Annotated in this window: 50 protein-coding genes; 36 read left to right on the top strand and 14 right to left on the bottom strand. The window is 56.1% G+C overall.

Annotated features, from left to right (window positions below; all coding sequences use genetic code 11):
* Positions 1-4,854, top strand: a 4,854-nt coding sequence (locus tag EKM86_RS12475; protein WP_164506102.1) for a collagen-like domain-containing protein, incomplete at its 5' end; no start/stop codon positions are given.
* A 296-nt stretch (positions 4,855-5,150) separates the two neighbouring features.
* Entirely contained in the window at positions 5,151-6,329 is a 1,179-nt protein-coding gene (locus tag EKM86_RS00950; RefSeq protein WP_125754643.1) for a glycosyltransferase family A protein, read from the top strand.
* A 553-nt stretch (positions 6,330-6,882) separates the two neighbouring features.
* Here EKM86_RS00950 and EKM86_RS00945 read toward each other — a convergent pair.
* Together EKM86_RS00945 and EKM86_RS00940 are read right to left on the bottom strand one after the other, a co-directional pair.
* A complete protein-coding gene (locus EKM86_RS00945; protein ID WP_125754642.1) occupies positions 6,883-7,929 on the bottom strand; it encodes a zinc-binding dehydrogenase in 1,047 nt (348 codons plus the stop codon).
* Positions 7,930-8,182: 253 nt separating this feature from the next.
* Positions 8,183-9,079, bottom strand: coding sequence for a polyphosphate kinase 2 family protein (locus tag EKM86_RS00940; RefSeq protein ID WP_125754641.1), 897 nt, complete (start codon positions 9,077-9,079; stop codon positions 8,183-8,185).
* 494 nt (positions 9,080-9,573) lie between these two features.
* Here EKM86_RS00940 and EKM86_RS00935 point away from each other — a divergent pair, with 494 nt between their 5' ends.
* From EKM86_RS00935 to EKM86_RS00920, 4 genes are all read left to right on the top strand, one after another.
* Positions 9,574-10,836, top strand: coding sequence for a substrate-binding domain-containing protein (locus tag EKM86_RS00935; protein ID WP_125754640.1), 1,263 nt, complete (start codon positions 9,574-9,576; stop codon positions 10,834-10,836).
* A 131-nt stretch (positions 10,837-10,967) separates the two neighbouring features.
* Positions 10,968-12,506 (top strand): sugar ABC transporter ATP-binding protein, encoded by a 1,539-nt coding sequence (locus tag EKM86_RS00930; RefSeq protein ID WP_125754639.1) that lies wholly within the window; start codon positions 10,968-10,970, stop codon positions 12,504-12,506.
* 13 nt (positions 12,507-12,519) lie between these two features.
* Entirely contained in the window at positions 12,520-14,169 is a 1,650-nt protein-coding gene (locus EKM86_RS00925) for a galactose/methyl galactoside ABC transporter permease MglC (RefSeq protein ID WP_125754638.1), read from the top strand.
* A gap of 240 nt (positions 14,170-14,409) precedes the next feature.
* A complete protein-coding gene (locus tag EKM86_RS00920; protein WP_125754637.1) occupies positions 14,410-16,023 on the top strand; it encodes a helix-turn-helix domain-containing protein in 1,614 nt (537 codons plus the stop codon).
* Positions 16,024-16,155: 132 nt separating this feature from the next.
* Here the strand turns inward: EKM86_RS00920 and EKM86_RS00915 are convergent, their stop codons facing one another.
* Complete coding sequence (locus EKM86_RS00915; protein ID WP_125754636.1) at positions 16,156-16,599, bottom strand: acetyl-CoA carboxylase; 444 nt, start codon at positions 16,597-16,599, stop codon at positions 16,156-16,158.
* 111 nt (positions 16,600-16,710) lie between these two features.
* On the opposite strand from EKM86_RS00915, the gene EKM86_RS00910 reads away from it, so the two are divergent.
* Entirely contained in the window at positions 16,711-17,313 is a 603-nt protein-coding gene (locus EKM86_RS00910; RefSeq protein ID WP_125754635.1) for an FMN-dependent NADH-azoreductase, read from the top strand.
* Positions 17,314-17,359: 46 nt separating this feature from the next.
* Here EKM86_RS00910 and EKM86_RS00905 read toward each other — a convergent pair whose 3' ends face one another.
* Positions 17,360-17,794: a MarR family winged helix-turn-helix transcriptional regulator gene (locus EKM86_RS00905; RefSeq protein ID WP_125754634.1), complete on the bottom strand. Its 435-nt coding sequence runs from the start codon at positions 17,792-17,794 to the stop codon at positions 17,360-17,362.
* A gap of 573 nt (positions 17,795-18,367) precedes the next feature.
* Here EKM86_RS00905 and EKM86_RS00900 point away from each other — a divergent pair.
* The 20 genes from EKM86_RS00900 (at position 18,368) to EKM86_RS00805 (ending at position 40,180) form a co-directional block, all read left to right on the top strand.
* Positions 18,368-19,084, top strand: a complete 717-nt coding sequence (locus EKM86_RS00900; protein WP_125754633.1) for a GntR family transcriptional regulator — start codon at positions 18,368-18,370, stop codon at positions 19,082-19,084.
* A 24-nt stretch (positions 19,085-19,108) separates the two neighbouring features.
* Positions 19,109-20,290 (top strand): SIS domain-containing protein, encoded by a 1,182-nt coding sequence (locus EKM86_RS00895; protein WP_125754632.1) that lies wholly within the window; start codon positions 19,109-19,111, stop codon positions 20,288-20,290.
* A gap of 21 nt (positions 20,291-20,311) precedes the next feature.
* Positions 20,312-21,472, top strand: a complete 1,161-nt coding sequence (gene nagA / locus EKM86_RS00890) for an N-acetylglucosamine-6-phosphate deacetylase (RefSeq protein ID WP_125754631.1) — start codon at positions 20,312-20,314, stop codon at positions 21,470-21,472.
* Between the two features lie 51 nt (positions 21,473-21,523).
* Positions 21,524-23,320, top strand: coding sequence for a glycoside hydrolase family 35 protein (locus EKM86_RS00885; protein WP_125754630.1), 1,797 nt, complete (start codon positions 21,524-21,526; stop codon positions 23,318-23,320).
* A 3-nt stretch (positions 23,321-23,323) separates the two neighbouring features.
* On the top strand, positions 23,324-23,821 hold the full coding sequence (locus EKM86_RS00880) for a PTS system mannose/fructose/N-acetylgalactosamine-transporter subunit IIB (protein WP_125754629.1): 498 nt from the start codon (positions 23,324-23,326) through the stop codon (positions 23,819-23,821).
* Positions 23,818-24,717: a PTS mannose/fructose/sorbose/N-acetylgalactosamine transporter subunit IIC gene (locus EKM86_RS00875; RefSeq protein ID WP_125754628.1), complete on the top strand. Its 900-nt coding sequence runs from the start codon at positions 23,818-23,820 to the stop codon at positions 24,715-24,717. The genes EKM86_RS00880 and EKM86_RS00875 overlap by 4 nt, the downstream gene beginning before the upstream one ends.
* Positions 24,704-25,525, top strand: coding sequence for a PTS system mannose/fructose/sorbose family transporter subunit IID (locus tag EKM86_RS00870; protein WP_125754627.1), 822 nt, complete (start codon positions 24,704-24,706; stop codon positions 25,523-25,525). Before EKM86_RS00875 ends, EKM86_RS00870 begins: the two co-directional genes overlap by 14 nt.
* Positions 25,526-25,615: 90 nt before the next feature.
* Positions 25,616-25,996 (top strand): PTS sugar transporter subunit IIA, encoded by a 381-nt coding sequence (locus EKM86_RS00865; RefSeq protein WP_125754626.1) that lies wholly within the window; start codon positions 25,616-25,618, stop codon positions 25,994-25,996.
* A 45-nt stretch (positions 25,997-26,041) separates the two neighbouring features.
* Positions 26,042-27,043, top strand: a complete 1,002-nt coding sequence (locus tag EKM86_RS00860; RefSeq protein WP_125754625.1) for a tagatose 1,6-diphosphate aldolase — start codon at positions 26,042-26,044, stop codon at positions 27,041-27,043.
* A 206-nt stretch (positions 27,044-27,249) separates the two neighbouring features.
* Positions 27,250-28,158, top strand: a complete 909-nt coding sequence (locus EKM86_RS00855; protein WP_164506103.1) for an ABC transporter ATP-binding protein — start codon at positions 27,250-27,252, stop codon at positions 28,156-28,158.
* A complete protein-coding gene (locus EKM86_RS00850) occupies positions 28,148-29,764 on the top strand; it encodes an ABC transporter permease (protein ID WP_125754623.1) in 1,617 nt (538 codons plus the stop codon). Before EKM86_RS00855 ends, EKM86_RS00850 begins: the two co-directional genes overlap by 11 nt.
* 12 nt (positions 29,765-29,776) lie before the next feature.
* Positions 29,777-30,418 (top strand): TetR/AcrR family transcriptional regulator, encoded by a 642-nt coding sequence (locus tag EKM86_RS00845; RefSeq protein WP_164506101.1) that lies wholly within the window; start codon positions 29,777-29,779, stop codon positions 30,416-30,418.
* A 216-nt stretch (positions 30,419-30,634) separates the two neighbouring features.
* The gene (locus EKM86_RS00840) at positions 30,635-31,504 is read left to right on the top strand and encodes an NAD(P)-dependent oxidoreductase (RefSeq protein ID WP_125754621.1); all 870 of its coding nucleotides are present in this window, start codon (positions 30,635-30,637) and stop codon (positions 31,502-31,504) included.
* A 63-nt stretch (positions 31,505-31,567) separates the two neighbouring features.
* A complete protein-coding gene (locus EKM86_RS00835; RefSeq protein WP_125754620.1) occupies positions 31,568-32,440 on the top strand; it encodes an aldo/keto reductase in 873 nt (290 codons plus the stop codon).
* A 127-nt stretch (positions 32,441-32,567) separates the two neighbouring features.
* Entirely contained in the window at positions 32,568-34,163 is a 1,596-nt protein-coding gene (gene asp1 / locus EKM86_RS00830) for an accessory Sec system glycosyltransferase Asp1 (RefSeq protein ID WP_125754619.1), read from the top strand.
* Between the two features lie 2 nt (positions 34,164-34,165).
* Positions 34,166-35,674 (top strand): glycosyltransferase, encoded by a 1,509-nt coding sequence (locus EKM86_RS00825; RefSeq protein ID WP_125754618.1) that lies wholly within the window; start codon positions 34,166-34,168, stop codon positions 35,672-35,674.
* A gap of 117 nt (positions 35,675-35,791) precedes the next feature.
* On the top strand, positions 35,792-36,460 hold the full coding sequence (locus tag EKM86_RS00820) for a hypothetical protein (protein WP_125754617.1): 669 nt from the start codon (positions 35,792-35,794) through the stop codon (positions 36,458-36,460).
* A gap of 3 nt (positions 36,461-36,463) precedes the next feature.
* The gene (locus tag EKM86_RS00815) at positions 36,464-36,799 is read left to right on the top strand and encodes a hypothetical protein (protein WP_125754616.1); all 336 of its coding nucleotides are present in this window, start codon (positions 36,464-36,466) and stop codon (positions 36,797-36,799) included.
* A 164-nt stretch (positions 36,800-36,963) separates the two neighbouring features.
* A complete protein-coding gene (locus EKM86_RS00810) occupies positions 36,964-37,641 on the top strand; it encodes a hypothetical protein (protein ID WP_125754615.1) in 678 nt (225 codons plus the stop codon).
* A gap of 46 nt (positions 37,642-37,687) precedes the next feature.
* Positions 37,688-40,180, top strand: a complete 2,493-nt coding sequence (locus EKM86_RS00805) for a TIM-barrel domain-containing protein (RefSeq protein ID WP_125754614.1) — start codon at positions 37,688-37,690, stop codon at positions 40,178-40,180.
* A 105-nt stretch (positions 40,181-40,285) separates the two neighbouring features.
* Here the strand turns inward: EKM86_RS00805 and EKM86_RS00800 are convergent, their stop codons facing one another.
* Positions 40,286-41,770, bottom strand: a complete 1,485-nt coding sequence (locus EKM86_RS00800) for a glycoside hydrolase family 1 protein (protein ID WP_125754613.1) — start codon at positions 41,768-41,770, stop codon at positions 40,286-40,288.
* A 201-nt stretch (positions 41,771-41,971) separates the two neighbouring features.
* On the opposite strand from EKM86_RS00800, the gene EKM86_RS00795 reads away from it, so the two are divergent.
* The 4 genes from EKM86_RS00795 to pnuC all read left to right on the top strand — a co-directional run bounded on the left by EKM86_RS00795 (position 41,972) and on the right by pnuC (position 44,245).
* Positions 41,972-42,337 (top strand): DUF2200 family protein, encoded by a 366-nt coding sequence (locus tag EKM86_RS00795; protein WP_125754612.1) that lies wholly within the window; start codon positions 41,972-41,974, stop codon positions 42,335-42,337.
* A gap of 24 nt (positions 42,338-42,361) precedes the next feature.
* Complete coding sequence (locus tag EKM86_RS00790; protein WP_125754611.1) at positions 42,362-42,838, top strand: hypothetical protein; 477 nt, start codon at positions 42,362-42,364, stop codon at positions 42,836-42,838.
* A 181-nt stretch (positions 42,839-43,019) separates the two neighbouring features.
* Complete coding sequence (locus EKM86_RS00785) at positions 43,020-43,343, top strand: hypothetical protein (RefSeq protein WP_125754610.1); 324 nt, start codon at positions 43,020-43,022, stop codon at positions 43,341-43,343.
* A 134-nt stretch (positions 43,344-43,477) separates the two neighbouring features.
* Positions 43,478-44,245 carry a nicotinamide riboside transporter PnuC gene (gene pnuC, locus EKM86_RS00780; protein ID WP_125754609.1) on the top strand — a complete coding sequence of 256 codons (768 nt, stop codon included), beginning with the start codon at positions 43,478-43,480 and terminating at the stop codon, positions 44,243-44,245.
* 80 nt (positions 44,246-44,325) lie between these two features.
* Here pnuC and EKM86_RS00775 read toward each other — a convergent pair whose 3' ends face one another.
* Entirely contained in the window at positions 44,326-44,937 is a 612-nt protein-coding gene (locus EKM86_RS00775) for an ECF transporter S component (RefSeq protein ID WP_125754608.1), read from the bottom strand.
* Between the two features lie 177 nt (positions 44,938-45,114).
* On the opposite strand from EKM86_RS00775, the gene EKM86_RS00770 reads away from it, so the two are divergent.
* The 3 genes from EKM86_RS00770 to EKM86_RS00760 all read left to right on the top strand — a co-directional run bounded on the left by EKM86_RS00770 (position 45,115) and on the right by EKM86_RS00760 (position 49,013).
* Positions 45,115-45,438: a PTS sugar transporter subunit IIB gene (locus tag EKM86_RS00770; RefSeq protein ID WP_125754607.1), complete on the top strand. Its 324-nt coding sequence runs from the start codon at positions 45,115-45,117 to the stop codon at positions 45,436-45,438.
* Positions 45,439-45,440: 2 nt separating this feature from the next.
* Positions 45,441-46,391: an acetylxylan esterase gene (locus tag EKM86_RS00765; protein WP_125754606.1), complete on the top strand. Its 951-nt coding sequence runs from the start codon at positions 45,441-45,443 to the stop codon at positions 46,389-46,391.
* Positions 46,392-46,484: 93 nt separating this feature from the next.
* Complete coding sequence (locus EKM86_RS00760) at positions 46,485-49,013, top strand: M1 family metallopeptidase (protein ID WP_125754605.1); 2,529 nt, start codon at positions 46,485-46,487, stop codon at positions 49,011-49,013.
* A gap of 84 nt (positions 49,014-49,097) precedes the next feature.
* Here EKM86_RS00760 and EKM86_RS00755 read toward each other — a convergent pair whose 3' ends face one another.
* From EKM86_RS00755 to EKM86_RS00735, 6 genes are all read right to left on the bottom strand, one after another.
* Positions 49,098-49,847: an SDR family NAD(P)-dependent oxidoreductase gene (locus EKM86_RS00755; RefSeq protein ID WP_125754604.1), complete on the bottom strand. Its 750-nt coding sequence runs from the start codon at positions 49,845-49,847 to the stop codon at positions 49,098-49,100.
* Between the two features lie 20 nt (positions 49,848-49,867).
* On the bottom strand, positions 49,868-50,011 hold the full coding sequence (locus EKM86_RS12250; protein WP_164506100.1) for a hypothetical protein: 144 nt from the start codon (positions 50,009-50,011) through the stop codon (positions 49,868-49,870).
* Between the two features lie 80 nt (positions 50,012-50,091).
* A complete protein-coding gene (locus EKM86_RS00750; RefSeq protein WP_125754603.1) occupies positions 50,092-50,589 on the bottom strand; it encodes a hypothetical protein in 498 nt (165 codons plus the stop codon).
* A 64-nt stretch (positions 50,590-50,653) separates the two neighbouring features.
* Entirely contained in the window at positions 50,654-51,526 is an 873-nt protein-coding gene (locus tag EKM86_RS00745; protein WP_125754602.1) for an NmrA family NAD(P)-binding protein, read from the bottom strand.
* Positions 51,519-51,941, bottom strand: a complete 423-nt coding sequence (locus tag EKM86_RS00740) for a MarR family winged helix-turn-helix transcriptional regulator (protein ID WP_125754601.1) — start codon at positions 51,939-51,941, stop codon at positions 51,519-51,521. Before EKM86_RS00740 ends, EKM86_RS00745 begins: the two co-directional genes overlap by 8 nt.
* A gap of 163 nt (positions 51,942-52,104) precedes the next feature.
* Complete coding sequence (locus EKM86_RS00735; protein ID WP_191988005.1) at positions 52,105-53,457, bottom strand: MFS transporter; 1,353 nt, start codon at positions 53,455-53,457, stop codon at positions 52,105-52,107.
* A gap of 159 nt (positions 53,458-53,616) precedes the next feature.
* Between EKM86_RS00735 and EKM86_RS00730 the strand changes: the two genes are divergently transcribed.
* A complete protein-coding gene (locus EKM86_RS00730; RefSeq protein WP_125754599.1) occupies positions 53,617-54,399 on the top strand; it encodes a tyrosine-protein phosphatase in 783 nt (260 codons plus the stop codon).
* Between the two features lie 48 nt (positions 54,400-54,447).
* Here the strand turns inward: EKM86_RS00730 and EKM86_RS00725 are convergent, their stop codons facing one another.
* Complete coding sequence (locus tag EKM86_RS00725; RefSeq protein ID WP_125754598.1) at positions 54,448-54,882, bottom strand: MarR family winged helix-turn-helix transcriptional regulator; 435 nt, start codon at positions 54,880-54,882, stop codon at positions 54,448-54,450.
* Between the two features lie 117 nt (positions 54,883-54,999).
* On the opposite strand from EKM86_RS00725, the gene EKM86_RS00720 reads away from it, so the two are divergent.
* Positions 55,000-55,311 carry a hypothetical protein gene (locus tag EKM86_RS00720; RefSeq protein ID WP_125754597.1) on the top strand — a complete coding sequence of 104 codons (312 nt, stop codon included), beginning with the start codon at positions 55,000-55,002 and terminating at the stop codon, positions 55,309-55,311.
* Positions 55,312-55,388: 77 nt separating this feature from the next.
* Here EKM86_RS00720 and asnA read toward each other — a convergent pair whose 3' ends face one another.
* Positions 55,389-56,396 (bottom strand): aspartate--ammonia ligase, encoded by a 1,008-nt coding sequence (asnA, locus tag EKM86_RS00715; RefSeq protein WP_125754644.1) that lies wholly within the window; start codon positions 56,394-56,396, stop codon positions 55,389-55,391.
* Between the last annotated feature and the right edge of the window lie 532 nt (positions 56,397-56,928).

The following is a 56,928-nucleotide window of genomic DNA, read 5'->3' as shown; positions in this document are numbered from 1 at the left end:
GGCCAAACTGTTGGCACCCTGAAGAATGGTGTTGATGGGAAGACGCCTGAAATCAAAGCCGTTGAAGGCGAAGATGGTAAGACGACTAACCACTTCGTGATTCCGGGTGATGCAAAAGATGGCAGCGACGATGTCGATCTTGGCGAAGTGCCAACAGTAGCAGGTGACACGATCAGTGTCACTGACTACAAACCAGCTGACGAAAATGATAAGAAGACCGGTTACACGGTCACAATCACGCACGCCAATGGGACTACCGAATCCAAGGATCTGTTCAACGGTAAAGATGGCCAGACGCCACAAGTTGAAGCTGTTAAAGGCGACGACGGCAAGACACATTATAGTTTCTATGTGCTTGGACCGGATGGGACAACGCATGTGCCTGTTGGCACGGTGGACACCCCAGAAGCACCAAAGGTCAAAGCAGACGGGGACAAGTATGTCTTCTATCTGGACAACGGAACACCAGATGATCCATCAGATGACACCAAGCTTGGAGAAATCGAGAAGCCGGCAGCTGGTAAAGACGGGGATACGATCAACGTTACACCGCTGAAGGGCGACACTGAACATCCAAATGGCGGCTACACTGTCGAGATCATTGGTAGCGATGGGACGACTAAGAGCAGCACGCCTGTCTACAACGGGAATGATGGTAAGACACCGCAGCTCGAACCCGTAACGGACCCAGATACTGGCAAAGTCACTGGCTACAAGTTCTTCGTGATCGGTGACGACGGTCAGACTCACGAAACGGTCGGTACTTTCGATGTACCAGAAACACCGAAGTCGAAACTGAGTGACGACAAGAAGTCTTATATCTTCTACCTGGATGACGGTACGCCAGACGATCCAAGTGATGATACGACGCTTGGCACCGTGCCGATTGGTGATACGATTGCGGTGAGTGACTACAAACCGGCTGACGACAGCGATAAGAAGACGGGTTACACCGTCACGATTACGCACGCCGATGGCACGACCGAAACGAAGAACCTGTTCAACGGCGATGCCGCAACAGCACCGATCATTACCCCTAATAAGGATGATGATGGCAACGTTCTTAGCTACACGATCACTTATCCAGGTCAAGAACCAATTACGATCTACAACGGCACTAAAGGCGAGAAGGGTGACAAAGGCGATGCACCAACGTTAGAAGCAGTCACTGATCCGAAGACTGGCAAAACGACTGGGTACAAGTTCTATGTCATCGATGCCAATGGCAATAAACAGGAAGTGGGTGATTTTGAAGCACCGAAGGACGGCGATACGATTTCGGTGACTGATATCACACCGACAGATGCTGATTCGCGTACTGGCTACATTCTGACCATTAAGCACGCTGATGGGTCGCAAGATGTGAAGACTGTGTACAATGGTCAAGATGGTCAAACACCAGTCGTAACACCGGTCACTGATGTCTCTGGCAAGGTGACGGGCTACACCTTCACGTTGAATGGACAACCATCTGGCACGGTGCTCAACGGGACCGATGGCCAAACACCGCAAGTAGCAGAAGTCAAAGACGATGACGGTAACGTCACTGGCTACGAATTCTACTATGTCAACGGCGAGGGCGAACGAATCGTTGTGGGTCAAGTGGCAACGCCAAAGCCAATTACGATTGTTGATAACACCAAGGACGAAGACGGCACCACCACGTTGACCTTCTCTGATGGCAACAAAGTGACAATCAAAGATGGTAAAGATGGTGCAGCCGGCCAGACACCTCAAGTGAAGGCAGTTGTTGGCGAAGATGGCAAGACCAACTACGAGTTCTACGTCACCGATAAGGCTGGCAAAGAAACTCCTGTTGGAACGATCGAAGCACCTAAGGATGGTAAGACACCGAAGATCGAACCAGTCACTGATGGTGATGGCAAGACGATTGGCTACAACTTCTACTACACCAACGATGCTGGCGAAGAAGTATCCATGGGTCGTGTTGATGCACCTAAGGATGGTCAAACCCCTACTGTTAAGCCGCATACTGACAGCGAAGGTAAGACTGACGGCTACATTTTCACCTTGAATGGTGTTGATTACACTGTTCTGAATGGTAAGGATGGGGCTAACGGTAAAGATGCTGATGCGTTGACAGTCACTGGCTCTATCATTAATGAAGCCGGCGACACGGTGATCACCTTCTCTGATGGTTCTCATGTCACTGTGCCAAAAGGACAGAAAGGAGATAACGCGCAGACCCCTAACGTTCGCGCAGTTACAGGCGAAGACGGCAAGACCAGCTATGAGTTCTATGTCACTGATAAAGATGGCAAAGAAATCCCTGTTGGCACAGTCGACGCGCCTAAAGACGGCCAGACGCCAGCGGTCACACCACACACTGATAGCAACGGTGATGTTGATGGCTATGTCTTCACCCTTAATGGTAAAGACTATATCGTCAAGAACGGTGCTGATCTGACCGTTAGAAGCACCACCCTTGATACGGATGGCAATACGGTCATCACCTTCTCCGATGGCTCGCAAGTCACGGTTGCTAAGGGCACTGACGGCAAAGATGGTAAGGACGGTCAGACGCCTAAAGTCCGCGCAGTCACAGGTGAAGACGGCAAGACCAACTATGAATTCTTCGTCACTGATAAAGATGGCAAAGAAACCACAGTTGGGACAGTCGAAGCACCTAAGGATGGCAAGGACGGTCAGACGCCGACGATCGAAGCAGTTAAAGACGGTGATGGCAACATCACTAACTATAACTTCTACTACACCAACGAAGCTGGCGATAAAGTCTCCATGGGCTCGGTTGAAGCGCCTAAGGATGGCCAGACACCAGACGTCAAGCCGCACACTGACAGCAATGGCAATGTTGATGGTTATGTCTTCACTCTTAACGGTAAAGACTACATCGTCAAGAATGGCGCTGATCTGACGGTCGACAACTCCATCACTGACAGCGAAGGCAATACGGTCATCACCTTCTCCGATGGTTCACAAGTCACGATTGACAAGGGTGCTGACGGTAAAGACGGCGTTGACGGCAAAGATGGTGAGGACGGTCAAACGCCTCAAGTCCGCGCGGTCACAGGTGAAGACGGCAAGACCCGCTATGAATTCTACGTCACCGATAAGGATGGCAAAGAAACCACAGTTGGGACGGTCGACGCACCTCAAGATGGCGCTGCTGGCAAAGATGGCAAGACCCCTCAAATCGAGGCTGTCAAAGACGGCGATGGCAACATTACCAGCTACGACTTCTACTATCTCGATGATGCCGGCAACAAGGTGACGACTGGTACGATCCAAGCACCTAAGGACGGTAAAACGCCTGAAGTTAAGCCGCACACTGACGGCAATGGCGATGTCGACGGCTACACCTTCACCTTAAACGGTGTTGATTACACCGTGAAGAATGGTAAGGACGGCGTCGATGGCAAGGATGGCAAGGATGGCGAAGACGGTAAAGACGGCGTTAACGGTACGAACGGTAAAGATGCGACACCGCTGACAGTCACCGGCTCCTTCATCGATGAAGACGGTAACACCCGAATCATCTTTTCAGATGGCTCTACTGTTCTTGTGAAGAAGGGTGAGGACGGGCAGACACCGCAAGTTGAGCCTGTTACCGATGCTAATGGCAAGGTTACTGATTATAACTTCTTCTACCTCGATGAGGATGGCAAAAAGATTTCTGTTGGAATTGTGCCGGCACCTGCTGACGGTAAAGATGGCCAGACGCCAACTGTCAAGCCGCATACCAATCTCAATGGCCAGGTCGATGGATGGACCTTCACGCTTAATGGTGTCGATTACGACGTTTTGAACGGCGCCAAAGGAGACAAGGGAGATGACGGAACCGCTGGAGATACCGGTGAAGGCGGCACAGATCAAACCGGCATTGCTGGTGATGGGATTCGGGCTTTGTTTATGAATGCAGTACCAGAGCCAGTTTACCAAATCAATGATGCGGATAACCCACCAGACACCACAACGGGGACACCAACTGGTGATCCAAGCGGTAACCCAACTGGGACCACGACGGGGACACCAACTGGTGACCCGAGTGGCAACCCAACTGGTACCACGACAGGGACGCCAACCGGTGATCCGAGTGGCAACCCAACTGGGACCACGACGGGGACACCAACCGGTGATCCGAGTGGCAACCCAACTGGGACCACAACAGGGACGCCAACCGGTGATCCGAGTGGCAACCCAACTGGTACCACGACGGGGACACCAACCGGTGATCCGAGTGGCAACCCAACTGGTACCACGACGGGGACACCAACTGGTGATCCGAGCGGCAACCCAACTGGTACCACGACGGGGACACCAACCGGTGACCCAAGCGGCAACCCAACTGGTACCACGACGGGGACACCAACTGGTGATCCGAGCGGCAACCCAACTGGGACCACAACAGGGACACCAACTGGTGATCCGAGCGGCAACCCAACTGGAACCACGACGGGGACACCAACTGGTGATCCGAGCGGCAACTCAACTGGTACCACGACCGGGACGCCAACCGGCGATTCGAGTGCTCAGACATTTGGTCAACAAAACTCAACGACGGACGTTCCGGGGCATCAAGAGACTCGGCCAACGCTCCCAGATACGTTAGGAACCGGCGATGATGATTCCGGCCAAGACACTTATCGGCAGGGCATTGCAACAAGTCGGAATGGTCTGACGAGTCGGGTGCTGGTCGCCAACGGATCTGGTAGCATAGCGTCTGCAAATGGCAGGCCTACGCTTCCTGAAACAGGTAATTCAGACGATGCGGCCTTGATCATGATTGGGGTCGGCGTCACGATTGCCGACGCATTAGCAGCATTCTCGGTGGCTAAGAAGCGGCGTGATTCAGATGATGATCCGTTGTACTAAACTCGCGTTGATGTGAGTTTCACGCAAGCTGGGTACCTTAGGAAACTGAGGTAGCCAGCTTGTTCTTGCATCGCCGGTTTCTCTTTAAAATTTCGCAGTGGCTGGCAGATTATTGGGTTCGGCGCTGCCAACAATCTTATTCTCACTATTGAAAAGATTAGCAGCCATGCCGTGCTGAAAGCCCAGCAAACACGGCGAGTATGAGACTCTGTACTAGCTCTGGTGTAAATATGGCCTGTCAAAATTATCCCCGATTGTATGACGACTAAGATAATTTAGCTTGAGTGTCTTCTGTCATGACATGGATCGGAGTAAACTTGGACCAGGTCGAAGTGGTTATCCTCGATGTCGCCGGTTGCCGTTACCTTCAGTTTTATTGTTGGCAGCCGGAAGGACGGAGGAGATTAAAACTTGAACAGCAGTGGGATGGCTTGTCATTTATCAATAAAAAGTTCAGGTGCGACGCATTGATTCAATGGCCCACCTGGCAATCTGGATTACTTGGAGGAGCAGAGATGAACAAATGGTTGAGTATCGTGATTGCAGTGGAATCGGCGGACGCTCATGATCTGGCTGTGCCACTGTCATCAATCAATAACCAGCTGGGGGTGGATTTTCGGCAGATCGAAGTCCTTCTGATTGATAACGGTCGCTATCAATTGGAAGATCTGGAGCCGCTGCGAGTGTTCAATCACCTCAAGTTTCGGTATATTAAGCCGGCCAAGATTTGGCCTTGGGCGATGGCATTTCAGCAAGGGCTGATGTTGTCAACAGGAAAATATGTCACGTTTATGGGCCCGAACATGCAGTTTAACTCAGTTGACATTCTTCAGCAGGTTTTCAGCAAGCTCTCAGCTCAACCTGAGTCTCAGCTTGTTTCCGGTTTATTATTGCGGCAGCAGATGAAGTCTGATCGAACCTATCGCTATCAGGTCGAACCGACCGCGCACTTGCTAAGTGGCCGTTTTGTCAGCCGCGCATTGATTATGCAAGACCAGATTACTTTTGAAGACTTTGGTGCGTACACTGAAATGTACGTTGGCCAGCTCATCGAGGCGGTGGCACAACACACGCAGACGCTGGAAAGTGCCATTACGGTGCAATTTCTCGGCAGAACCGTTTCTGATGCTGTTCTTGCGCCGATGCCTGATAAGGTGCAACTGGAATGGGTCACCATGATGAGCAGCTATCTGCTTAGATTGCGTACCCTGGCACCTGATCGATATCGTGAGACACTGGCTAAAACAGTCATCCGGTTCTATTCGCAGGCTGGGCACGATCCAGCTATGACAGCTCAAATGGCTGAATTGACAGCCCAGAATGCGACTATGTGGCCTGACATTCTGGCTTTCGTTGAACGCGTCCGGACTACGGATCGGACGCCAACGGCACCTTGGAATGCTGATGCTTCAGGCTTTTCCGCATATTTACAGCGGGTGTCGCCGTTAAGCGCTCGCGTGTCGATTACTGTCTAAAGAATAGCTTGAGCTGAATAAGTTTGGCCGTTGGCGGTTATTTCTGAACGACTATTTGACTCGCACAGAGTTTGAACTGCTTGACAGGTGCTGAAGGGCTGCTTTGAAAACGAAAAATTGACGCTGTCTGATTCATTAATCAGACAACGTCAATTTTTTATACAACAGAAATAGAGCTTGAAAGACTGCACAGACTAAGTCCCTGATATCACTTTGTGTTGAGTCGTTAAGATTCTATTTTGAGCCAACTTAAGCCGCCGTGCCAAGCGGTATTGCTAATGCTCGGGGTAAATGTTACTGGAGTGACGTCGTGACGTTGTTTAAAGTCGCACTCGCCTCGGCCGTTCCCGTTGGGTTGAATCAAATTGACCGCTTCAGGAAGCCATGCTGAAGCCTCTGTTAACGCAAGGTCTGGCAGGGCTTCGTGGGGATTTTGGCTTTCGTCGACTCAAATATACTGCAAAGGTGTTGCTTAGGCTCACTATGGTTCAAAAGAAGCCCGGAATGACGCTCAGTTCACGTCATCCCGGGCTTTAAGGTGTTAAGTCAACGGTCATGCTTCATCGGTAACGACCAGCGACTTAATGGCCTCGCGCTTGTCCATGGCCTGGTAGGCGGCATCTATGTCGGCCAGCTTGAACGATTTAGTGAAGACCTTGCCGGGGTGAATGGTGCCGTCGAGCACGGCCTTCAACAGGAATTCTTTGTCGTAGGTGGTGACCGAGGCAATCCCACCGGTAATGGTAATATTGCGGGAAAAGATGGGCTTGAGGTCCATCGCGGCGTTGTGGGGAATGCCGACGCGGCCCACGCGAGCGCCTGGCCGGCCAGCCTTGAGGGCAGTGTCGACGGCCTGCTGGGTGCCGACACATTCCAACACGACATCGGCGCCGATGCCGGTTGTGAGCGCCATGACCTTGGCCACGCCGTCGTCGCCGCGCTCAGGTACGATGTCGGTGGCGCCGAATTCAACAGCGAGCTTTTGGCGATCCTCGTGGCGGCTCATGGCAATGATCCGCTTGGCGCCACGCATTTGCGCGGCAATCACGCCGCACAGGCCGACCGCGCCGTCGCCGACGACCACAACCGTATCTCCGGTGCCAACATTGGCCATGCGGGCGGCGTGATAGCCGGTCGCCATGACGTCGGCTAAGCTGAGCAGCGACTTGAGCATGTCCTCGCTGTAATCAGCAGGCTTGCCTGGAATCTTGACCAGAGCCCACTCACCGTGCTGGTAGCGCATGTACTCGGCCTGTGCGCCTTCGCTGAAGTTATCTCGGTAGCTGAGGCAATTCGCGTCAAAGCCTGCACGGCAGGCGGCACAATGGCCGCACCCGTGGGTGAACGGGGCAATGACAAAGTCGCCCGGTTTGACTGTGGTGATGGCGCTGCCGACCGCTTCGACGACGCCGATGGCCTCATGGCCGCCGTTTTGAGAATGCTCCGGAACCTTGTCGAGGCCGCGATAGTCCCACAGGTCAGAGCCGCAGACACAGCTGCGAACAATGTGGAGAATAACGTCATCGGGTGCCTGAACGGAAGGCTTGGGCACGTCTTCGATGGCCACTTGGCCTGGTTTGATAAAGATTGCATCTTTCATTTAATAAGGGCCTCCATTTGCTAGGCGTTTGATCAGGTCAACACCCAGTCGTGTTTATTATGCACGTTTTGAGTGTGGCAGGCTAAACTAAAAATTTTGCCGCGGGCGCGTCGCTAATTGCGGCACTTGAGAGTCGGTGGACAAGGATTTTAGTAAAATCGCCTGTAAGGTTTCCTCGCCCTCCTGCCGAGGCAAAAAAATCGCGTCTCGACCAGCAAGACTACGGTCTGGGACGCGATGTTAATGTTGTGCCTCAGTTTTCGGCTTTTCCGGTCAGTTCCTCCAGTGCCGCGTGCAGGCCAGCCTTCTGCTCGGCCGTGACGGTGGGGTAGGCAAGTGGCAGCTTCTCAAGCCGTGCGAGGATGAGCTTGGACACGATCAGTCGGCCGAACCACTTGTTGTCCGCCGGAATGATGTGCCAGGGGGCCTTCTTCGTGGCGGTACCGGCGATGGCGTCCTGATACGCTACCTGGTAGTCGTCCCAGTAGCGGCGTTCGCGAATGTCAGCTTCGGAGAACTTCCAATTTTTGTCGGGCTGCTCGATTCTGTCGAGGAAGCGCTTCTTCTGCTCGTCTTTGCTCATGTGCAGGAAAAACTTCTCGATCACAATGCCATCGCGGCTGGCCATGCTTTCCATGTGGCGAATGTCCTTATAGCGCCGCTGCCAGAGCTTGGGGGTCACGTCGGCGACGACGTCGATGTTAGGCAGATGCTCAAGGAGCAGGTTCTCGGGGTGCACGCGATCGACCAACACCTCCTCGTAATGCGACCGGTTGAAAATCGTGATGTTGCCAGCCTGGGGAAAGGCGACGCGGGTGCGCCACAGGTAATCGTGGGCGAGCTCCTCTACGGTGGGCTGCTTGAAGGACACGACATTGGTGCCTTGCGGGTTCACACCGGACATGACATGGCGGATCATGCCATCTTTGCCGGCCGCGTCCAGGCCTTGAAAAATTAGCAGCAGGCTGTAGCGTTTTTGTGCGTAAAGTTTGCCTTGCGCCTGCGCCAAGTCTTGGACATTTTGAGCGATTTCTGCCTTGATCTCGGCTTCCGTGAGCCCCTGCTCGGTTTTGGGGATGTCCGTATCCCAGTCCTTGATGCGAAAATTGCCGGTGCCATCGTACGTGAAGTGAGTCAGATCTAATTTCATGAAATGCCTCCTGCAACTTGTGGGTTAGATGTTTGCCTTCATTATACGCGGCTTCTAGGCCAACTCGCACAGACGCCCATTCATGGCGAGGCAAAATTTTTGCCGTGTCGGCTGATCCGGGTTAAACTGCAACTGTCGCTTGGGAGCTGCCGCCTGAGCGGCTGATCAAGTTTGTCATTTTCTGTTCCACTCCTCTTCATCTTTACGCCGTTCTCGCCGGGGTCGCGGGGACGGCTTTTTTTGCGCGCAGGCCCGTTTTACTAAAATTCCGTGGAATCGGTCGCGTAAACAAGTGTGCAAGGACCTGCCACAAGTCCGCAAATGCAGGGATTTATACCGTGATACCGGCACGTAAAAAATTTCTTATTAAACTAAATTCCCAAAAATATTCTAGGTGTAGCCAATAATATTCTATGGTTACGGGGTCCTTGCCCCTGTACACTAAGAATCAAGAAAGCGCATACAGGAAGCGCTTAAAGGGAGGAAGTTACACCATGAAGAAGCAAAAAGCACTAGGGGCTTTGACTTTAGTTTTGGGGGCATCACTCCTGCTTGCCGCTTGCGGCTCAAGCTCAGGCAGCGGCTCCGACAAGACGGTTGCCAACAAAGACAAACCAGTCGTGTTCTATAACCGTCAGCCATCAAACTCAAGCAACGGGAAACTGGACATGACCACCCTGAAGTTCAACAAGGACACCTACTATGTTGGGTTCGACGCCAAGCAAGGGGCCGAAGTTCAGGGCAAGATGATCAAGGATTATATCACCAAAAACATTTCGAGTATCGACCGCAATAATGATGGCGTGATTGGCTACGTACTCGCGATTGGGGACGTTGGCCACAACGACTCGATTGCCCGTACCCGCGGCGTTCGTGAAGCGCTGGGCACTGGCGTGAAGAAGAGTGGGGACATCAACTCCGCCCCAGCTGGGATGAACACGGATGGCAAGGCCAGCGTGGTCAAGGACAGCAAGCTGACCGTCGGCGGCAAGACCTACACGATCCGTGAACTGGCTTCTCAGGAAATGAAGAACAACTCAGGTGCGACCTGGGATGCCGCGACCGCGGGTAACGCGATCGGCACTTGGTCCTCAAGTCTGGGCAACAAGATCGATGTTATCGCGTCAAACAACGACGGCATGGGCATGGCGATGTTCAATGCTTGGTCCAAGAAGAACAAAGTGCCAACCTTTGGCTACGATGCCAACTCCGATGCCGTTGCGGCAATCAGCGAAGGCTATGGCGGCACGGTCAGCCAGCACGCCGATGTGCAAGCTTACCTGACGCTGCGCGTTCTGCGCAACGCCCTGGACGGTGCCAAGAAGGGCACCGGGATCGAAACCAAGGACAAGGTGGGCAACGTTTTGGCCAAGGATACCTACGCATACCGCGCTAACGAGCGTTCCTACTACGCCATGAACGTCCCGGTCACCGCTGACAACTACAAGGACTTCATGAACCCGACCAAGACCTATCCGGATGCTTCCAAGCAGCTGTCGACCAAGACTTCACCAGAAAAGAAAGTCTGGCTGGACATCTACAACTCCTCAGATAACTTCCTGGGGTCAACCTACCAGCCGCTTCTGAAGAAGTATGCGAAGCTGATGAACCTCAAAGTTGAATTTATCGGCGGCGACGGCCAGACCGAATCCAACATCACCAACCGGCTGGGCAACCCGAGCCAATACGACGCCTTTGCTATCAACATGGTTAAGACTGATAATGGCTCCTCATACACGTCCATTCTGAGCCGGTAATTCCGCCTCTGCACTACCTGCAACTCCAGGGATCAGGGATTGCCCCGTGCTTCTCGCATTTCGGAGCCGCCCCAGACCCTGGAGTTGTTTTATCAAAAAAATCAAGCAGGCGCTGGAAAGGAAGACGTATTATGCAGGATTCAACCACACTAACACCAGAAAAACCAGTCATCGGTGATGACGTGATGCTGGCCATCCGCAACCTGAGCAAGTCCTTCGGTCGCAACCGGGTCCTTCAACACATTGACATGGACGTCAAGAAGGGTTCTGTGATGGGCTTGATGGGCGAAAACGGCGCCGGCAAGTCGACCATGATGAAGTGCTTATTTGGGATCAAAACGCGCGACGAAGGGCAATTTTTCCTCGATGGTAAGGAGGTGTCCTTCGCCGGGCCCAAAGATGCCCTGGAAAACGGGATCGCGATGGTCCACCAGGAGCTGAACCAGGCGCTGGACCGCAGTGTGCTCGACAATCTGTTTCTGGGCCGCTACCCAACGACCTCACTGGGCGTCATCAATGAAGCGCAGATGCGGCGGGAAGCGACGGAACTGTTCCGCCGGTTGGGGATGACCGTAAACCTGACCCAGCCGATGCGCAAGATGAGCGTGTCACAGCGGCAAATGGTCGAAATCGCCAAGGCGATTTCCTACCACTCCAAGGTGATCGTCCTCGACGAGCCGACCTCGTCCTTGATGGACCGCGAAGTGGAGAAGCTGTTCGACATGGTCCGGATGCTGAAGAATCAGGGTATTTCGATCATCTTCATCTCGCACAAAATGGATGAAGTCTTTCAGATCTGCGACGAGGTGTCCGTGCTGCGGGATGGCCATTTGGTCATGACCAAGAACACCAAGGACACGGATCTGAACGAACTGATCAAGGCGATGGTCGGGCGGCCGCTGGATAACCGGTTCCCACCGGTCGACAACAAAGTCGGCGATACCATTTTGTCCGTTCAGCACCTGTCCACCAAGTACGCCCCGTACCTTCAAGACATCTCGTTTGATGTCGGGCGCGGTGAAATCTTCGGGCTGTACGGGCTGGTCGGCGCCGGGCGCACCGAGCTGCTCGAAACCATTTTCGGCGTACGGACTCGCGCCGCGGGCCGCGTGTACTTCAACGGCAAACTATCTAACTTTAACTCCGCCAAAGAGGCGATGGAGCACGGGTTTGCGATGATCACTGAAGAGCGCAAGGCCAACGGGCTGTTTTTGAAAGGCAGTTTGACCTTCAACACCACCATCACCAATTTGAATGCCTACCGGCGCGGCCCGGCCTTGTCGGATCCGAAAATGACTAAGGCGACCCAGCACGAGATCAAGGTCATGAACACGAAGACCATGGGCCCGGATGAGCTGATTGCCAGCCTGTCAGGGGGCAATCAGCAGAAGGTGATCGTCGGCAAATGGCTGGAGCGCGCCCCACAAGTCTTCATGATGGACGAGCCGACCCGGGGGATCGACGTCGGTGCGAAGTACGAAATCTACGAGCTGATCATTAAGATGGCCAAGGAAGGCAAAACAATCATCGTCGTGTCCTCCGAAATGCCCGAGATCCTGGGCATTACGAACCGCATCGGGGTCATGTCGGACGGTCACCTGGCGGGGATCGTGGACACCAAGAAGACCAATCAGGAAGAGCTGCTGAGGCTCAGCGCGAAATACATGTAAGGGGGAGACACACATGGCAGAAGATAAAGTGCTAACCGCGCAGGCCGAAGCAGCCCTGCGCAAGCCAATCGATGACGCGGTAGGCAAGATTCAGGCCCAGGTCAACGAATTGCGCAAAGACGGGACGGATCAGGTCATCAGCCTGAACAGTCACATTGAAGCGCTTAAGCGGGACAAGAGTCTGAGCAAAGCAGAACGCGACGCCGGAATCGAAGCCGACAAGAAGGCGTTGGTCGGGGCCAAGCAAGTCGAGGCCGCTAATAAGGACCAAGTTGCCAAGCTGGTCGCGCAGGCCGAGACCTACATCAAGGACCATTTTGACAAGGAGTACTACCAGCCCGTTGCGGCGAGCTGCGCCGAGGAAAAAGTCATTGCCAAAAAGGCGTATGACGAGCAGATCGCCCGCTTGGAACAGGAACACAAAGCGACGGTCGCCAAGCTTTCCGACCGCAGTGAGATCAAAGAGGAGAATTACGTTCACAAGAACAAACTCTTTGACGCCAAGGTGACTCTCCAGGCGCGCCAGAGTCAGATCAAGGACCGCCAGCACGAGGCATTTAACTACCAGTACCACCTGCTGGATCTGCTGCGGATGTCGAAGTTCACCTTCTCTGAGAACATGAAGCAGAAGTGGGAAAACTACAAATACACGTTCAACCGCCGCGACTTCCTGCTGCGCAACGGCCTGTACTTTGCCATCATCATCGTTTTCATCATTTTGGCGATCATCACCCCAATCATCAAGGGCTCCTCGCTGCTGACCTACAACAACATTCTCAACATTCTGCAGCAAGCGTCACCGCAGATGTTCTTGGCGCTTGGGGTCGCCGGGCTGATCCTGCTCACCGGGACCGATTTGTCCATTGGCCGCATGGTCGGGATGGGCATGACCGCGTCGACCATCATCATGCACCAAGGCCCAAACACCGGGGAAGTCTTTGGACATATTTATGACTTTTCCAAAATGGGGCTCTGGCCGCGCGTCGTGCTGGCCCTGGTCGTCTGCATTGTGCTGTCGACCGTCCTGAGTGCCATTGCTGGGTTCTTCACCGCAAGATTTGGGATGCACCCATTCATTTCCACCATGGCTAACACGCTGATCATCTTCGGCTTGGTCACCTACGCCACCAAAGGGGTGTCATTTGGGGCCATTGATCCAGCCATTCCAAGCATGATCATCCCACAGATTGGTGGGTTCCCGTCAATCATTTTGTGGGCGGTAGCAGCGATCGCCATCGTCTGGTTCATCTGGAACAAGACCCGCTTTGGGAAGAATTTGTACGCGGTCGGCGGCAACCCTGAAGCGGCTTCCGTTTCAGGGATCTCCGTCTTCGCAGTTACCCTGGGCGCCTTCGTTCTGGCCGGCATTCTCTACGGCTTCGGCTCCTGGTTGGAATGTGCCCGCATGGTCGGGTCAGGTTCCGCCGCTTATGGCCAGGGCTGGGAAATGAACGCCATCGCGGCCTGCGTGGTCGGCGGCGTGTCCTTCACTGGTGGGATCGGTAAGATTTCCGGGGTCGTTGTCGGGGTCATCATCTTCACTGCGTTGACCTACGCGCTGACGATTCTTGGGATCGACACGAACCTGCAGTTTGTCTTCTCCGGGATCATCATCCTGGTCGCCGTCACCCTCGACTCCCTGAAATACGTTCAGGAGAAATGACGAGGCGGCAGACGCATTAACCTTGGTTCACGAAAAGCCGCAGCACTACGCTGTGGCTTTTTGCGTGACGGCGGGGGCGCTGGTCATCAATTTAGCCTTGCACAATCAGAATCAAAGTAAATAAACGAGGGCTTTGAGTTGTATTTAAGCGCTTACATGATACACTAAAAAAGGTGATCAATACGCTGCGGATTTAGTAAATGCGATTGTAAGGTTAAGGGCAACGACAGGAGCATACTTATGGGGAAGTACAGCGTGCTGTTAGTAGAAGACGCGCCAGTGGCGTCGAGTTTAAAGGAAATCATCCCGTGGGGTGAGCTGGGTTTTCAAGTTATCGGGAGCGTGTTTTCAACCGAAGCGGCGCTCAGCATGATCGGCGCAACGAAACCGGACGTGGTGTTGACTGAGGTCAGCGTCAACGCGCTGACGGATTTAGCCGTGGTCAAGCGCGGCAAGGAACAGTCGCCGGAGACGGCGTTTGTGATCTTGACGGACTGCAACGATTTTGAATGCGCGCAGCAGGCAATGCGCCTGGGGGTGACCGACTACCTCACGATGCCGCTTGACGTCGCCGAGCTGCGGGCGGTGTTGATTCGCCTGCGCCAGACCCTCAATCAAAAGCGCAACACCCTCCAAAATTGGCGTGCGATGCAGCATTACTACCGCGATTCGCTGCCGGTGATGCAGACCAATTTTTACGCCGCGCTGATTGACGGACAGATTGAGCGCCAAACCCTGGACGCCTACCTGCACGATTATCAAGTCGGTCTGACCGGCCCCTATTACGGTTGCCTGGTGCTGCACACCTCCACCGCGCAGGCCCCTGATGGCAAGGATGTGATGGCGCTGCGGGCAGAGGTGATGAAACAGGCCAGGGACTTTTTCGGAGCGCTGTGGACCACGGTCACTTTCTGCTATCTGCGCAACACAGTCATCGTGGTGGAACTGCACACCGAAAATGACGCGGCCGGATTGACCGACGATGCCGATCGGTTCTGCAAGCTGGTCAAAAATGCGCTTGGCGCGGTCATCACGGTTGGGGTGGGTCCGGTCGTCGATGACCTGCTCGAGCTTCCGGTGGCTTATCATGGGGCGCGGACCGCGGTGTCGTACCGCAGCCTGTACGGGGCCTGCAAGGTGATCAACATCAAGGAGATCGCACCCACTGAGGTCAGCGACTTCACGCCGATTCCCGACGCGGCTTTGGCAGAGCTGCTCAAGGTGGTCCACGTTGGGCCGGATGAGGCCATCGTGCAGGCCGTCGATGTCTACCTGGAAAACGTCAATCGCACCGCGACCTGCATGGCGCATCACACTGTGGTGATCAATGACCTGGTGTCGTCCCTGTACCGCTTTGCGACCAACAATCATTTGCAGATTCCAGAGCTGACTGACCACCCGAAAGATCTGTACGCCCGGTTGCCAGAGCTGTCCCCGCAGACGTTGCGCCAGTGGCTGATGACCCTGTGTCAGACCCTCAATCGGCAGCTGGCCCAGGCGCGTGACAACTCGTCCAGTGCGCTGATTCAAAGCGCAAAGGAGTTCGTGCGGGCACATTACAGCGACGAGCAGTTGTCGCTCAACGACGTGTGCCAGGCGCTTGGAGTGTCCAACTCGTACTTTTCCACGCTGTTCAAGCGTGAGGTGGGGCAGTCATTCATCACTTACCTGACGGATTTTCGCATGGAGCGGGCCTCAAGGCTGCTACTGGAAACAACCGAAAAAAGTCAGGTGATTGGTCACTTGGTTGGTTACGCCGACCCCAACTACTTCAGCTCCGTGTTTAAAAAGCACTTCGGCAGCTCCCCAACGCAGTACCGCGGCCGGCTGGTGAAAGTTTCAAGCGGTAAGTAACGCAAGCGGCCGAGCCATCAAGTGCGGTCAGCCGAAAAGAGAAGGACCTCTGCACCCCGATGTGAGTTTAGAATCGCGGCGCAGAGGTCCTTGTGGACTGATTTGACGCAGAGGGGCACTTTTGGTCGCTGCTCACCAGTCCAGCGGGCTGATCTCGATTCCGCGCCGCCTGGTCTCAATGAGCCGCCCGGTGCTGGGCCAGTAATCTTTGGGGCCAAAGCCGCAGTAAAAAATGGTGAGATTGGTGTGGGCGCGCACGCCGGCAATGACCTGCTCAAAGTACGTCAGGTCGGCGGTGTTCAGGCTGTGCAAGGGCAGGGAGCGACGGCGGTGACCCTTGGGTGAGATATTCATAAAAAAAGAAATTGCCCCGTCCGCTTGAACCTTGCTGGCCATCAAGACGTAACGGGTGTTGTACCGCCTGCGAAAGGCGGCATCAATGCGTTCGTTCAGAATCCGGACGTCCTGGGCAACAGACATGATGATCACCTCGCCACCATTATCGAACAAGCGTTTGCTTTTTGCAATCATCGTGGTGGTGATTTTCTTGCACAGTCGCAGCGCCGTCTTACGCACGCGGGCAAGACGAGAGTTTTCAAGAAAAAGGTTGCCAGCCACCTTTATCTAGGCTATGCTATTTACGTAGCCGGCAACCAAAAAGCTGGTCGTGAAAGGAAGATACATACAATGAGTCAGGTATTAGTCATTAAAGCCCATCCGTTTGGTCCCAATCGTTCGCGCAGCATGAAAGTCCTGGAAACCTTTATGAAGCGCTATCGTGCAAGCAATCCGGATGATACGATTGTTGAACGCGACCTGTATCAAGAAAACTTTCCAGAACTTGACGGCGCGATGCTGGCCGCGTTTGCACCGAATGCAACGCCCACGGCAGAAGCTGGCGCCAAGCTGGCGGTTTTCGGTGATGCTTTGAATCAGTTCAAGGCGGCCGATAAAATTGTGATCGCCAACCCCATGTGGAACCTTGGTATCCCGACCAAGCTGAAGTCCTGGATCGATGCAATCACCGTGGTGGGTCAGACCTTCCGTTACACCGCCACTGGTCACATTGCGCTGCTGCCAGGCAAAAAGGTCATGCATATTCAAGCCGCTGGCGGTAAGTACGAAGGCAAAGACCCAGCGACCCAGTACGTCCACGCTGCCCTTGAGTACCTGGGAACAGAAAAAGTGATCGATTTGCCAGTTGAAGGCATGGATCACTTCCCCGATCAGGCCGAGGCAATCGTTGCGGCGGCAGAGCAGCAGGCAGTTCAGTTGGGCCAGACGTTTTAAAACCAGTGAAGTGTAAGTAAGAGCCATCGGGCAGCCGCCTGATGGCTCATTTTTTTAGTGCGGCCGTCATTTTGCCAGCTAGTCGAATGTAGGTGGCTTGCTCTTCAGGAGACAGTGCAGCGGTGGCCGCTTGTTCCACCGCTTGGCAAACTGTTTTGACCTGTTTGGCCAGGGTCAGACCGGAAGCAGTGAGGGCGACAAGTGTGACGCGACCGTCTTGCGCTGAGCGGTGGGTCTGAACGATGTTTGCTGCCGCCATGCGGCGAACCGACTTGGCGATGGTTGAGTGGTCGACGTCGAGCAGCTCGGCCAAGACGTTTTGCGGCTTGGGGGCGGCATCGTCTTGCAGCAAAGCCATCAGCAGCATTTCCTGACCCGGGTACACGCCCAGCTCGCGCAGCCCTTGTTCTGTTTTGGCCCGGTGTGCTGCAACGACATTGAGCGTCGCTGCGCCGACGGGAAATTCGTTAAAGATGAGCAAGTGAAAGACTCCTTTGATTGGTTGCCGGCAACAGATTAAGAATAACAGATTCAACTGGTTTTACAAGTTCAGGCCCGTCCAGTTGGGGGGAAGGCGCGAGTGAGCGAAGCCTCAACCTCACGGCAGCGGGATAGCTGCCAGGCCGGCGACTTGGGGCCGGTTGTTCACTGAAAGCGGTGCGAATTAAACCGTTGAGAAAGCGCTTACGGAACAGACTTGAAGCCCACGAGCTGTTATTTAATATTTTTGACTGTTTCGGTTTTTAGTAAAGCGTAGGGACTTTTGGTCAGGCTAAGGGGACAACCCATGCCTGAGCAAGGAGCGGCAAGCTTGAATATAAAATAACTAATACGTATCTAAAATATAAACGTATAAGAACAGGACAAAAGTACCTGGTACTGTTTTGCCCTCTAAAATAAGCCTTTTAATTACCTGCACGGGTGACTTTTTGTACTTGAATTAAAAAACTAAGAGAACTTGCTAAATTTGGAGTGTTTCTGTTTGACGACGCTAACATTTCGGGCGTAGGTTGGCCGTGGTAGGTACCACGTGAGACAAATGGGAGGTGATGAGATGGCAAAAGCTTCGTTATCTGAAAGGCTGACGCAGGAACTTGAAAAGTTGGTGACCGAACAGCTTCGGCCAAATGACAAGCTGCCTTCGGAGCGGGCGCTCAGTGAGCAGTATCACATGAGTCGCAATACGGTGCGCGTGGCATTGAACCAGTTGTTTTTGCGCGGGTTCATCTACCGCAGTCCGGGTAAAGGCACGTTCGTTGCCGAGCCGCTGGACAATCGGGCCGACGTGGCCGCAGCGTTCAGTTTCACCCAGCAGATGGGCGCGATGAAGCGGCATCCGGAAAGCCGGGTGGTGGCGTTGAGGCAGATCCCGGCGCCGCCGATGGTCGCCGAGCACCTGAGGCTTAAGCACGGAGCGGCGGTTCATGTGCTTGATCGCGTTCGAATGGCTGATCACGAACCGATGATGGTCGAGCGCAGCTATCTGCCAGTCGCGGCGCTGCCGGATCTCGACAAAGCCTTGCTCAAGGACACGCCATTATACGATTTGCTTCAAGCACATTATGGCATTCACATCGACACCGTGGATGAGACTTTTTTTGCCGACCTGATGGCCCCTGAATACGCGCAATTATTGAACGTACCACCTAATTCGGCCTGTCTGAAAATCCGGCGGACGGCCTTTACGACTACTGGCGACATTATCGAATACACGCTGAGTGCTGCCCGCGCTGACCAATTTGTCTACCACGTTCAGCACGCTAACCACTAACTCACTTTACTGGAGGAGACAACTTTGTTTGAACAATCAACTGAAACACTGACGCAAATGGGTGCTCAGATTACGACTGCGGAAATCAAGCAACAGCCAGATTTGTGGCTTGAAGCACTGGCCAATTACACCAAGGACCAGGAGAAAATCAACGCATTTCTCGCACAAGTCGCAGACCAGGCTAACGGCCAGCCGGTACGCGTGGTGTTTGCGGGTGCTGGCAGTTCCCAGTACGTCGGCGATACGGTGACACCATACCTTCAGGCGCACGGCGACCGGCGCCGCTTCTCGTTTGAGTCGGTAGGGACCACCAACATCGTTTCGGCCCCAGCCGATTACCTAACTCCGGATGAACCGACACTGCTGGTCTCGTTTGCCCGCAGCGGCAATTCACCGGAAAGTTTGAAAACCGTGACACTGGCCGAACAACTTGTGACCTCGCTTCATCAGATTAGCATCACCTGTGCACCGGATGGTCAGTTAGCCCAAAAAGCGCAGACAGAGCCTCAGACTCTGGTGTTGCTGCAACCCGCCCGGTCAAACGACAAAGGGTTCGCGATGACGGGGAGCTTCTCCTGTATGCTGCTCACCGCGCTGCTGGTCTTCGACACCTCAAGCCTCGAAACCAAGCAGGCCTGGGTGCAGACCGTCGCCGCGATGGGCCGCGAAGTGATTGCCCGCGAGTCGGCCATTCAGGCGCTGGTTGACCAAGATTTTGAGCGCATCGTCTACCTGGGCACTGGCAGCTTGAGCGGCCTGGCTCGCGAGGCACAGCTGAAGGTCCTTGAGCTCACCGCTGGCCGGTATGCCACCATGTTCGACAGTTCCATGGGCTTCCGCCACGGCCCGAAGAGCTTTGTGAATTCGCAGACCCTGTTGTTTGATTTTGTCGCCAACGACCCGTACAGCAGGCAGTACGATCTGGACCTGCTGGCTGAAGTCGCAGGTGACCACATCGCCCCTCTCGTCATGGCGGTGGGCACAAAGCAGGCGCAGAACTTTGCCGGCAGCGGTTTTTACTTTGACCATGGCACCGCCGACCTTCCAGAGGCGTATCAGGCGCTGCCGGATGTGATGTTCGCGCAGACGCTGGCCTTGCTGGCATCGGTCAAGGTCGGCAATCGGCCCGACACCCCGTCGCCGACCGGCACGGTCAATCGCGTGGTCAAGGGTGTGATTCTGCACGATTACCCAGCGGTTCGCTGACGCGCTAGGGGGAGTGAAAAAATGAGTGAGTACATTCACGCCGCCAAATATTTTCTGCCACACACGGTGGAAACTGGCGGGTATCTCGAGATCACAGCTGACGGTAAGTTTGGGGCTTACCTGCCAGAAGGAGCCCGTCCGGCTGGGGACATCGTCGAGCAGCCGGGCCGCTGGATCGCGCCCGGGCTGGTCGACACGCACATTCACGGCCTGCTGGGCCACGACGTCATGGACAACGACTGGGCAGGCATTGAGGCAATGAGCCAGCACCTGGTGCAAGCCGGGGTGACCAGCTGGCTGCCAACCACGCTGACCGGCTCATTTGAGCAGCTGAAGGCGGTGTGCAGCACGGTGGCGGCAAATGCCGGTGAGGAATCTGGTGCGAAGATACAGGGACTGTACTTCGAAGGCCCGTATTTCACGACTAAGCACAAGGGCGCGCAGAACCCGAAGTATTTTAAGAACCCGAGTGTAGCCGAATTTGAAGCCTGGCAGTCCGCAGCCAACGGCTTAATCAAAAAGATCGCGATCGCGCCAGAGCGGCCAGGAGCCGCGGCCTTCACCCAGGCTGTTGCCGCAACCGGCACCGTGGTGGCACTGGGCCACAGCGATGCCACGTTTGAGCAGGCGAAGGCGTGCGTGGACGCAGGTGCCACGGTGTTCACGCACACGTTCAACGGCATGAGTCCGCTCAGCCACCGCGCGCCGGGTATGGTTGGCGCCGCGATGGCACTGGACGGGGTGACCGATGAGCTGATCTGCGACGGCCACCACGTCCGGCCTGAAGTCGCAGCCATGCTGATCCGCCTGGTCGGCCCCGAGCATGTCGCGCTGATCACTGACTGCATGCGGGCGGGGATGATGCCAGATGGCGATTACACCTTGGGCGAATTTGCCGTTTACGTCAAGGACGGGATGGCCCGGCTGAAAGACGGCGACAGCCTGGCCTGCTCGGTGCTGCAGCTGAAAGACGCCCTGGCCAATTTGCTGGCATGGGGGGCGGCCACCCCGGCGGACATTGTCAAAATGGCGACGCAAACGCCAGCGATATCCTGTGGGATTCAAGCGCACTGCGGCAGTATTTTACCTGGGCGAGAGGCCGATTACCTGGTCCTCGATGCCGACTTGCACCTGCTGGAGACCCACTTGGACGGTGCGCTGGTTTACCAGGCGGAAGACTGAGACGCCGGCAGCCGCACTTGATGATGGACCGAACCGCGAAGGAGCGCAGCAATGACAACTTTTTCCGTGGCCCGCGACTTTCTGCTCGACGGGCAGCCATTCAAGATTCTGTCCGGGGCGATTCATTATTTTCGGGTTCATCCTACTGATTGGCAGCACAGTTTGACCAACTTGAAGGCGCTGGGGTTTAACACGTTCGAAACCGTGGTGCCCTGGAACCTGCATGAGGCCCATGAAGGACAGTTTGATTTCACCGAGGGCCGAAATCTCCGACACTTTTTGGGCCTTGCCCAGGCGCTTGGCCTGCATGCCATTGTGCGCCCTTCCCCGTACATTTGCGCCGAGTGGGAGTTTGGCGGGCTGCCTACCTGGCTTTTGACCAAGCACATGCGACTGCGCTCAGATGATCCGGCATTTTTGGCGGCGGTTGACCGTTATTACGACGCTCTGATGCCGCAGCTGGTTGACTGTCAGGTGACGCGCGGCGGCAATGTGTTGATGATGCAGGTGGAAAACGAGTACGGCTCGTACGGCGAGAATCATGATTACATGCGCGCGCTGGCCAAGCTGATGCGCCAGCACGGGGTGGACGTGCCGCTGTTTACCTCCGATGGGCCCTGGCCGGCAGCGCTGGAAGCTGGCAGTCTGATTGACGACGACATCTTGGCCACAGGCAATTTTGGCGGCCACGCGGCACATCATTTCGATCGGCTGGCGGACTTTCACCAAGCGCATGGCCGCGCGTGGCCGCTCATGTGCATGGAGTTTTGGACCGGCTGGTTCAACCGGTGGGGTGAGTCTGTGGTCAAGCGCGCCCCTGACGAAACTGCGGCGGCTTTGAGACCAATTTTGGCGCGGGGCTCGCTAAACCTTTACATGTTTCACGGTGGGACCAATTTTGGGTTCATGAACGGGACCTCGGCGCGCCAGCAGCACGATTTGCCGCAGGTGACCTCGTACGATTATGACGCCCCACTTGATGAGCAGGGCAATCCAACGCCCAAGTACTTTGCTATTCAGCGGGTGGTTCACGAAATGCTGCCGGACCTGCCGCAGTTTCAGCCGCTGATCAAGCCGACCCTGCCGCCGGCGACGCATCCATTGACGGCTAAAGTATCCCTGTTCGCGGTCCTCGATCAACTGGCCACCCCAGTTGCTTCCAAGTACCCGCAAACCCAGGAAGCGCTGGGGCAAACTGGCGGCTATACGCTGTATCGCAGCCGCCCGCTTCTCGCGGCACCAGATACCGGGCGTGCAGCCAAGCTGCGGATCATTGACGCGCGTGACCGCATTCAGGCCTTTCTTGATGAAAAGTGGCTCGGGACGCAGTACCAGGAGGCCATCGGCGAGCCGTTGCCCCTGCCTGAAGCAGCTGGCCAACACCAGTTGGATGTGCTGGTGGAAAACATGGGCCGAGTGAACTATGGCGCCAAGCTCGAGTCATCGACGCAGCGCAAGGGAATCCAGACTGGCGTGATGGTCGATCTGCACTTTATCCAAGACTTTGTGCAATACGCGCTGGACCTTGATCGCGCCGCCCAGCTCGATTTTGCTCGAAAGTGGGTACCTGGGGTCCCGAGTTTCTATCAGTACCAAGTCACGGTTGATGAACCGCAAGATACGTACCTTGATTGTCGCGGATTTGGTAAGGGGGTGATGCTGGTTAACGGGTTTAACGTCGGCAGATTTTGGGATCTGGGCCCGACGGTTTCGCTATACGTGCCAAAAGCGCTGCTCCACGCAGGCGAGAACACGGTGATCGTATTTGAAACCGAAGGACGGTATACCGACAGTTTGAAGCGGGTCGACCACCCACTGGTTGAGGGTAGCAAAACAAAGGAGGAATAATTCATGGCAATTATTGCAGCACGGATCGATGGCCGACTGGTCCACGGTCAAGTCGCCAACCTTTGGACGACGAAGCTGGGGCCGACCAGAATCATCGTGGTCGATGATGCGGCGGCCAAGAGTGATGTAGAAAAAGGTGGGCTGCGCATGGCCACTCCAGACGGGGTGCGGCTGTCAGTCCTTGATACCGAGCGCGCCGCCAAGCAGATTTTGGATCATCGCTATGATTCACAGAAAGTTTTTCTCGTTGCCAAGCGGCCAGAAACCTACCTGGCGCTGGTGAAGGCCGGGGTGCCGATCAAAGAGATCAATGTCGGCAACATGTCGCAGACGGACGAGACCCGCTCGATCACCAAGTCCATTAACGTGGTGGATGCAGACGTTGAGACCTTCGAGGAATTAGATTCGCTGGGCGTGCATTTGGTGGCCCAGATGGTGCCGGGAGATCCCGCGGCGGACTTCATGTCCCTGCTGAAAAAGGATAGGAGGAGCGAACAATGATCGCATGGTGGCAAATTGCAATTTTAACATTATACGCAGGCTATCAGATTCTCGATGAATTGCAAATCTATTCCGCGATGAGTTCACCCGTGTTTGCCGGGTTAGTCACCGGCCTTGTCATGGGTGATATGCGCGCCGGACTGCTGATTGGGGCGTCAATGCAGCTGACTGTTTTGGGTGTCGGCACGTTCGGCGGGGCGTCAAGAATTGATGCGAACTCAGGCACCATTTTGGCCACGGCGTTTTCGATCAGTTCCGGGATGAAACCGGCAGCCGCGGTTGCCGCAATTGCGGTGCCAGTGGCCAGCATCATGATTCAAACGGATATTCTAGCCCGGTTCGCCAACACGTTCTTCGCGCACAAAATCGACAAAATGGTCGATGAATATAACTACAAGGGCATTGAGCGGTACTTCATTGCCGGGGCACTGCCTTGGGCGTTGTCTCGGATGATCCCAGTTGGTCTGGCCTTGGCGTTTGGTGGTGGGTTTGTGGCCAATCTGGCCCGCGTGCTGAACACGAGCTGGAAGTGGCTAGGCGATGGCTTGGCCACTGCCGGGGCAGTGCTGCCGGCGGTTGGGTTCGCAATCCTGCTGCACTACCTGCCAGTGAAGAAACACTTTGCCTACCTGATCCTCGGTTTCACCGTGACGATGCTGTTTTCCACGGTCTTTGGCAACATCCAAACGCTCGGCACCGCGGTGGCCGGCGTGGCGAAGACCTTCACCACGTCCTTCAACGGCCTCTCCATGCTTGCCATTGCGCTGATTGGGTTTGCCTTTGCGGCGATTGCCTACCAGCAGTCAACGGCGACGAATGCCGGTGGCGGCAGCGGGAGCAGCGACAAGAAGCCTGCCGCGGATGAGAAAGGAGAAATCGAAGATGATGAACTCTAAGACGCCGACTTATAAGTTAAATGATGACGACTTTCGGCAGATCAACCGCCGCAGCTTGTTCGGTTTTCAGCTGGGTTGGAACTACGAGCGGATGCAAGGCTCCGGCTACCTGTACACGATCCTGCCGCAGCTGCGCAAGATTTACGGTGATGGCACGCCAGAGCTGAAAGAGATGATGAAGACGCACACCCAGTTCTTCAACACGTCCAACTTCTTTAACACCATCATTACCGGGATCGATCTGGCGGTCGAGGAAAAAGAAGGAATCAAGGGTGAGGAAACTGTTGCCGGGATGAAAGCCGGCTTAATGGGCTCGTTTGCCTCAATCGGGGACTCAATCTTTGCGGCCCTGATCCCTGCGATTTTTGGGGCGATTGCGGCCAACATGGCAACCAAAGGCAATCCCATCGGGGTGTTCATCTGGATTCTGGCGCAAATTGCCGTCATGGTCTTCCGCTGGAAGCAGTTGCGGGTGGCCTACAACGAAGGGGTGGCCTTGGTCACCACCATGTCACACCGGCTCGCTGCTTTGACCAACGCGGCGACCATCATGGGGGTCTTCATGGTTGGCGCCTTGGTCGCCACCATGATCAATGTGAAGTTTGCCTGGGCCCCGAATGTGGGCTCCGTGCCACTGGATATTCAAAATAGCCTGGATATGATCCTGCCAAAGCTGCTGCCGGCGCTAATCGTTGCCGGGATTTACTGGCTGCTAGGGCGCAAGCACATGACCTCGACCCGCGCCATCTTCATTGTGCTGATCGTGTCCGTGGTGCTTTCCGCGCTGGGGCTGATCGCGAAGGGTTAGTCAAACTGGTTATCAGAGGCGCTGTCGCACGGGAACCTTCTGTGTCTGGCGCCTTCGCTGTGCAAATTAATGGGTAAGGGAGTCAATAAAATGAGCAAATTGGTTTTGATCAGCCATGGCGATTTCAGCGCCGCGCTTAAGGCCAGCGCTGAAATGATCATGGGTCCGCAAGCCGACATTGCGACTGTGGGGCTGCAGCCAAACGAAGGACCGGAAGATTTTCGCACCAAGTTCGAGGCCGCCATTGCCGGCGAGTCAAAAGTCACGGTGCTGGCTGATCTGAAGGGCGGGACGCCAAGCAATGTGGCCGCCGCGGTGCTGGCGCAAGGCGGCGACTTTGACCTGTACGCCGGCGCTAACCTGCCGATGGTGATCAGCTATTTAAACGCCCAGATGCTGGGGGCAGCACCTGACCTGCTGAGAGACGGCCAGGCCGGTGTGGTGTACGTCAATGACATTGTGAAGCACTAGCATGGCTGACTGAAAATTTGGGGTAGAAATATTGGAGGGACAAATATGTCGGTAAAATTGACACAGGGTCAATATCAACATCTGGAGCAGCTGTCGAACGATCAACACGTCATTGCCGCCTTGGCGATCGACCAGCGGGGCTCGTTGCAGAAAATGCTGAACGCAGCGGCTGCTGGAGCGGCCAGTGAAACTGCACTGAGTGATTTTAAGGAGGTCGTGTCCGAGGAGCTGACCAAATATGCCAGCGCGATCCTGCTCGATCCAGAATTTGGGTTGCCTGCCGCCAAGGCTCGCGCCGCCAGTGCCGGCCTGCTGCTTTCGTACGAAAAAACGGGCTACGACGCGACTGAACCGGGCCGGTTCCCGGATCTGATCAATAATCAAAGCGCGCTGCGCATCGCCGAGGAAGGCGGTGACGCGGTCAAGTTCCTGCTCTATTACGACGTCGATGAGGGGGATGCGGTCAATGATCGCAAGCGGGCCTTTGTGGAACGAGTCGGGGCAGAAGCGGCGGCGAACGATTTGCCGTTTTTCTTGGAGCTGGTCACATACGCCGCAGATTTGGACGGCGTGGCTGATGCGGCATACGCAAAAGTGAAACCGCACAAGGTGATCGAAACCACGCGGGAGTTCAGCGACCCCCGTTACCGCGTTTCGGTGCTCAAAGTCGAAGTGCCAGTTAACCAGGCGTTTGTTGAAGGCTTTACTGACGGCGAAAGTCCGGTATACAGTCAAGCGGAAGCTTCGAGTTTCTATCAGCAGCAGGCCGATGCCACCGCTCTGCCGTATATTTTCCTGAGTGCCGGGGTTTCTAACGAGTTGTTCTTAAAGGAATTGCAGTTTGCCCATGACGCCGGCGCCACTTTCAATGGTGTGCTGTGCGGCCGGGCGACCTGGAAGGATGGGATCATCCCGTTTGCTGCCCGCGGTGAAGCAGCCGGTAGAGAATGGATGCAAACTGAAGGCAAGGCCAACATCGAGCGGCTAAACGCCGTGTTGGCCACCACTGCGACACCTTGGGATGACGTCGTGACAATCGTTAAGTAACCAAAGTTTCACATGATTTTTGCCCCTTGAACGGCCGCTGCCGCTCAAGGGGTTTTTCGATGTGTGGCAGCCGCGGTTGACTGACGCGTTGCCTGCGCGCAAAACCCTTTGGCCGCACCGCATCACGCCACCGCGTCAGTGACTCGAAAGTCATTGACCGAGCAGTCACCAGGCCGTACACTTGCCTCATCAATTGGGGAGGCGAGATCATGGCAGACGTTTTGACCGTTGATCACCTGCAGAAAAAGTTCGGAAAGTTTCAGGCCCTGAAGGATATTACGTTCAGTATTCACCCGGGGGAAGTGTTTGGGTTTATTGGGCCCAATGGTGCTGGCAAGTCGACGACCATCAGGACGCTGCTTGGCATCCTGCGTCCGACTGCTGGCCGGGCAACCATTTTTGGCCAAGACGCCTGGGCCGATGCAGTCAGCATCCACAAGCGCATCGCGTACGTGCCTGGGGATGTCAATCTGTGGCCGAACCTGAGCGGCGGTGAGGTGATCGATTTTCTGCTGCGGCTGAACGGCCAGAAGCACTCCGATCGCACAGATGAGCTGATCAAGGTCTTTGCTCTGGACGTCCGCAAGAAGGCCCGGACCTATTCAAAAGGCAACCGGCAGAAAGTCGCGTTGGTCGCGGCGTTTTCCAGTCAAGCGGACTTATCTATTTTTGACGAGCCGACCAGCGGCCTTGACCCGCTGATGGAAGAGGTCTTCCAGCGGGAAGTGTTGGCGTTGAAGCAGGCGGGCAAGAGTGTGTTGCTGTCCTCGCACATTCTCAGTGAAGTGGAGCGAATGTGTGACCGGATCGCGATTATTCGCCAAGGCGAGATCATTGAGGTGGGCAGCCTGGCCGAGATGAGGCAGCTTAGCCGCAGCACGGTGCGCGTCACGACCCAGCAGCCGCTGACGGCGATCGAGGCGCTGCCTTCGGTGCATCAGTTCAAGGCCAAAACCCCGACGCAAGCGGTTTTTTCGGTCGATGCCGAGGCGCTCGGGGACACGATCACGGCACTCAGTCAGCTGGGAATCACCCAGCTGATCACTACCCCGCCGACGCTTGAGGACCTCTTCCTGCGTTACTACAATCAAGAAGGTGGCAAAGATGAGCAGTAGGTACGCAAACACTTGGGCGTTGGTGCGGCTTAACCTGTGTCATGACTGGCTGAAAATCTTCCTTTGGATTGCTGGGCTGGCAGGCATGATGGCCAGCGCGGCGGCCAAATTTGAAGGGATCTACGGCACGCCCAAGGCTATGGCGTCAATTGCGCAAACCTTAAAAACCCCGGCCATGGTGTCGCTGTTTGGACCGTTTACCGCGACCCCACCATTTTCTTCGGCGGTGATCTATGGGGCGGAAATGATGGTGTTCATGGGCCTGTTTGCCGCCATGATGAATGTTTACTTTGCCGTTCACGCCACGCGGGCCGAGGAGGATGCTGGCACTTCCGAGTTGATCTTGGCCCATGCAGTCGGCAGACAGAGTCCACTGCTGGCCGCCATTATTGAGCTGCTAATGATCAACGGCGTGGCAGGCGTCCTGGAAGCCCTTGGCCTGCAGGCGGCCAATATGCCCGGTGCCAGTGCAACGGGCAGCTGGCTGTTTGGGCTGGGACTGGCCGCTTTTGGGTTCATGTTCGGTACCTTTTCACTGCTATTTGCGCAAATGGTTAGCTCAGCGCGCGCTTCGACCATGCTGAGTTATGCGTGGCTAGGCCTGCTGTACGTGGCGCGGATGGGGACTGACGTGAAAAATCCCGCTCTCACCTGGTGGACGATTTTTGGCTGGATCGAGAAAATGCATCTGTACACCGCAAATGTCTGGACGCCGGTTTGGCTGATGCTGGGTCTGAGTGCTACCGTGCTGTTCGGGGCGGTGGCGCTGGCCAACGCGCGCGATATTGGGGCCGGCCTGGTTGAGCCGCGCGCAGGCCGCAGTAAAGCCTCGCGCTTCCTGCAAGGGCCGCTGATGCTCCTCGCGCGGCTGGATCGGACCAGCACGATTATTTGGTTACTCGGCTTGTTTGTCCTCGGTGCCGCGTATGGCTCCATTTTTGGCACAGTCGGCGACTTGGTCCAATCCAATCCAATGCTGGCCAAGCTGCTGGGCAGCAGCGGGGTCGCTGCGGCCAACCGCGCCGTGGTGCTGGGACTGGCCAATACGCTGGTCGTAATTTTTGCGGTGGTCGCGGCGGTGCCGGCAATTTCGACGCTGCTGCGGCTGAACACGGACGAGCGCAAAGGCTACCTTGAGCTGTTGCACGCTGCGCCGGTTTCTCGCCTGCACCTGTTTCTCAGCCATGCGTTTGAGGCAGTTGGGGTGGGTACTCTGGCCTTGGCGCTTGGCGTCTTGGGGATGGGAGTGGCCGGTAACGCCTCGATGACCACTCCAATCAGCCTGGCTCGCTTTATGCGCGGCTTTGTCGGCTACTGGCCGGCGCTGTTGGTGGTATGCGGGCTCGCGGCTTTGCTAGTGGGATTGCTGCCCCGGCTTCAGACCCTGATCTGGGTCGTACCGGTGTACGGGGTGTTGTCCATGTTTCTTGGCCCCATGCTTGATTTTCCTAAGTGGGCGGAGCGGCTGTCACCGTTTGGATGGGTCAACGCGGTGCCGACACGCGCAGTCGCTTGGCCCACTTTTGCCAGGATGACCGCGCTTGGAATCGGCTTGTTCGGGTTGGCGTATGTCAGTTACCGCCGGCGTGATTTGACGATGAATTGAGGGGGCGCCATGGTGAAAAAGGGTTCAAAGGTGCCCCGTGATCCGGTCAAAGTCGACCGGATCTTGACGGCTGCGATGCATGAATTCGCCAGCCAGGGCTATCAGGCGGCAAAAACAGACGTAATCGCCCAGGAGGCGCGGGTCTCGAAGGGACTGATTTTTCGCTATTTTGACAGCAAGGCGAAGCTGTACCTGGCGGTTGCCCACAGGGTGTTCGACCGGTTGAACGCAGTCGCGGATTTTGCCGTTTGGCAGGATGCGCCAGACCTCCAGTCGATGATCACCCGCGCGCTGCGCTACAAGATTCAGCTGCAACTGCAGTACCAGGACGAAATGCGCTTTGGAATGGCGCTGTATGGCGGAAGCGACGTGCCGGAAACGGTCAAACCGCAGCTGCAGATCCTATTTCAAAATGAACTGAGCATGGCCAGCACGGACTTAGCCGGTCCGGTCCTGGCGCGCATGCCGCTGCGCGAAGGCGTGTCGCCAGCCTTGGTCGAGGGCCTGATTCAGGGCATGATCACCTTGGTGAGCCAGCAAGCGCAACCGTTTCTTGACGCGCATCCTCATGCCACAGTCGAGGACCTAGACTGGTTGGTCGAAGAGGTGCAAAAGTATCTCGACGTGTTGGAACACGGCTTTTTAAAGTCATAAGTCTGGCCCTGGCCCCCAGAGGCTGAGACAAAATTGCCTAGTCGCGTTTCATAAAGCAACGCCCAAGCGCACAAACGCCCATGCACCGCGATTCTAAAACCGAGTCGTGGTGCATGGGCGCTTGTGCTTTGGGCTAAAACCGCTTTATGTCTCAGCCTTTTTCATTTTCGGCCGCCGGCGCTATACTGGATAGTGTAAAGATGAGGAGGCGAGCAGATGCAGATTGGATTTATTGGGACCGGCATTATGGGCACGGGAATCATCAAGAATTTCCTGAAGGTTGGCTACGATGTGACCGTGTACAACCGCACCTCGGCACACGCCCAGGCCGTACTCGATGCCAATGCCAAGTGGGCGGACTCACCGCGCGAGGTGGCTGCAAGCAGTGATGTCACCTTTACCATGGTCGGCTTTCCTAAAGATGTTGAGCAAGTGTATTTCGGCCCAGACGGTGTGCTGGCCGGGGCGAAAGCCGGCAGCATCATCGTGGACATGACCACCAGCCAGCCTAGTCTGGCCGCTCGTATTGCGGCCGCTGCGGCCAAGCAGGACATTCGCGCGTTGGACGCGCCTGTTTCCGGTGGTGACATTGGCGCGCAAAAAGGGACACTCACGATCATGGTCGGCGGCGACCGGCAGGCGTACGATCAGTTGCAGCCGCTGTTTGCCAAGATTGGTACAACCAACCACTACTTTGGCCCCGCTGGCAGCGGGCAACACGCCAAGATGGCCAATCAGATCATGATTGCTGGGACCATGACCGGGCTGACGGAAATGCTGGTTTACGCCAAGGCGGCCGGCCTGGATCTGAAGACGGTCTTGGCCACGGTAGGCGGCGGTGGCGGCGCCAACTGGAGCCTAGAGAACTACGGTCCGCGTATTCTAGTCGGCGACTACACTCCCGGTTTTTTCATCAAGCATTTTGTCAAAGATCTGCGTATCGCTTTGGAAGAGGCGGATCGGCTGGGCGTGGCGCTGCCGGCAACCAAGCAGGCCAAGGCCCTTTACCAGGCAATGGTTGATAACGGCCACGGCGATTTGGGCACGCAAGGGCTGATCACTAGCTACCCGAGTTGGCAGAAGTGACGCCGGTGCGCCGGTCGGCTAGAATATAAGTAATTGAGTGGACACACAGAAAAGGAGCAAATCATGACAGAATTTTCAAAAATGAGCGACACTTATACCTTGAGTAATGGCGTGAAGATCCCAGTCGTCGGCTTTGGCACGTGGCAGACGCCGGATGGCGACGTGGCCAAGCACAGCGTTGAGGTCGCCATCGAGGCGGGTTATCGCCACATCGACACTGCGGCGATGTACCGCAATGAGGATAGCGTCGGCGAAGGCATCAAGGCGGGACTGGCGGCCACTGGGCTGAAGCGCGATGACCTGTTTGTCACCACGAAGTTGAACAATAATGCGCACAGCTTTGACCTGGTGCAAAAGGCCATCGATGAGTCCCTGACCAAGTTGGGCTTGGATCATGTGGATCTGTACCTGATTCACTGGCCAAATCCGGCCAGCTTCCGCGACTCTTACCCAGACAGCCTCAAAGACACCTGGCGTGGTATGGAGCAAGTCTACAAAGACGGCAAGGCCCGCGCGATTGGGATTTCAAACTTCCGGCAGGCGCACCTGGATGTGATCAAGGCAGACGCGACGGTTGAACCCATGGTCAACCAGATTTTCCTGAACCCGTCTGATTTACAGCCGGCGGTCACCAAGATGAACGAGGACAACCACATTCTGAGCGAGGCTTACAGTCCACTCGGCACTGGCAAACTGCTGGGCAATACTGAGCTCGCGAAGGTCGCCGCAAAGTACGGTAAGGGCGTGGCCCAGGTCCTGCTGCGTTGGTCCTTGCAGCACGGCTTCCTGCCGCTGGCCAAGTCGGTGCATGACGACCGCATTAAGCAAAACACGGACCTGTTCGACTTCAGCCTCAGCGATGCGGACATGAAGACCTTGGATGGGATGCACGGCGTGGCTGGGCTTGCCACCGATCCTGACACCACCAATTTCTAACTCGCTTTGGTTTCGCTCTCAACCGTTCTGGTTGAGGGCGTTTTTTGGTGCCATTGGTTTCAGCCAGCGAAAAGTGATGGTCGATAGCCTATAATTGGCCATAGATGATTTCAGAAGGGAGCCGGCTATGAATTTTTTTATTAATGAAACCATGCATGCGCAAAAGTCGGGGATCGAGCACGCAGAATTGAAGCGGTTCAAGTTGTTCAACGAGCACGGCGCGGACTGCCGGATCGTGATTCGCAACTGGGATCCGGAACTGCACGAAAACACGCGGCAAGCCGGCATTCCGGACGCCCAGTTGATCAGCATGTTTGACTACTTTCAGCACGCCGAGCAGGTGAAGGATCGCCGAATCACGTTGGCAGATCTGGACTTTGGCGTGGCGAACACGACTGTTAAGCACGAGCCAGGCAAGAACCGGGTGCTCGTCACTGCAGGGGGGCAGTTGGTGGCGCGGGTCAACTTCTGGCCGGATGCACAGCGCGTGCATTCGACCGAGTTGTTTGACGCTTTTGGCAACTTGTACCTGGTCGAGCAATACGACAGTCGCGGCTTTGTCAGCCTGCAGCAGTGGTACACGCCGGACAACCAAATTGGCATGGAAACTTGGCTGACGCCAGCCGGTCAGCCGGTGCTGGAAAGCTACAACCGCGATGATCGGCAAGGCAAGCGCCAGCAGGCCGGCTGGCGGCTGACCGAACGTGATGGCCAGGTGTTTCAGTTTGCGACGATTGAGGCGTTGACGCAGCATTTTTTGGATGATCTCAATTTAGATTTTTGGGACCTCAAACGGCCCAATGTCTTCGTCTTGGATCGCTCGCACCTGGTCGAGTGGGGGATCACGCGGCTGAAGCGGCCGGCGTACACGGTGTTGTATCTGCATAACGCGCACACGGCCAACGCCCAGGAGCCTGACGATCCGCTGCTGAACAACAATTACGAATTTGCGCTGAGCGATGTTGACGCGTTTGATGCGGTGGTTTCGGCGACACGCAAGCAGGCCGAGGCAGTGGCTCAGCGGTTCCACCCGCGGGCGGCACACTTTGCCATCGCAGTCGGCGTGGTGCCGGATCAGTTGCTGGCGGCGCCGCGGGTGACAGTGGCGCGGCGGCAGTTCGGTAAGATTGTGGCCTTTGCCCGCATCGCTTGGGAAAAGCACCTGGACGACCTGGTCCGGGCCGTCGCGATTGTGCACCGCGAAATTCCACAGGTGACCCTTGATCTGTACGGGTACGCCGATCCCAGCGACGACTACAAGGCCCGCCTGCAAGTCGAGCAGGTGATCCAAGCCGAGCACCTGGAAAAGGTGGTGACGCTCAAGGGCTACACCCAAGACATCGATCAAATCGAGAATTCGGCCATGATGTTTGGCGTGACGTCACGCATGGAAGGGTTCAACCTGGCCGTGATGGAGGCCATCGCGCATGGGCTGATCGCGTTTACGTACGATGTCAATTACGGACCGAACGAAATCGTCGAAAGCGGCGTGAACGGGCAGGTCGTGCCTTACGGCGATTATCGCGCCATGGCAGAGGCCATGCTGAAAGTGCTGCGTGATCCGGCGCTGGCGCAGTGGTATTCTGCCGGCGCCTATGAATCGGCCAGGCGCTACTCAAGTGCTGCGGTATGGGCGCAGTGGCAGGCCCTGCTGGCGGACGCCCAGGCAAATTGGCCGGCCAAACTAGTTGCCGCGCGGTTTTGCAAGCCGGAGGAGGGCTGAGGATGAACTATTTTATCAGTGAAAATATTTTTGCCTATAACTCCGGCACCGAGCACGCCCAAGCACGGCGGGTGCGACTGCTTTCCCGTTCCACTGCGACCGATGCGGTGTATGTGACCCGCAACTACAACCGGTTTTTGGCGCGCGACCGCAAGACGGTGGGACTAAAATCAGCGCAAGTGCTGAATATGTACGACTATTTTCAAGGGACGACAAGCGTGCCGAGAGTTGAACAAAAGCTGCGCTTGCTCAAGCAGATCCCGCTGGCCGCATACAAAATTGCCGGCCACGGCCCCAACTATTCCACTCTTGAAGAAAATGGTCTGACGCTGGCTCGCATCGATGTGATGCCCGGCACCGTCGGCCTGATTGGGTCGATTACCTATCAGGACCGCTTCGGGAACCTGACTGCACGCGAGAATTTTGACTGGCGCGGCTTTAAGTCCTCGGTCGACTACTTTCACCCGGACGGTCAGCTGGCACGTACCATGTACCTGAACCTGGCCGGTCGGCCGGTGCTCGAGATGGTTTGCATGAATCGAGGCGGCCAGGTCGCGCCGACGATGTGGCAGCTGCTGGGCGACCACGGTCATCATTACCGGTTCAGCACGGAAGACGAGCTTTTCACCTTTTTCCTTGACGAACTGGTGAAACAGGACCCGCAGGCGCGCCTGTTTTCCGAGCGGCGCAGCCTGGACGCGGCGGTGGGCGCTGCCGCCGCTGCCCAAAAGTGGGCCATCTTCCACGACGCCCATGAGGTGGCCGGCCAACTGCTGGCAGCCTATCGCCCTGTGCTGGTCGAACACCCTGAGCAGTTCACCGGCGTGCTGGTTTCGACCAAGGCGCAGCAGGCGGCGCTCAACCAGCAGTTTCCACGCGTGCGCACGGCCGTGGTGCCTGACACCGTGATCTTCCCGGACGAAGCAACCCCCCCGGTGGCGCGCGTGCCGCACTGGCTGGTGATGGTCGGCCGCCTGGCCCCGGAAAAAGGGCCGGACGCCGCGCTGCGGATCTTCACTCGGGTGCTCGCCGCGGTGCCGGATGCCACGCTAGAGCTGCGCGGATACCCGATCAGTGCCAACTACCTGAACCAGCTCAAGACCCAGGCCGAGCACCTAGGACTGGCGGAAGCTGTGACTTTTTCACCTTACGTGACCGGCCCTGAGCTGGCCCAAAGCTATCGCCAGGCGCAGGTGCTGATCGCGCCGTCTCAGCATGAAGGGTTTGGCATACAGCTGGTCGAGGCCCTGAGCGCCGGTACGCCGGTGATTGCTGACGATGTGGACTTTGGCCCCCGCGAGATCGTGGTGCCTGGGGTGAACGGTGACCTGGTGCAGCCAGGCGATGAATCTGCTGCGGCTGCCAAGGTGATTAAACTCTTGACGGATGCGCGGCTGTGGCACGCCTTGCATCAAGGCGCGCTGGATGCGGCTAAACAATACTTCGCGGCCCCGGTAGCCAGGCAGTGGCAGGCGTTTTTGGCCGGCCCGGCTGGGCACTCAACACACTAAAAAGAATTGGCAATGATTCTTTTAAATAAAAATGTAATCGGTTTCGACAAGTTTTGATATGATAGAGCCATCATAAGGGCGACCTGCGGGGGCTTTGTGCAGGTCAAAGGAGGAACTATGGCGCAACTATACAGAGCGTGGTTTCGCGCGAAAAAAGATGGTCGTTACATCGCCGGCTACAAAGCTGATACGGCGGACGATTTTGGGGTCGAACTGACTGATGATCCGGAACAAGCGGTTTCCATGATTACCGACCGCACAGCCGCTTTTGAGGTGGAAGACCGGCTGTTCCAGGCGTTGATTCGCCATCCTGATCCGGCTGGGGAGCCGTTAAACATGGCGACTGCACTTGACGCTTTTCAGGTGGTGCGTCAGTTCTTTGAGGTGGAGACTTTGGCGGTCCCGGCGGGCACTGAGGAAGGCCGCGAGATCACTTGGGTCGTGGACACCGCGCAAGTGGACCTCGACAAGTTCGGGGCAGAGCATCAGATTTCCCGCGATGATAATCGGCTTGTTGACCTTGATGAAGGCGATTGGGCGCAGCTGCGGTTCACTGTTCTACAGGCCCAGCGTTATGTAGATGACTTGACCGGCGCGTATTATCCGGGCATGACGGTGCGACACGCTGACGAGGCGTTTTTTTGGGCGCTGCCTGATGAATTTATGACCTGGGCGGAAGTCGTTTCCCAGCTCGACGTCTTTCCGTGCACGGTGCAGTTCACTAAAACCCCGGACGGAAAACCATACGCGGCCCTTCAACTGCCGCTAGCTGCAGAGGAGGAATAGCAGATGCGAAAAATTGCCTTTGATACCTACCCCTCTTACGTTGATATTCCTTCATCCGCGCTGCCGGCGCTCGTCACGTTTGTTAACTTGGGGGTCAAGTTGGACGATGAATCAGGGATCAAATTTCTCACCGATGTCCACGAGGATGAAAAAAATAGCAATTCGATCCTGCTGAGTTGGAGTGATGATCCGGCAGACGGCCTGTGGTTTACCGCGAAGGAGGAGCTCGCCCAGTATGCGGGCTTGCTCATGCGTTACGCACAAAGCCGCGGGATGTCGGCGGCCAAAGCGGCCAAGGCGATTTACGTCGTGCCGACCCAAGTGGGCGTCAAGCCGTGAGCACTTTTAGCTAAGCAGCAAAGCGAGTCATGGGGCTCGCTTTTTTGCTGGGGTCAAGTTTGTTGGCCCAAGGGGTCGACAGCTGCTGCGACATTTTTAGATGAAAAGGTTTCCTTGCTGGCAGCGGCTCGCTATACTGAAAGCATTGAAAAGGAGCCTGCCGCATGATTTCTTCTGATTCTCACCAGCAAGATGAAACGACCGCCCAGCTGGGCTTTTACCTCGTGCTTTCGATTTTACTCAACGGGTTCGGCAACGGGCTGACCGTCTGCATGAACCTCGGTTCGGCGTTGTGGACGGCGTCGGCGGTCAACTTGACCCACACGCTGCACTGGTCGCTGTTGGTCGTGCTGTTGGTTGAAGGCGTCGCGGTCACGGCGACTAATGTGATGTTTCTCGGCCGCTTTGACTGGCGGCGGGTGCTGGGCAACTTGATTTACATGTTCCTGTTCTCGTATGTGGTCGCCGGCTTTACCGCTTTGCTGCAGCTGACGCCGATTCAGACTTGGCCGCTGGCCGTGCGCGTGCTGCTGGATCTCTTCGGCCTGGTTTGCATCGGCGTGGCCATCTCAATTTATCAGCGGGTCAACGTGATCATGCACCCCAATGATGACTTCATGCAGATTATCCGGTTCAAGTGGCTGCACGGCCGTGCAGCGGTGGCGCAGCCTATCTCATTCATCCCGCCGATTGCAATCAGTCTGGTGTGTTTTCTGATCACGCGGCAGCTGTACGCGATCAATATCGGCACGGCGTTTTCGCTGCTCTGCCAAGGGTTTGTGATTGCCGCGGCCGACCGGGTCGTGTTTCCCAGCCTGAAGCACCGCCATTTGGAAGTTTAGCGACTGCGTTGGTAGTCGTTTTTTTATCATGAGAAGAGGCTCAATAATGGAAAAAATCAGCTTAGACCCGCAGCAGATCGGCTTTACCGAGGCGGCGCACCAGTTTGAAATGACAGCGGTCAATGATCACGTCATTCATCTGCTGGCATATGCCGGCAGTCGGCCAGAACACCCCACCGTACCAGGCGCCGTTGCCGTCGAAAAACACGCCGACGAGACGGTGGCTTCCGGTGGGTCAGGCCAGCAGTTTGAGGCGCCCATCGTGATTGATCACGAACAGCGACCGTTTGATGCGGCCATCGCACCGCTGAGTGTTCAGCTTTGCGACTACCAGCTGTGCTTTGATGTCGAGCGGCGACGCTTTTTGGTCACTGGGGGCCAAGCTGATTTTTCCTTTGGCCTGCCGACTTTTGACGATGACGGCTGGACGCAGGTCTGGCACACGGCGGACGACGCGGCCTTTTTTGGCGGCGGCACCCGCAATGGCGTGATTTCGCTGGCCGACCAAATCGTCGAGATCGCGAACCAAAACGTGTGGACGCAAGGCGGGGTGACCAGTCTGGTGCCGTTTTTCTGGAGCACGGCCGGGTTTGGTCTGCTGGTCAACACCTTCACGAAGGGCGAGTATGATTTTTCCAATCCGCACCACGGCGTCCGCGTCCATCATGACGATCCGGTGTGGGATGTTTATATGATTCTGGGCGAGACACCACAGGCTTTGATTCACGGGTATCACGAGCTGACGGGTAAACCTGAGCTGATGCCATGGGCCGGGTTTTATCCGGTTCACCTCAATGCTTACAACCGGGATTATTGGGTGGCAGTGACCAAGGACTCTGCCGGGGCCGTCGAGGTGACACCCGGGCACTATTACAAAGAGTATCAGCCCGTCAACCCAGAGTCGTTCAACACGGGCAAGCGGCCTGGGACCATCACGGTGGCCGGGCGCACGTTGGTGCCAAACGTGCCGGGTGCAGGTCACGTGACCTTTGTTGATCCTGGTGCGGACGGCATGCCGCAACGCGCGATTCACGAAAGTCTCAACGGTGAGCACGACTACCCGTTTTCGGCGCGGGCGGTGCTTGACCAATACCGCGACGCGGGGATGCCGCTTGGGACGCTATTCCCCAATGATGGGTACGGCGCCGGGTACGGTCAGACAGACTCGTTTGCCGGCGACTTGGCGAACTTGGCCGCCTTCGTGAGCTGGGCCAAGGCCCAAGGGGTGCGGACCGGGTTGTGGACGCAAAAGCGCCTGAACCCTGTGGACCCAGCCCACCCGCAAAAGGGGGAGCGCGACTTTGCCCAAGAGCTCGACGTTGGCGCTGTCGCGGCCAAAACCGACGTTGCCTGGGTCGGCGAGGGCTACACCTTCGGCCTGAACGCGACAGAGAAAATCGGTCGGCTGATGCGAGCGCGCGATTTGCGGCCGACGACTTACACCGTTGACGGCTGGGCCGGCAGCCAGCGCAGCGCTGTCGTCTGGTCAGGAGATCAGGCAGGCAGTCATTGGGCCAACCTTCGCGCGCACATCGGGACCTATTTGAGTACTGGCCTGTCCGGTAATCCCAACATCACTAGTGACGTTGATGGCATATACGCGGGCACCGATCCAGTGGTGTATGTCCGTGACTTGGAGTGGAAGGCCTTCACCGCGACCTTTTTGTCGATGGACGGCTGGGGCGACCGCCCGAAAATGCTGGGGCTGCAGTTTGGTGAACCCTTTGCGGCGATTTGTCGCGCCTTTGCCCGCTATCATGTGACGCTCATTCCTTATCTCTACACCTTGGCGCATGAAGCCCGAGAAACTGGCGCGCCAATCGTGCGGCCGACGTTTTGGGCGGAATCCACACCATATACGTTGGGCCACGCGCTGGATGACCAATTCATGCTGGGGGACTCGTTCCTCGTGGCGCCGATCATGGACGCCTATCAGTTGCAGGCAGACGGCGCCGATACGCGGCCGAGCCTTTATTTGCCTGCCGGCACTTGGTATGATCTGTGGTCTAACGACCAACTGGCCGGTGGGCGGACGTATGCCGAGGTGGCCACGCCCCTGGCGCAGCTGCCAGTGTTCGTGAAGGCTGGCAGTCTGATTGTCACCCAGCACGCGGCGCAGAATCCGGCGGCGGAAGAGTCCGCGCGTCTGATCGAGTACTTCCCAGGTGATGCGGGCCGCTTCACCTGGTACGAAGATGACGGTCACACCATGGCCTACACTAAGGGCGACTTTGCGACCACGCCGATTGAAGGCCAAACCGCAGGCCAAACCGTCACGGTGACAGTCCACCCGCGGGTCGGCCACTTTGCAGGAGACGGCGCCGATCAGCCGCTGCAGCTCTTTGTTCCGCTCAGTCAAGAACCAGCCGGGGTCCAAGTGACCGTCGATGGGCAGACCGTGGCCGCACCAGTGACGTTTGGTCTGCGGGCGGATGACCCGCTCGCCGCTTCGCGCAAGCAGCGTGGGGTGACCGTTGATTTAGGCGTCTTCGACCGGGCCAATCAGACCGCCAGGGTCACGATTGAAACGGCTTATTAATAAGCTCTGGGGCGCAGTCCTGTTGTTTGGACTGCGCCTTTTTTTGCCGGTGAAGCAAAAAAGCAGCCATGACTGGCTGCTCGCTGATGGGAGAGAGACCTGAATCTAGGCCAAGTCCTCACCGTTTGATTGAATGACTTTTTTGTACCAGTAATAGGAATCCTTTGGCGTGCGGCGCTGGCTGCCGTTGCCCCAGTCGTCGCGGTCGACGTAAACCAGGCCGTAGCGCTTCTTCATTTCCCCCGTGCCGTTTGACACCAGGTCGATCGCGCTCCACAGGGCGTAGCCGATCAAGTCAACGCCGTCTTCAGTGATGGCGTCTTTCATGGATTGAACGGCGTAGCGCAGGTAGTTGATTCGGTAGTCGTCGTGAATTTTGCCGTCTGCCGCGACTTCATCGGCCCAGCCCAGCCCATTTTCAACGATGAACAGCGGCTTGTGATACCGATGCCACAGGGTGTTCAAGGCTAGCCGCAACACGTCAGGATCGGTAGCCCAGCCCCAAGCGTTGGTTTCCAGGTACGGGTTCTTGACCGTGCCGCCGCCCAAGTTGCCCTGGGCATTCTCATCGCGGCTCGGGTCAGCCGTGACCACCGACGAGGTGTAGCAGGAGAAACTGAGGAAATCGGCAGGATACTGCTTCAGCAGTGCGTAGTCTTCAGGCGTATCGTCCAGCTTGATGCCGGCGCGCTCATATTGGATCAGGCGGGACTTGGGATACTCGCCGCCAGCTTGGACGTCGGCGTAGAACAAGCCGCGCTCCATGTTGAGCATTGCCGCAACTTGGTCCTTCGGGTTGCAGGTTTCCGGATAAACCGGTTGGTAGGCCAGCATCATGCCGACTTGGATGGCTTGGCCGATCTTGTGCGCCGCGCGAACCGCCTTGGCGGACGCGACAAACTGGTTGTGGGCGCCCTGCGCGCGGTTTTGTGGGGTCGGGTCGGTGATTCCGCCGCCGAGGTAGGGCGCTTCGTCCATGGCGTTGATTTCGTTGAAGGTCGTGTAGTAGTGGACTTTGCCGGCGTAGCGCTTGAAGACCACCGTCGCGTACTTCTCGAACAGGTCGATCAGCTTGCGGTCTTTCCAGCCACCATACTTTTGTACCAGTGCCAGTGGGGTGTCGTAGTGCTGCAAGGTGATACAAGGTTCGATGTGGTGCTTCACGCATTCGTCAATCACCTTGTCATAAAAGGCGAGCCCGGCCTCATTGGGTTCACTTTCCTCGCCAGTCGGAAAAATGCGGCTCCAGGCGATGGAGAAGCGGAAGGTGGTGAAGCCAATTTTGGCCAGCATCTCGATGTCTTCTTGGTAATGGTGATAAAAGTCGGTCCCGCCGTGGCTCGGGTAATAGTAGTCCGGCAGCACCGTTGGGGTCGCGTCTTTCGGCACGGAAAAGTCACTGCCCCAGACCATCGGCGAAAAGCCGGTGGTGCCATCCGCTTTTTTCCAGGTGACCTTACGAGGCTCAGTGGCTGAGCCGTTTGTCGTGACATCAACGGCAGTCAGGCCCTTGCCGCCTTCATCAAAGCCGCCTTCGTATTGATTGGCGGCAGTGGCGCCGCCCCACAGAAATCCTTTGGGAAAACTCATGTTCAACCTCCATCAGTGTAGTTGTTCCTACAAATTTTCTAACCGCTTTCATTGTATCAAAGTTTGGTGGGGAATGCGCAAGCCAAGTGCATCCTGACACCTGTTTTAAATTTGTCACCGCTAGTTCGCGAGTGGTTGGCAGCTCGCCGGGCAGCCGGTATACTGAGGTCAATAAATTGTCGATGCCAAAGGAGGGTCAACATGGCAAAATCAATCGGTGAGATGAAAATGGCCAAGATTTATGACCTCTACCTGCAAAAATGCCGCCGCAAGGGGCGCACGCAGGCGGAGCTGGATGCCGTGCTGGGCTGGTTGACCGGCTGGCCGGCGCAACGTTTCGCCACGCTGCCGGCGACCCTTTCGGTGGCAGACTTTTGTGCGCAGGCCAACTGGTCGGCGCAGGCTGGCCAAATCACCGGGATGATCTGCGGCGTTCGGGTCGAAACCATCGCCGATCCGCTTATGCGGCGTGTTCGGGAGATGGACAAAGTGGTCGACGAGCTGGCTAAGGGCAAACCGGTGGAGAAGATTCAGCAAGTGGCGCAGCTGAGACGCAGCAAGGGGTAAGCGAAGTGTCGAGGGTAAATATTGATGACTGAAAACATCACCAAAAATAATCCTCAGCTGCGGTTGCAGACGGATATCATCGGGTTCGGTCCCGAACCTTGTCAGGGTGCTGAGGTGGGCCAGGTACTGACCATTACTGCTGCTGGTGAGGTGAAGCTTGAGCGCGACTTTTACGCTAGAGACGTTTCTGATGCATTGGTGAAGACGCAAGTTAAGTCAATCTCCGTTCAAGCTGCTCAGTCGCTCACTGAAGAGGTGGCGGAAATTACTGAGAATAATTTCTCGTTTAACGTTCTAACAACGGATGTTGGGACTTGGCAGATCGAACTACTTAGCAGACGTTTGGTCAAGCGCACTCGCGGTTCAGTGCTACCACTTGCGAACGCAGATCCGTTGCGGCAGTGGGAAGTGACAGCTCGCAGGACGTTAGGATTTAAGCGTCTATTTCTCTTTGATGGTGGGTACTATCGGTATCAGACCATTCAGGATATTTCACGATGATAGTGTTAATTCAAGTGCCGCGCCCGACAAAGGCGTGGCACTTCCCATATCTTTCACATGGGCACTCGTGCTTAGAGGTGATTCGGTCTATCTTTGGCGTCTCTCGGATGGGCAAATGACGCCCGAAAGCGAACGCGTGTTCGATTTTCTGCTATAATGAGGCCGTCTGGGGGTGGCCTGATTGACGAATCAGCAGGTGATCGATGCGGTTTGCGAAGTGCTGGGTGATCAGTTTGATGGCCTTGAGCTATACACCGTCGTGGCGCAGGACTCGGCTGACCCCAAGGACCCGACGGTGATGTTAACAGCGGTGGACCGCTCACACAGCCAGGTGCTGAAATTTCGCGTGGGTCAGCGGACGGGCTGGATGTGGGATGATGACCATGTCCTGGCGCTGAGTCCGGAGAATGCTGTGCGCGTCGCAGTTGCCTTAGTGAAAGGGGAGCGGACGACGACTCCGGCGCATCTGGGATTGCCCGACGAGCGGACCGATTTTTTTGTGTGACAGGAGTTTTCGCGCAGCCTATACCCAGTTTTCATCGACCGCTAACACTGCCTAGAAGGGATGTCAACGTTGAATGCGCCGGCTGTTACCGGCTATAATTGATCACGCACTTTCCAAAAAACGGAGGCTGACCAATGAAAGATTCACGTGACCAAGATAAGGCAATTACAAGTATTTTCGATCCCCGCTGGTATGTTCAACAGATGCGCGCCTGGACTTTCTCCAGTTATATCCTGCTGATGTTTGGGCTGGGTGTGATCCTGGGTACCACGATCGTGAACAAGCTGACCGTGCTCAGCGTGCTGACGATGCTGGCGGGCATGCTGGGCTTCACCTGCACCATCTCGATCACTAACGTGCGGCCGCTCAACGGGGTGTTCGGCCTGACCAGTGCCATTATTTATATTCTGGTGGCGGCCCAGGCGCGCAACTTCGCGGATGTGGTGCTTCAGCTTTCCTATATCGTGTTGCTGGACATCCCAGTGCTGCTGATGCCGAGCTGGGCCAAAAACGTCGGCGCGCGTGTGCGCAAGCTCAAAGACGTCGGGCTGCGGGCATACCTCGGGATTGCCGCATTTTTCCTCATCGTGTTCGGGCTGCTGTACGCCATGGACACGCATTTATTCATCTCGCCGCGGCCGGTCATTGATGCGCTGACCGGGACCATCGGGGTGACGGGCTCGCTGCTGGCGACTTTGCGCTTTTCCGATCAGTATTATTTCTGGATTATTCAAAGCATTTTTTCCATCGTGCTGTGGGGCGTCACGGCACTGCAAGGCGATGCGAATCTGACGTTGTTCTTCACCTACATCCTGTACTTCGCCAACGATATGGTCTCCCTGTTCGATAAAAGCGTCGCCTGGTTCCATAAGCAGAATTACCTCGCCCAGCACCAAGAGTAGAGGCGCCTGGTCAAATTCGATCATGACGAAAAAAACAGTGTCCCACCGCGATGGTGAGACACTGTTTTTGACTTCAATAATTAATTTTTGGCTGCCCGCCACGGCCGCATGTGCGTTGCAGCGACCAAGGCGCCGACAATCAGCGGGGTGATGATCATCGCCCCAATCATTTCAGGAACGCCGTTGGTGACGACGATTGCGCCCAACACTTTGCCTAAGGCGCCAGTCGACACCTTGTACGCCGAGGCGACCGGACCGGTGTAAAGGGTGCCCATCGCCAGCAGAACCAGCACGGTGTTGGTCAAGGAGCCAATGGCACCCGCCACAACGCTGGCAATGGCGATTTTTTTGAACAGCTTGTACACGCCCCAGAAGGTCAGCGCGGCAAACACGCCGACCAGCATGCGTGGCACGACGGAAACCAGCGGATTGGTGAACACCAAGGTGTCCATGGGGCTCGTCGGCGCAGTGTAGGCGCGCACGATGGTCAACACACCCCACACCGTGCCGATCAAGAGGCCTTCGCCAGGGCCGAACATGATAGCGCCAATAATGACGGTGATGTGAATGATGGTCAGATTAACGAAGCCAAGCGGCAGGTATCCCAGCATCGGGACCATGGTCTGCACCGCGATCAGCGCGAGAAACAGCGCCTGCATGCTGACCCGATAGGCCCGTGAACGATTGCCCATAAACGTTTCCTCCAAACATTTTCTTTCTGGTTAAAAGTGAGTATACCCTGTCCGGACAAAGATGTCATTAGGGCCTCAATAACATGGAAAAAATGCGGGTGGAAAGTTTCTGGAAAACGGTTGCAATCAATTAAGTGGAAAGCTACTCTAATCCTGTAAAGAAAGCGAGGACTTCAAATGGCAAAAGTGAATATTTTACTGGCATGTGCTGGCGGATTTTCTAGTAGTTTATTGGTGACAAAGATGAAGAAGGCTGCCGAAGCCCAAGGCGTCGATGCTGAAATCACGGCAATTGGGGTCAATGGTTTGGAATCACAAGTGGGCAAATATAATCCCGACGTCATTCTGATCGGGCCGCAGGTGAGCTATGCCGTGCGCAAGCTGCAGGCTGACTTGCCCGTACCGGTTCAGGCCATCAACATGATGGATTACGGCCGCATGAATGGTGAGAAGGTGCTGGCGACTGCGCTGTCGTTGGTCGATCAGGCGAAGGCCAAGTAACTATGATCGACATTAAGCAGTTTAAAGATTATCGCGGTATGGGGCAGCGACCCGCAGATTTTGACGAATTTTGGGCACGCGGCCTCAAGGAAATGCGCGCATTGGCGCCGGATGTTCAGCAGACGCCAGTAGCGATAAAAAGTCGCGTGGCGCAGGCCTATGACCTGTGGTTCACCGGCGTCGGCAATGCGCGCATCCACGCGCAGCTGATCATGCCTAAGCCCTTTGACCCCAGCAAGCCGCACAAGGGTCTGCTCATGTTTCACGGTTATCACGTGGATGCCGGCGATTTCACCGAGAAATTTGGCTGGGCCGCCGAAGGGTTTGTGGTGTTGGCGCTGGACGTCCGCGGGCAAGGTGGGCCCAGCGAGGACACGACAAAAACCAAAGGCGGGACACTGAAAGGGCTGATCATCCGCGGCGTGGAAGATGGGCCGGCGCATTTGTATTACCGCAGTGTTTTCCTCGACTGCGCTGAGGCGGCCGATATTTTAGCGGGGATGCCTGGCGTGGACGCTTCTCGGCTTTACGCGACCGGCAGCTCGCAAGGCGGCGGCCTGACTTTGGCGACGCTTGGGCTCGTGCCCACCATTCACCGGGCCTATGTGAATTACCCATTCCTGTGTGATTATCGAAAGGCTTACCAGTTGGGCGCCGAGACCAATGGCTACGACCAGTTGGCGTACTGGTTCAAGTACCGTGACCAGCTGCACAAACGCGAGGCCCAGTTCTTTGATACCCTGGAGTACATCGACGTGCAGCACTTTGCCGCGGCCATCAAGACCCCGGTGGTTTGGGGGATGGGGCTGCAGGACCAGGTGGTCCCGGTGCCGGCGCAGTTTGCGGCGTATAACAAGCTGGCCGGCGATAAGAAGCTGTATGTGCTGCCCGAGTACGGACATGAGTTTTTGCCGAAAGTCGCCGACGAAGTGCGGGACTTTTTCATGGATTAGGCTGCTTGGCGCTGATGAACTTGAGCCGAAGCGGCGCATCTGGCGCTCGAATAGGCTATAATGAAAACACACTGAAATTTCGGAGGGGAAATAATGGCAAAACACTTATACGAAATGTTCCAACCTTCACACTACGACTTGTACCTTGATATCGATCGGGAAAAGAAGACCATTGTGGGCAAAACCACTGTTACTGGTCAGGCACTTGAACCGCAGATCGCGTTGAATCAAAAGTACCTCAAAATTGAGTCAGTCACAGCAGGCGGTGCAGACGTGCCATTTACAGTGGATGACGCTAACGAGAAGTTTGACATCACGCTGCCTGCAGCCGGCGAGACGACGCTGACGATTGCTTACAGCGCGCCGCTCACCGATTCGATGATGGGGATTTACCCGTCCTACTACACCGTTGACGGCCAGAAGAAGGAACTCATTGGTACGCAGTTTGAGTCCACCGCGGCGCGCCAGGCCTTTCCTGGGGTCGACGAGCCAGAGGCCAAGGCAACGTTTGATGTTGCCATCAAGTTTGACGAAAAGCCGGAAGATATCATCATCGCCAACATGCCAGAGAAAAAGGTCGAAAACGGCGTGCACTACTTTGACACGACAATGCGCATGTCCACTTACCTGATTGCCTTCGCCTTTGGCGACATGCAAAAGAAACTGACGAAGACCAAGTCCGGGGTTGAAATCGGGGTGTTTGCCACTAAGGCGCACCAGCCGAAAGAACTCGATTTTGCCTTGGACATCGCCAAGCGCGCCATCGAATTCTACGAAGACTTTTACCAGACCAAGTACCCGTTGCCGCATTCCTATCAGCTGGGGCTGCCTGACTTTTCTGCCGGCGCCATGGAGAACTGGGGCTTAGTCACCTATCGTGAAGCCGCCATTTTGATTGATCCGGACAACACGTCGCTGTCCGTCAAGCAGTATGTGGCCACGGTTATCACGCATGAGCTGGCCCACCAGTGGTTCGGCGATCTGGTCACCATGAAGTGGTGGGACGACCTATGGCTTAACGAGTCGTTTGCCAACATGATGGAATACCTGAGTGTCGATGCCTTGCAGCCGGACTGGCGCATCTGGGAATTGTACCAAGTCGCTGAAGTTCCAGCCGCCTTGCAGCGCGATGCTACAGATGGGGTGCAGTCGGTGCACGTCTCAGTTGAAGATCCAGCCGACATCGATTCCGTTTTCGACGGCGCGATTGTATACGCCAAGGGTGCACGCATGCTGGTCATGGTCCGCGCACTGCTCGGCGACGAGAAGCTGCGTAAGGGCCTGAAGGCGTACTTTGACGCCCACAAGTTCGGCAATGCCAAGGGGGCTGACCTCTGGCAAGCGCTGGGCGATGCGTCCGGCCTTGACGTCGGGGCAATCATGAACTCCTGGCTCGAGCAGCCGGGTTACCCGGTTGTTTCCGCGAAGGTCGTCAATGGCAAGCTGACCTTGAGCCAGAAGCAATTCTTCATCGGTGAAGGGAAAGACGTTGACCGCCAGTGGCAGATCCCACTGGAAAGCAATTACGCCGAAGCACCGCAAATCATGAAGGACAAGGAAATCGTCCTGGGCGATTATGCTGACCTTCGCGCCAAGGAAGGCGAGCCGTTCCGTCTGAACGTTGGCAACAACTCACACTTCATCGTGAAGTACGATGATGCTCTGTTAGCCGACATTTTGAAAGACGCGGACCAGCTTGATCCGACCACCAAGCTGCAGCTGATCCAAGACACGCGCCTGCAGGCCGAAGCGGGTGTGACGACTTATGCCGCCGTTGTACCGCTGCTGAAGCGGTTCAAGGACAGCCAGTCCAACATCGTCAACACGGCGATTTATCAGGCGGCCCGTCAGCTGCGCAAGTTTGTGGCGCCGGATTCTGCTGAAGAAAAGCAGCTCAAGGCGTTTTACAACCAGCTGTCCGCTGGCCAGTACGCACGCCTGGGCCTGACTGAAAAAGCCGGTGAATCGGTGGACGACCAGTTGACCCGCAACTGGATCCTGGGCGCTGCCGGTTACGCAGAAAACCCGGATACCATTGCTCAGGAGCACGAGTTGTTCCAGCAACACGCCGATGACGTGGCGAGCTTGCCGGCATCTGCCCGCACCGCCATTTTGGCGAACGAGACCGAGCACTACAGTAGTACTCAGCTGGCTGGTCAGCTGCTTGACGCTTACCGCAAGGCCGTTGACCCGAGCGTGAAGAGCGCATTGGCGCAAGCCCTGCCGGCCAGTGATGATGAGGCCGTCCTGAAGCAGATCATCGCGCTGTACAAGGATCCTGATACCATTAAGCCACAGGATCTGCGGAGCTGGTACCGCGGCGTTTTGGCCAATCCGAAGGGCGAACAGCTCGCTTGGGACTGGCTGCGCGATAACTGGGGCTGGCTGAACGAAACTGTCGGCGGCGACATGGAGTTCACGACTTACATCACCGTGACTGCCGGCGTCTTCCGGACCCAGCAGCGCTTGGATGAGTTCAAGGCCTTCTTTGAACCGAAGATCGACGTGCCAGGGCTTGGCCGCGAGATCAAGATGGACACCAGCGTGATCACCAGTCGGGTGGCGTTGATTCAAAGCCAGCAGGCAACTGTGAACCAGGCAGTGGCAGACGCGCTGAAGTAACCTATTTCACATATGAAAAGGCTCCTGATCTTCAACGATTATTCGTTGAGGTCAGGAGCCTTTTTCAGCATCAGGGTGAGTCCATCACCAAGGCAGCGGGCCGGCTGTTTCGGTGAAGGTGAGGGTCTGCTTGCTCCTGGTAGTGGCCATTTTAACCACTTGAGCGGCGCCTTCTTGAATGCTTTGCATACCGGGAATGGCGGGCTTACTTTCGTCGCGGCCGCCAAAGCCCGTAGCCGTCCAACCAGGATTGACGGAGTTGACGGTGATGCCTTCATCGCCCAATTCCTTGGCAAAGTCGACGGTGGCAAAGTTCGCCGCGGCCTTTGAGGCCTGATAGCCCAGCGAGGAAACTTGATAGAAGCGGGAGTTAGGATCGGTGGCCAGGCCGAATGAGCCCATGTTGGACGTGACGTTCACGATTTTGGCCGGTTTGCCCGCCCGCAGCAGCGGCACCATGGCTTGCGTGACTCGGACCAGACCAAAGAAGTTGACCTCAAAGTCTTTGCGAATCTGGTCGATTGGCAGCTGAGAAGGCTTTTGGTGGGCGTCGACGGCGATGCCGGCGTTGTTGATCAGGATGCTGAGATAGCCGTAATCGGCTTGAATCTTGGCCGCAGCCGCCTTGACTTGGTCGTCGTCGGTCACATCCAGCTGGATGAAGTCTGCGGTGCCGCCGTCTGTGCGAATTGCTTCGACGGCTTTTTCGCCGCGCGCCTGGTTGCGCGCCCCAATCAGGACGTGGTGGCCTGCCTTAGCCAAATCCTTGGCAGTGGCAAACCCGATGCCTTTATCGGCGCCAGTGATCAAAGTGATAATTTTAGATTCAGCCATGAACCAATCCTCCTTACAGATCAAATACCTTTTCGGCTGAAATCGACTAAGTCCGGCTTTAACTGATTCTGGAACGGATTGTTGTTTTTAACTTCTGAGTATTGATTGAACTGCGCGATGTTTGCGTCCGTATCGTAATGTTCTTCGACTGTGATTAGTTTCATGAGTAGCCTCCTAATTGTGATTCCAAAATCATTCTAATCATGTAATGACAACTAATCACGATTCTTACGAAGCAAACTTGCTATTTTGTCGCAGGTTCGAACCGGAACCCCGGATACTGGGTCGTAAATTGGCGCTGAGCCTCGGCGTACATGCCCACTTGATTTGGGTCGGTCAGCGCCGCGGCGCGCGCCTCAGGCAGCTCGAGGTCTTCAATGTCGATGCTCATCTGCCATGCCAACTCGCGCAGCGTCATGCCTTCAAACCGGCGGTAGCTCGGCAGTTCAGCTGTGACGTCGGCGCCGGCTGCAAACAGCTGACAAAATTCTGCAGTGGCTTGCTCCAGCGCCTGCCACGCCTTGTCTTGGGCTGCTTTAGTCGTCCTCAACCAACCGGCGGTCAATTGTGCCTCGGTTTCCAGGACCCCGGCGTGCTTCAGAACGCGGCGAATCAGCGGTGCTGGCAGTGGGTCCTTGGCATCACCAAAATCCCATGTGGCCGCGAATTGCTTGGCATCGGCGGCTTTAGCTAGCATTGTTTTCAGTAATTGATTTGTTCCCTCAGTGGAAGAATTTGCCACTGAAATCACCCCCATCTGAAACCAGTTTAGCCCTTTGCCTTGGTGCACGCACGACTTTCGTAGGTTACTTGGCCGGTGCGAACAGGCGTTGATTGGCGGTGATAAACTCAGCCACTGAATGCGCAGGCCGACCGAGGTAATTCGGCAGGTCTTGGGTGATTTGCTTGGCGTTGCCCATTTGGGTGATCAGATACAGCATGACCATCACGTTGACAAAGTCCTTTTTTACCCCGCGCTGCAGCATGGTTTTGCGGAATTTAAGCAGGCTGGGTTTGGAGTAAGTGATGGGGCGGCCAAGAATCGCAGACATGGTCTGGGCGACTTGGGCGTAGGTGATGGCCTCAGGGCCAGTGATGTTGAGCTTTTGCTCGGGCACGGCCGGTGAGGTGAGGACCTTTGCGGCGACCGCGGCGATGTCTGCAGTGTCGATAAAGCTGGTTTTGGCGCTGCCAGCAGGGATGAACAAGTCATTGCGAAGGCAGATGTCCTCCCGGTGGGTGGTGCTGAGATTCTGCATGAAAAAGCTGGGCCGGATAAAGGTGTGGGGCAGACCCAGTGCCACGATCATGTTCTCGATCTTATGGTGCGGAGTCACTGGGTTCTTTTCCACCCCAATCATGGACACAAAAACGGTTTGCTTGACGTGGTGGGTCTTGACCTGATTCAAGAAGGGCAGCATGTCCGCCTTAGGCTTGGCCAGCTGCGGCGGTCGCACGAAAAAGACCCGGTCCACGCCGGCCAGCGTCTGATCGAAGGTGCCAGCGTCGAGAAAGTCGAAGTGCCGCAGGTCAACCGGCAGGCGGCCATACTGAGCCTGGTCTTTGGCTAAGTCATGCGCGCCGGCGACGAGATGAATCTGGTCGCCCTGGGCGAGCAGTTTGATCAGCGGGAAGCCAATGTTGCCGGTGCCGCCGATAATCAAAATCGTTTCAGTCATGATTTTCCTCCAATAGTTTTGTCAGTCCAGCCGCCAGTTGGTGTTGCGCCGCATCCGGCAACGGCTGTAAAAAAGTAGTGAGAGTCCGTCCGGCCACGGCTTTTAGCGCGGTGACTTTGGCTTTTCCCGCGGCAGTCAATGCGAGGGCCACGGCGCGCTTGTCGGCCGGGGACGGGGTGCGGTTAAGCCAGCCTTTATCCGCTAGTCGCAGGACCACGGCCGCGGTGGTTTGCCGGTCGCTGTCGATTGCATCAGCGATGCGCGCGGCGGTGATGGGGTCGGCCTCGTTGTTCAACCGGTCGAGCGCCTCAAGCACCGCCCACTGCTGGGCGGTGGTGTCCTCCTTGCTGAGCGCAGTGTTCAGTTGATGCTTTAACCGCTTGGCAGTTTCTAGCAGTAAATACGCAGTGTTCATCCGTTTGCCTCCAAAAAAATAATCAGTACACTGACAATAACTGTGAGTGTACTGATTATTTTTGAGATGTCAATGCAAGCGTGCCTGATCGACCGAGATCAGCCAATCCTGGCGCGGGTATGGACGCTCTCATCTTCAAGCCCGATCTGGCTGAAAGTTGCGTTTACTGCGCGGTAGTGCGGTTTAGCAAATGCCAGTAGAGCGCGAAAATCACCACGCCCAGTGCGACCAGCAGCCCAAACGCCCAGGCACTGCCTGCCGCGATATTTTGGGCGTGGCTCCAGCCGGGATGATGGACCGCGGTCATGAGCAGTGACAACACCGTTGTGCCGATGCCCCCGACCGCCTGTTGGCCCATGTTGTACAGCGCGTTGGCGTCGGGCTGCAGCGTTTTGGGCAGCGCTTTGAGGCCATAAGCAACCGAGTTGCTGAAGGCCATCGACCGGCCGATGGCAAAAATTAGGTACGCGATGGTGACCCCCAGTACCCCGAGGGCCGGGCCAAGGGCAGTCATGGCGAGCACACCAATGGTGAAAAGGCCATCGCCCAAAAGCAGCGGCAGGCGGCCGCCAAAGTGGTCCAGCATCCAGCCGTATACCGGCTGGCCTAACCCGTTAAACACAGAGCAGGGCAGCAAGATCAGCCCGCCAATCAGCGCGGAGGCGCCGAAGACTTCCTGGACGTAATTCGGCAAGAGAAAATTGATGCCGACATTGGCGAACTGCAAGCTGAGGTAAGGCAGAAAGCTGAACAGAAACGCTTGGTTCTTGAAGACTGTCAGGGAGAACAGAAACCGGGTGCTCGTGCGGGAAAGAAGCAGAAACAGGAGCATGCAAAGTGCGCATACCAGCAGCAGGACTGCCACGATCAGCCAGCGGCGGGTGCTGATGGTGGTCAGCCCCAGGTTCAGCGCGATCAGTGCCCCGCCGAGCAGGCCGAAGCGGACCCAGTCAAACGCCAACCGGCTTTGGGTGGTGTACTGATGAATGTGCGCGCTGCCGAGGATCAGCAGGAGCAAGGCGAGAGGCAGCGTCACCCAGAAAATCATGCGCCAGCTGGCAAACGCGGTGACAGCGCCGCCAAAAGTCGGGCCAAGCGCTGGTGCGATCAGCACGATCACATTGGCGATGCCGATGTACAACCCCAGCTTGGCCCGGGGGACGACGTCAAGAATGATGTTGACCATCAGCGGCGTGCAAAGGCCGACACAACCCGCCTGTATCAGGCGACCCGCCAGCAGCTGCGGAAACACTTGGGCAGTTGCGCATAGCAGGTCGCCGATGATGAACAGGGCCGCCGCGCTCATGAAAAGCTGACGATTGGTGAAGCGGCGTTTCATGTAAGCTGAGGTCAGCATCACCAGTGAAGCGGCGAGCAGGTAGCCGGATGTTACCCATTGAACGGTTGCTAAGGAGACGTTGAAAGCTTTCATCAGCGCCGGAAAGGTCGTGTTCATCGAGGTTTCCGTCAGCACCCCGAGAAAGGACATCAGCGCGACAATGGCGACGACCAGCATTGGTTTTTCATGCGGTTGGGTGGCGGGCAAAATGATCGCTTCTTTCAGAAAATTGGATACGATCATTATAGGCTATTTTCACGCTAGAAGTCAGCGCGACTTTGGAAGCGGTTTGCGCTAAAATGGACAGACAAGACTAAAGGAAATGAGTGAGACGAATTGGAACCGACGTTAATGAACATCCATCATGGCTATAATTTTCGCGACCTTGGCGGCTATCGGACCATGTCTGGGCAGCACCTGGCCGCGCACCGGCTCGTCCGCTCGGGCGGCCTCGACCGGCTGTCGGACCGCGACGTGGCCTTTTTGCATGAGTATGGGGTGCGCGTGGATGTTGATTTTCGCACGCGCGATGAGCGCCAGGAAAAGCCTGACCGGCTGCCGGATTCGGCGCGCTACGTGTTTGACCCGGTGTTCAGTGAAGACAAGACCCAGGTGTCCAAGACGTGGGCCGAGGAGCAGCAGATGTTTTCGCAGGATCCTCAAGCGGGTTACCACAACATGCTTCGGACCTATCGTGACTTAGCCCTGAGCGAGTCGGCGCAAAAAGCTTACCGCCAGTTTTTTGACTTGGCCCTGGGCAACAGCGATGATACTTTGCTGTTTCACTGCTCGGCGGGTAAGGATCGGACTGGGATGGCTGCGGTGTACGTATTGTCCGCTTTAGGCGTTGATCAGGCGACAATTCGCAAGGATTACCTGGCCACCAACACGTTCATCCAGCCGGCGCTGTCAGAAGTGCTCGAGCAGGCGAAGGCGGAAGGCGGCAATGCAAACATGATGCAGGGGCTCACCGATATCTGGACCGTGTATCCAGAGTACCTGGATACCGCGCTGGCGGCAATCAATGAGACCTACGGGGATATGCAGCAGTACCTGCATGAAGCCTTACAGCTAACCAACCGGCAAATTCAAACGTTGCGGGAATTGTACCTGGCCTGATTGTCTGACGGGACGAAAAAGCGGCCGCTTAAAGTGGTCGCTGAGTGGTTACGGAATCAAATTAATTTTAGCAGCGATGGCTTGCAGCTGGGCAATCAGCTGGGGCTGGTCGGCTGTTGGCACCGCCGCTTCGATTTGCTGTTCAAGTGCCGTAAAAATGGCGCGAATCGCTTTGACCAGCTCAACGCCCGCGGGCCTGAGGTAAAGCTGCTTTTGGCGCTCGTTATCGCGAGGAATCTTGCGCTCAATCAAGCCACGCGTTTCCAGCCCTTTGAGCATGTTGGTCACAGTTGCATTTTGCCGGTTAAGGTACGCGGCGGCGTCTTTTTGCAACGCACCGGGATGGTCGGCAATGTATTTCAGCAACCTGGCCTGGGAATTGTTCAGATGCAGGTCGTGCAGAGGTGCGTGAATATAACCAGTTTCGGCGTTGCTGAGCGCATGGAACTGCTCGGATAGATTGATTGAACCGTTGATATGCATGACGAGGTCCTTTCCTGAATGCTCTTTCAGTATAGCGGAAAAACAGGCGGAAAGGGCGACCAAACTGTAAAATCGGTCCGGTTGCTTAAGTGAGGACAATCAAGTGGAGGCAAGACTATGACAGAACTAGACCCAACGCACCGCTACTCCAAACAGGCAGGTAAGAAGACGGAACGAGCCTTTGCGTGGACCTGGGGAACCATCCTCGTGGTGCTGTTCATCGTCGCCTTTACCGCCTGGTGGTGGCTGCTGCTGGCGGTTGTGGCCGCCGTGATTGCATTTCAGGTGTATACGCGGCGCTTGCCCACTTTTGAGGTGCTAGATTTGACCGCCAATCGGTTCATCACGGTGCCGCGGCCAACTTGGCAAGCCTTTAAGCGTGAGCACCCAGGGGCGGTGGCCAAGGACGGCGTCGATCAGAATGAGTAAGTGCCAGCGGCTGCTGGCACTTTTTTCGTGGTGCTAAAAAGCCGAGTGCAGGCGCACTCGGCTTTGAACAGGCTGGATTAAAGGATGTGAATGTTGGCGGCTTCGCACTTGTCGATCATGTCCTGCGGCCAGACTGAAGCTTGGACTTCACCGACGTGGGCCTTGCCCAAGAGTAACATGCACAGGCGGCTTTGACCGATCCCGCCACCGATGGTGTAAGGCAGCTTGCCGGCCAAGAGCAGTTTGTGGAACGGCAGCTCGGCGCGGTCTTCGGCGCCTGCCGCTTTAAGCTGGCGGCGCATGGCATCTTCATCGACCCGGATGCCCATTGATGAAATCTCCAGCGAGCAGTCGAGCGGTTCATACCAGAACAGGATATCGCCGTTCAGCTGCCAGTCGTCGTAGTCAGGGGCGCGGCCATCGTGACGCTTGCCAGACTTCAACGGGCCGCCGATCTGCATCAGGAAGACGGCACCGTCTTCTTTGCAGATGGCATCCTCGCGCTGCTTGGGGGTGAGGTCCGGCCACCGGTCCTCCAGCTCCTGGGTGGTGTGAAAGTGAATGTCCTTAGGCAAGTGGTGGACGGCCTGCGGATACTTGTACCAAACTTCATCTTCCATGTGCTTGATCACTTTGAAGATTTGGCGCACGGTGTCTTTGAGCGTGGCTTCGGTGCGCTCTTCCTTGGCGATGACTTTTTCCCAGTCCCACTGGTCAACATATATGGAGTGGAAGTTGTCGAGGTCCTCGTCTTTGCGAATCGCGTTCATGTTGGTGTACAGGCCTTCATGCATGCCGAAGCCGTAGCGGTAAAGCGCCATGCGTTTCCACTTAGCCAGCGAGTGCACAATTTCCATTTGCTCGCCGGGCATGTCCTTCATGGTGAAGGAGACCGGGGTTTCAACGCCGTTGAGGTTGTCGTTGAGGCCGGTGGACTTTGCCACCATCATCGGCGCGCTCATGCGCTGCAGGCCGAGCTGTTTGCCGAACTCGTCTTGGAACGTTTCACGGATGTAGCGGATCGCCGCTTCGGTTTCTTTAACGGACAATTTTGGATCATAGTGTTCAGGAATAATTAAATGCATCATTTTCATCTCCGGATTTTTTTCAACCATGACAGATACGGCCGAGACGGGCTTTCGCCTCGGCTCGTTAGGCACGAAAAAAGCCTTCCGTCCCTAACGCAAGGGACGAAAGACTTTTCGCGGTACCACCCTAGTTGCCTATCCGAAATAGACCACCTCAATCCGCACTGACATGCGGTTCCGGATGATAACGCGCCGGTTGCGTCTGCGTCTACTTTGGCCATTGCCATTTGGGGCAGAGACATGAGCAAGGGTTATTCGCCAAGAGCTTGGTCTAAGTGGGTTTTCACTGACCCCACATCACTGATAGAACGCCGTTGGTTACTGGTCTTGCAAGTCTTCGTTTGTGATTGTGACTACTTTAGCACGCGATGCTGGATTTGGAAAGGGGGCAGGCAAAAAAAATTCGGGACGCTGTAGTTCGCCAGCGATAATGTCGTAGGTAAGTGGTAAGCCATTATGTCGCACTTCAGTCTCCTCTCTGGCATCATAGATGCTTTAGGAGGAGATCATCTATGAGAAAGGTTCAGCT

Source organism: Lacticaseibacillus hegangensis (assembly GCF_003946465.1).
GTDB lineage: Bacteria > Bacillota > Bacilli > Lactobacillales > Lactobacillaceae > Lacticaseibacillus > Lacticaseibacillus hegangensis.
Note: the sequence above shows the minus strand (reverse complement) of the source record. Positions and strands in the feature narration are given on the sequence as shown.

What these genes read in the sequence shown, in the direction of transcription:
- asnA (WP_125754644.1), bottom strand. Translation starts at nt 56,396, where the DNA reads ATGCATTTAATTATTCCTGAACACTATGATCCAAAATTGTCCGTTAAA.
- EKM86_RS00950 (WP_125754643.1), top strand. Translation starts at nt 5,151, where the DNA reads ATGACATGGATCGGAGTAAACTTGGACCAGGTCGAAGTGGTTATCCTC.
- EKM86_RS00745 (WP_125754602.1), bottom strand. Translation starts at nt 51,526, where the DNA reads ATGACTGAAACGATTTTGATTATCGGCGGCACCGGCAACATTGGCTTC.
- EKM86_RS00880 (WP_125754629.1), top strand. Translation starts at nt 23,324, where the DNA reads ATGGCAATTATTGCAGCACGGATCGATGGCCGACTGGTCCACGGTCAA.
- EKM86_RS00740 (WP_125754601.1), bottom strand. Translation starts at nt 51,941, where the DNA reads ATGAACACTGCGTATTTACTGCTAGAAACTGCCAAGCGGTTAAAGCAT.
- asp1 (WP_125754619.1), top strand. Translation starts at nt 32,568, where the DNA reads ATGAATTTTTTTATTAATGAAACCATGCATGCGCAAAAGTCGGGGATC.
- EKM86_RS00815 (WP_125754616.1), top strand. Translation starts at nt 36,464, where the DNA reads ATGCGAAAAATTGCCTTTGATACCTACCCCTCTTACGTTGATATTCCT.
- EKM86_RS00795 (WP_125754612.1), top strand. Translation starts at nt 41,972, where the DNA reads ATGGCAAAATCAATCGGTGAGATGAAAATGGCCAAGATTTATGACCTC.
- EKM86_RS00775 (WP_125754608.1), bottom strand. Translation starts at nt 44,937, where the DNA reads ATGGGCAATCGTTCACGGGCCTATCGGGTCAGCATGCAGGCGCTGTTT.
- EKM86_RS00725 (WP_125754598.1), bottom strand. Translation starts at nt 54,882, where the DNA reads ATGCATATCAACGGTTCAATCAATCTATCCGAGCAGTTCCATGCGCTC.
- EKM86_RS00770 (WP_125754607.1), top strand. Translation starts at nt 45,115, where the DNA reads ATGGCAAAAGTGAATATTTTACTGGCATGTGCTGGCGGATTTTCTAGT.
- EKM86_RS00790 (WP_125754611.1), top strand. Translation starts at nt 42,362, where the DNA reads ATGACTGAAAACATCACCAAAAATAATCCTCAGCTGCGGTTGCAGACG.
- EKM86_RS00875 (WP_125754628.1), top strand. Translation starts at nt 23,818, where the DNA reads ATGATCGCATGGTGGCAAATTGCAATTTTAACATTATACGCAGGCTAT.
- EKM86_RS00935 (WP_125754640.1), top strand. Translation starts at nt 9,574, where the DNA reads ATGAAGAAGCAAAAAGCACTAGGGGCTTTGACTTTAGTTTTGGGGGCA.
- EKM86_RS00760 (WP_125754605.1), top strand. Translation starts at nt 46,485, where the DNA reads ATGGCAAAACACTTATACGAAATGTTCCAACCTTCACACTACGACTTG.
- EKM86_RS00945 (WP_125754642.1), bottom strand. Translation starts at nt 7,929, where the DNA reads ATGAAAGATGCAATCTTTATCAAACCAGGCCAAGTGGCCATCGAAGAC.
- EKM86_RS00735 (WP_191988005.1), bottom strand. Translation starts at nt 53,457, where the DNA reads ATGCTGGTCGTCGCCATTGTCGCGCTGATGTCCTTTCTCGGGGTGCTG.
- EKM86_RS00940 (WP_125754641.1), bottom strand. Translation starts at nt 9,079, where the DNA reads ATGAAATTAGATCTGACTCACTTCACGTACGATGGCACCGGCAATTTT.
- EKM86_RS12250 (WP_164506100.1), bottom strand. Translation starts at nt 50,011, where the DNA reads ATGAAACTAATCACAGTCGAAGAACATTACGATACGGACGCAAACATC.
- EKM86_RS00800 (WP_125754613.1), bottom strand. Translation starts at nt 41,770, where the DNA reads ATGAGTTTTCCCAAAGGATTTCTGTGGGGCGGCGCCACTGCCGCCAAT.
- EKM86_RS00870 (WP_125754627.1), top strand. Translation starts at nt 24,704, where the DNA reads ATGATGAACTCTAAGACGCCGACTTATAAGTTAAATGATGACGACTTT.
- EKM86_RS00835 (WP_125754620.1), top strand. Translation starts at nt 31,568, where the DNA reads ATGACAGAATTTTCAAAAATGAGCGACACTTATACCTTGAGTAATGGC.
- EKM86_RS00900 (WP_125754633.1), top strand. Translation starts at nt 18,368, where the DNA reads ATGGCAAAAGCTTCGTTATCTGAAAGGCTGACGCAGGAACTTGAAAAG.
- EKM86_RS00805 (WP_125754614.1), top strand. Translation starts at nt 37,688, where the DNA reads ATGGAAAAAATCAGCTTAGACCCGCAGCAGATCGGCTTTACCGAGGCG.
- EKM86_RS00865 (WP_125754626.1), top strand. Translation starts at nt 25,616, where the DNA reads ATGAGCAAATTGGTTTTGATCAGCCATGGCGATTTCAGCGCCGCGCTT.
- EKM86_RS00720 (WP_125754597.1), top strand. Translation starts at nt 55,000, where the DNA reads ATGACAGAACTAGACCCAACGCACCGCTACTCCAAACAGGCAGGTAAG.
- EKM86_RS00925 (WP_125754638.1), top strand. Translation starts at nt 12,520, where the DNA reads ATGGCAGAAGATAAAGTGCTAACCGCGCAGGCCGAAGCAGCCCTGCGC.
- pnuC (WP_125754609.1), top strand. Translation starts at nt 43,478, where the DNA reads ATGAAAGATTCACGTGACCAAGATAAGGCAATTACAAGTATTTTCGAT.
- EKM86_RS00850 (WP_125754623.1), top strand. Translation starts at nt 28,148, where the DNA reads ATGAGCAGTAGGTACGCAAACACTTGGGCGTTGGTGCGGCTTAACCTG.
- EKM86_RS00840 (WP_125754621.1), top strand. Translation starts at nt 30,635, where the DNA reads ATGCAGATTGGATTTATTGGGACCGGCATTATGGGCACGGGAATCATC.
- EKM86_RS00930 (WP_125754639.1), top strand. Translation starts at nt 10,968, where the DNA reads ATGCAGGATTCAACCACACTAACACCAGAAAAACCAGTCATCGGTGAT.
- EKM86_RS00820 (WP_125754617.1), top strand. Translation starts at nt 35,792, where the DNA reads ATGGCGCAACTATACAGAGCGTGGTTTCGCGCGAAAAAAGATGGTCGT.
- EKM86_RS00860 (WP_125754625.1), top strand. Translation starts at nt 26,042, where the DNA reads ATGTCGGTAAAATTGACACAGGGTCAATATCAACATCTGGAGCAGCTG.
- EKM86_RS00755 (WP_125754604.1), bottom strand. Translation starts at nt 49,847, where the DNA reads ATGGCTGAATCTAAAATTATCACTTTGATCACTGGCGCCGATAAAGGC.
- EKM86_RS00885 (WP_125754630.1), top strand. Translation starts at nt 21,524, where the DNA reads ATGACAACTTTTTCCGTGGCCCGCGACTTTCTGCTCGACGGGCAGCCA.
- EKM86_RS00910 (WP_125754635.1), top strand. Translation starts at nt 16,711, where the DNA reads ATGAGTCAGGTATTAGTCATTAAAGCCCATCCGTTTGGTCCCAATCGT.
- EKM86_RS00765 (WP_125754606.1), top strand. Translation starts at nt 45,441, where the DNA reads ATGATCGACATTAAGCAGTTTAAAGATTATCGCGGTATGGGGCAGCGA.
- EKM86_RS00920 (WP_125754637.1), top strand. Translation starts at nt 14,410, where the DNA reads ATGGGGAAGTACAGCGTGCTGTTAGTAGAAGACGCGCCAGTGGCGTCG.
- EKM86_RS00825 (WP_125754618.1), top strand. Translation starts at nt 34,166, where the DNA reads ATGAACTATTTTATCAGTGAAAATATTTTTGCCTATAACTCCGGCACC.
- nagA (WP_125754631.1), top strand. Translation starts at nt 20,312, where the DNA reads ATGAGTGAGTACATTCACGCCGCCAAATATTTTCTGCCACACACGGTG.
- EKM86_RS00810 (WP_125754615.1), top strand. Translation starts at nt 36,964, where the DNA reads ATGATTTCTTCTGATTCTCACCAGCAAGATGAAACGACCGCCCAGCTG.